Annotated in this window: 54 protein-coding genes and 1 tRNA gene (1 of these 55 running past the window's edge); 33 read left to right on the forward strand and 22 right to left on the reverse strand. The window is 64.7% G+C overall.

Going from position 1 to position 56,309, the window contains the following annotated elements:
* The 3 genes from ACP5MM_RS02785 to rsmI all read right to left on the reverse strand — a co-directional run.
* A partial coding sequence (locus tag ACP5MM_RS02785; RefSeq protein WP_427934078.1) for a hypothetical protein occupies positions 1-252 on the reverse strand: 252 nt, incomplete at its 3' end.
* A 14-nt stretch (positions 253-266) separates the two neighbouring features.
* Positions 267-342: transfer RNA gene (locus ACP5MM_RS02790), tRNA-Phe, on the reverse strand.
* A gap of 69 nt (positions 343-411) precedes the next feature.
* The gene (gene rsmI / locus ACP5MM_RS02795) at positions 412-1,266 is read right to left on the reverse strand and encodes a 16S rRNA (cytidine(1402)-2'-O)-methyltransferase (protein ID WP_427933146.1); all 855 of its coding nucleotides are present in this window, start codon (positions 1,264-1,266) and stop codon (positions 412-414) included.
* Between the two features lie 122 nt (positions 1,267-1,388).
* Here rsmI and ACP5MM_RS02800 point away from each other — a divergent pair, with 122 nt between their 5' ends.
* From ACP5MM_RS02800 to waaF, 6 genes are read left to right on the forward strand one after another with little or no spacing between them, the layout of a single operon-like run.
* Positions 1,389-3,233: a penicillin-binding protein activator gene (locus ACP5MM_RS02800; RefSeq protein ID WP_427933144.1), complete on the forward strand. Its 1,845-nt coding sequence runs from the start codon at positions 1,389-1,391 to the stop codon at positions 3,231-3,233.
* Positions 3,234-3,235: 2 nt separating this feature from the next.
* Positions 3,236-3,601 carry a YraN family protein gene (locus ACP5MM_RS02805; RefSeq protein ID WP_427933142.1) on the forward strand — a complete coding sequence of 122 codons (366 nt, stop codon included), beginning with the start codon at positions 3,236-3,238 and terminating at the stop codon, positions 3,599-3,601.
* Positions 3,598-4,677: a D-glycero-beta-D-manno-heptose 1-phosphate adenylyltransferase gene (gene rfaE2, locus ACP5MM_RS02810; RefSeq protein WP_427933141.1), complete on the forward strand. Its 1,080-nt coding sequence runs from the start codon at positions 3,598-3,600 to the stop codon at positions 4,675-4,677. The genes ACP5MM_RS02805 and rfaE2 overlap by 4 nt, the downstream gene beginning before the upstream one ends.
* Positions 4,674-6,050 carry an FAD-binding oxidoreductase gene (locus ACP5MM_RS02815; RefSeq protein ID WP_427934079.1) on the forward strand — a complete coding sequence of 459 codons (1,377 nt, stop codon included), beginning with the start codon at positions 4,674-4,676 and terminating at the stop codon, positions 6,048-6,050. The genes rfaE2 and ACP5MM_RS02815 overlap by 4 nt, the downstream gene beginning before the upstream one ends.
* Before the next feature lie 3 nt (positions 6,051-6,053).
* Complete coding sequence (locus ACP5MM_RS02820) at positions 6,054-6,821, forward strand: RMD1 family protein (RefSeq protein WP_427933137.1); 768 nt, start codon at positions 6,054-6,056, stop codon at positions 6,819-6,821.
* A 37-nt stretch (positions 6,822-6,858) separates the two neighbouring features.
* Positions 6,859-7,962, forward strand: coding sequence for a lipopolysaccharide heptosyltransferase II (waaF, locus tag ACP5MM_RS02825; RefSeq protein ID WP_427934080.1), 1,104 nt, complete (start codon positions 6,859-6,861; stop codon positions 7,960-7,962).
* 73 nt (positions 7,963-8,035) lie between these two features.
* On the opposite strand, the gene ACP5MM_RS02830 is transcribed toward waaF, so the two are convergent.
* Positions 8,036-9,379: an OprD family outer membrane porin gene (locus ACP5MM_RS02830; RefSeq protein ID WP_427934081.1), complete on the reverse strand. Its 1,344-nt coding sequence runs from the start codon at positions 9,377-9,379 to the stop codon at positions 8,036-8,038.
* A gap of 237 nt (positions 9,380-9,616) precedes the next feature.
* On the opposite strand from ACP5MM_RS02830, the gene ACP5MM_RS02835 reads away from it, so the two are divergent.
* The 7 genes from ACP5MM_RS02835 (at position 9,617) to mnmE (ending at position 15,890) form a co-directional block, all read left to right on the forward strand.
* Positions 9,617-10,546, forward strand: coding sequence for a LysR family transcriptional regulator (locus ACP5MM_RS02835; RefSeq protein WP_427934082.1), 930 nt, complete (start codon positions 9,617-9,619; stop codon positions 10,544-10,546).
* Positions 10,547-10,730: 184 nt separating this feature from the next.
* Entirely contained in the window at positions 10,731-12,113 is a 1,383-nt protein-coding gene (hemN, locus tag ACP5MM_RS02840) for an oxygen-independent coproporphyrinogen III oxidase (RefSeq protein ID WP_427933308.1), read from the forward strand.
* Between the two features lie 82 nt (positions 12,114-12,195).
* Positions 12,196-12,330: a 50S ribosomal protein L34 gene (gene rpmH / locus ACP5MM_RS02845; RefSeq protein ID WP_427933307.1), complete on the forward strand. Its 135-nt coding sequence runs from the start codon at positions 12,196-12,198 to the stop codon at positions 12,328-12,330.
* 4 nt (positions 12,331-12,334) lie between these two features.
* Positions 12,335-12,709, forward strand: coding sequence for a ribonuclease P protein component (rnpA, locus tag ACP5MM_RS02850; protein ID WP_427933305.1), 375 nt, complete (start codon positions 12,335-12,337; stop codon positions 12,707-12,709).
* Positions 12,694-12,903: a membrane protein insertion efficiency factor YidD gene (yidD, locus tag ACP5MM_RS02855; protein WP_427933303.1), complete on the forward strand. Its 210-nt coding sequence runs from the start codon at positions 12,694-12,696 to the stop codon at positions 12,901-12,903. The genes rnpA and yidD overlap by 16 nt, the downstream gene beginning before the upstream one ends.
* A gap of 17 nt (positions 12,904-12,920) precedes the next feature.
* A complete protein-coding gene (yidC, locus tag ACP5MM_RS02860; RefSeq protein WP_427933301.1) occupies positions 12,921-14,519 on the forward strand; it encodes a membrane protein insertase YidC in 1,599 nt (532 codons plus the stop codon).
* An 18-nt stretch (positions 14,520-14,537) separates the two neighbouring features.
* Positions 14,538-15,890 carry a tRNA uridine-5-carboxymethylaminomethyl(34) synthesis GTPase MnmE gene (gene mnmE / locus ACP5MM_RS02865; RefSeq protein ID WP_427934083.1) on the forward strand — a complete coding sequence of 451 codons (1,353 nt, stop codon included), beginning with the start codon at positions 14,538-14,540 and terminating at the stop codon, positions 15,888-15,890.
* 45 nt (positions 15,891-15,935) lie between these two features.
* Here the strand turns inward: mnmE and ACP5MM_RS02870 are convergent, their stop codons facing one another.
* Positions 15,936-16,841: a lysophospholipid acyltransferase family protein gene (locus ACP5MM_RS02870; protein ID WP_427931130.1), complete on the reverse strand. Its 906-nt coding sequence runs from the start codon at positions 16,839-16,841 to the stop codon at positions 15,936-15,938.
* Positions 16,842-16,907: 66 nt separating this feature from the next.
* Between ACP5MM_RS02870 and nadD the strand changes: the two genes are divergently transcribed.
* The 7 genes from nadD to rng are packed head-to-tail and all read left to right on the forward strand — an operon-like array spanning position 16,908 to position 21,786.
* On the forward strand, positions 16,908-17,594 hold the full coding sequence (gene nadD / locus ACP5MM_RS02875) for a nicotinate-nucleotide adenylyltransferase (RefSeq protein ID WP_427931128.1): 687 nt from the start codon (positions 16,908-16,910) through the stop codon (positions 17,592-17,594).
* On the forward strand, positions 17,591-17,944 hold the full coding sequence (rsfS, locus tag ACP5MM_RS02880; protein WP_427931126.1) for a ribosome silencing factor: 354 nt from the start codon (positions 17,591-17,593) through the stop codon (positions 17,942-17,944). Before nadD ends, rsfS begins: the two co-directional genes overlap by 4 nt.
* Positions 17,945-17,948: 4 nt before the next feature.
* Entirely contained in the window at positions 17,949-18,437 is a 489-nt protein-coding gene (rlmH, locus tag ACP5MM_RS02885; protein ID WP_427931124.1) for a 23S rRNA (pseudouridine(1915)-N(3))-methyltransferase RlmH, read from the forward strand.
* A gap of 19 nt (positions 18,438-18,456) precedes the next feature.
* On the forward strand, positions 18,457-18,867 hold the full coding sequence (locus ACP5MM_RS02890; RefSeq protein ID WP_427934084.1) for a hypothetical protein: 411 nt from the start codon (positions 18,457-18,459) through the stop codon (positions 18,865-18,867).
* Entirely contained in the window at positions 18,867-19,718 is an 852-nt protein-coding gene (locus ACP5MM_RS02895) for a hypothetical protein (protein ID WP_427931121.1), read from the forward strand. Before ACP5MM_RS02890 ends, ACP5MM_RS02895 begins: the two co-directional genes overlap by 1 nt.
* Entirely contained in the window at positions 19,715-20,299 is a 585-nt protein-coding gene (locus tag ACP5MM_RS02900) for a Maf family protein (RefSeq protein ID WP_427934085.1), read from the forward strand. Before ACP5MM_RS02895 ends, ACP5MM_RS02900 begins: the two co-directional genes overlap by 4 nt.
* Positions 20,296-21,786: a ribonuclease G gene (rng, locus tag ACP5MM_RS02905; protein WP_427931117.1), complete on the forward strand. Its 1,491-nt coding sequence runs from the start codon at positions 20,296-20,298 to the stop codon at positions 21,784-21,786. The genes ACP5MM_RS02900 and rng overlap by 4 nt, the downstream gene beginning before the upstream one ends.
* Here rng and ACP5MM_RS02910 read toward each other — a convergent pair.
* Genes ACP5MM_RS02910 through thiD form a run of 5 tightly spaced genes read right to left on the reverse strand, consistent with a single transcriptional unit; the run spans position 21,773 to position 25,320 of the window.
* On the reverse strand, positions 21,773-22,099 hold the full coding sequence (locus ACP5MM_RS02910; protein ID WP_427934086.1) for a ComEA family DNA-binding protein: 327 nt from the start codon (positions 22,097-22,099) through the stop codon (positions 21,773-21,775). The two genes, rng and ACP5MM_RS02910, sit on opposite strands and share 14 nt — an antisense overlap.
* A gap of 16 nt (positions 22,100-22,115) precedes the next feature.
* Positions 22,116-22,511 carry an HIT family protein gene (locus ACP5MM_RS02915; protein WP_427931114.1) on the reverse strand — a complete coding sequence of 132 codons (396 nt, stop codon included), beginning with the start codon at positions 22,509-22,511 and terminating at the stop codon, positions 22,116-22,118.
* A complete protein-coding gene (gene hemL / locus ACP5MM_RS02920; RefSeq protein WP_427934087.1) occupies positions 22,508-23,803 on the reverse strand; it encodes a glutamate-1-semialdehyde 2,1-aminomutase in 1,296 nt (431 codons plus the stop codon). Before hemL ends, ACP5MM_RS02915 begins: the two co-directional genes overlap by 4 nt.
* A 60-nt stretch (positions 23,804-23,863) precedes the next feature.
* Positions 23,864-24,511 carry a thiamine phosphate synthase gene (gene thiE / locus ACP5MM_RS02925; protein WP_427931111.1) on the reverse strand — a complete coding sequence of 216 codons (648 nt, stop codon included), beginning with the start codon at positions 24,509-24,511 and terminating at the stop codon, positions 23,864-23,866.
* Positions 24,511-25,320, reverse strand: a complete 810-nt coding sequence (gene thiD / locus ACP5MM_RS02930) for a bifunctional hydroxymethylpyrimidine kinase/phosphomethylpyrimidine kinase (RefSeq protein WP_427931109.1) — start codon at positions 25,318-25,320, stop codon at positions 24,511-24,513. Before thiD ends, thiE begins: the two co-directional genes overlap by 1 nt.
* Positions 25,321-25,496: 176 nt before the next feature.
* On the opposite strand from thiD, the gene ACP5MM_RS02935 reads away from it, so the two are divergent.
* Entirely contained in the window at positions 25,497-26,273 is a 777-nt protein-coding gene (locus ACP5MM_RS02935) for a hypothetical protein (protein ID WP_427934088.1), read from the forward strand.
* A 337-nt stretch (positions 26,274-26,610) separates the two neighbouring features.
* Here ACP5MM_RS02935 and ACP5MM_RS02940 read toward each other — a convergent pair whose 3' ends face one another.
* Positions 26,611-27,414 carry an SDR family oxidoreductase gene (locus ACP5MM_RS02940; RefSeq protein ID WP_427931105.1) on the reverse strand — a complete coding sequence of 268 codons (804 nt, stop codon included), beginning with the start codon at positions 27,412-27,414 and terminating at the stop codon, positions 26,611-26,613.
* A 367-nt stretch (positions 27,415-27,781) separates the two neighbouring features.
* On the opposite strand from ACP5MM_RS02940, the gene dnaA reads away from it, so the two are divergent.
* The 4 genes from dnaA (at position 27,782) to gyrB (ending at position 33,911) form a co-directional block, all read left to right on the forward strand.
* On the forward strand, positions 27,782-29,104 hold the full coding sequence (dnaA, locus tag ACP5MM_RS02945; RefSeq protein WP_427931103.1) for a chromosomal replication initiator protein DnaA: 1,323 nt from the start codon (positions 27,782-27,784) through the stop codon (positions 29,102-29,104).
* A 229-nt stretch (positions 29,105-29,333) separates the two neighbouring features.
* Positions 29,334-30,437, forward strand: a complete 1,104-nt coding sequence (gene dnaN, locus ACP5MM_RS02950; RefSeq protein WP_427931101.1) for a DNA polymerase III subunit beta — start codon at positions 29,334-29,336, stop codon at positions 30,435-30,437.
* A 1-nt stretch (position 30,438) separates the two neighbouring features.
* Positions 30,439-31,506, forward strand: coding sequence for a DNA replication/repair protein RecF (gene recF, locus ACP5MM_RS02955; RefSeq protein ID WP_427934089.1), 1,068 nt, complete (start codon positions 30,439-30,441; stop codon positions 31,504-31,506).
* Entirely contained in the window at positions 31,503-33,911 is a 2,409-nt protein-coding gene (gene gyrB, locus ACP5MM_RS02960; protein WP_427931097.1) for a DNA topoisomerase (ATP-hydrolyzing) subunit B, read from the forward strand. The genes recF and gyrB overlap by 4 nt, the downstream gene beginning before the upstream one ends.
* Before the next feature lie 37 nt (positions 33,912-33,948).
* Here gyrB and ACP5MM_RS02965 read toward each other — a convergent pair whose 3' ends face one another.
* On the reverse strand, positions 33,949-34,743 hold the full coding sequence (locus tag ACP5MM_RS02965) for a UDP-2,3-diacylglucosamine diphosphatase (RefSeq protein ID WP_427931096.1): 795 nt from the start codon (positions 34,741-34,743) through the stop codon (positions 33,949-33,951).
* 232 nt (positions 34,744-34,975) lie between these two features.
* Here ACP5MM_RS02965 and ACP5MM_RS02970 point away from each other — a divergent pair, with 232 nt between their 5' ends.
* Together ACP5MM_RS02970 and ACP5MM_RS02975 are read left to right on the forward strand one after the other, a co-directional pair.
* Positions 34,976-38,464 (forward strand): FAD-dependent oxidoreductase, encoded by a 3,489-nt coding sequence (locus ACP5MM_RS02970; RefSeq protein ID WP_427934090.1) that lies wholly within the window; start codon positions 34,976-34,978, stop codon positions 38,462-38,464.
* A gap of 106 nt (positions 38,465-38,570) precedes the next feature.
* Entirely contained in the window at positions 38,571-39,026 is a 456-nt protein-coding gene (locus ACP5MM_RS02975; RefSeq protein ID WP_427931094.1) for a hypothetical protein, read from the forward strand.
* A 57-nt stretch (positions 39,027-39,083) separates the two neighbouring features.
* Here the strand turns inward: ACP5MM_RS02975 and minE are convergent, their stop codons facing one another.
* Genes minE through ACP5MM_RS03015 form a run of 8 tightly spaced genes read right to left on the reverse strand, consistent with a single transcriptional unit; the run spans position 39,084 to position 46,408 of the window.
* The gene (gene minE, locus ACP5MM_RS02980; RefSeq protein ID WP_123102978.1) at positions 39,084-39,335 is read right to left on the reverse strand and encodes a cell division topological specificity factor MinE; all 252 of its coding nucleotides are present in this window, start codon (positions 39,333-39,335) and stop codon (positions 39,084-39,086) included.
* A 1-nt stretch (position 39,336) separates the two neighbouring features.
* Positions 39,337-40,146 (reverse strand): septum site-determining protein MinD, encoded by an 810-nt coding sequence (minD, locus tag ACP5MM_RS02985; RefSeq protein ID WP_427931093.1) that lies wholly within the window; start codon positions 40,144-40,146, stop codon positions 39,337-39,339.
* Between the two features lie 12 nt (positions 40,147-40,158).
* Positions 40,159-40,893 (reverse strand): septum site-determining protein MinC, encoded by a 735-nt coding sequence (minC, locus tag ACP5MM_RS02990; RefSeq protein ID WP_427934091.1) that lies wholly within the window; start codon positions 40,891-40,893, stop codon positions 40,159-40,161.
* A 56-nt stretch (positions 40,894-40,949) separates the two neighbouring features.
* Positions 40,950-41,273 (reverse strand): ferredoxin FdxA, encoded by a 324-nt coding sequence (fdxA, locus tag ACP5MM_RS02995; RefSeq protein ID WP_427931090.1) that lies wholly within the window; start codon positions 41,271-41,273, stop codon positions 40,950-40,952.
* A gap of 7 nt (positions 41,274-41,280) precedes the next feature.
* Positions 41,281-43,806 carry a type I DNA topoisomerase gene (topA, locus tag ACP5MM_RS03000; protein WP_427931088.1) on the reverse strand — a complete coding sequence of 842 codons (2,526 nt, stop codon included), beginning with the start codon at positions 43,804-43,806 and terminating at the stop codon, positions 41,281-41,283.
* A gap of 8 nt (positions 43,807-43,814) precedes the next feature.
* Positions 43,815-44,252, reverse strand: a complete 438-nt coding sequence (locus ACP5MM_RS03005) for a DUF494 domain-containing protein (RefSeq protein WP_123102988.1) — start codon at positions 44,250-44,252, stop codon at positions 43,815-43,817.
* Positions 44,253-44,261: 9 nt separating this feature from the next.
* On the reverse strand, positions 44,262-45,356 hold the full coding sequence (gene dprA, locus ACP5MM_RS03010) for a DNA-processing protein DprA (RefSeq protein WP_427934092.1): 1,095 nt from the start codon (positions 45,354-45,356) through the stop codon (positions 44,262-44,264).
* On the reverse strand, positions 45,353-46,408 hold the full coding sequence (locus ACP5MM_RS03015) for a LysM peptidoglycan-binding domain-containing protein (RefSeq protein WP_427934105.1): 1,056 nt from the start codon (positions 46,406-46,408) through the stop codon (positions 45,353-45,355). Before ACP5MM_RS03015 ends, dprA begins: the two co-directional genes overlap by 4 nt.
* A gap of 90 nt (positions 46,409-46,498) precedes the next feature.
* On the opposite strand from ACP5MM_RS03015, the gene def reads away from it, so the two are divergent.
* From def to ACP5MM_RS03045, 6 genes are read left to right on the forward strand one after another with little or no spacing between them, the layout of a single operon-like run.
* On the forward strand, positions 46,499-47,002 hold the full coding sequence (def, locus tag ACP5MM_RS03020) for a peptide deformylase (RefSeq protein WP_427931083.1): 504 nt from the start codon (positions 46,499-46,501) through the stop codon (positions 47,000-47,002).
* On the forward strand, positions 46,992-47,936 hold the full coding sequence (fmt, locus tag ACP5MM_RS03025; protein ID WP_427934093.1) for a methionyl-tRNA formyltransferase: 945 nt from the start codon (positions 46,992-46,994) through the stop codon (positions 47,934-47,936). The genes def and fmt overlap by 11 nt, the downstream gene beginning before the upstream one ends.
* Positions 47,933-49,210 carry a 16S rRNA (cytosine(967)-C(5))-methyltransferase RsmB gene (gene rsmB, locus ACP5MM_RS03030; protein WP_427931079.1) on the forward strand — a complete coding sequence of 426 codons (1,278 nt, stop codon included), beginning with the start codon at positions 47,933-47,935 and terminating at the stop codon, positions 49,208-49,210. Before fmt ends, rsmB begins: the two co-directional genes overlap by 4 nt.
* Positions 49,207-49,842, forward strand: a complete 636-nt coding sequence (locus ACP5MM_RS03035; protein ID WP_427931077.1) for a DUF4390 domain-containing protein — start codon at positions 49,207-49,209, stop codon at positions 49,840-49,842. The genes rsmB and ACP5MM_RS03035 overlap by 4 nt, the downstream gene beginning before the upstream one ends.
* Complete coding sequence (locus ACP5MM_RS03040; protein ID WP_427931075.1) at positions 49,815-52,034, forward strand: ATP-binding protein; 2,220 nt, start codon at positions 49,815-49,817, stop codon at positions 52,032-52,034. The genes ACP5MM_RS03035 and ACP5MM_RS03040 overlap by 28 nt, the downstream gene beginning before the upstream one ends.
* A gap of 26 nt (positions 52,035-52,060) precedes the next feature.
* Positions 52,061-53,446, forward strand: a complete 1,386-nt coding sequence (locus tag ACP5MM_RS03045; protein WP_427931073.1) for a sigma-54-dependent transcriptional regulator — start codon at positions 52,061-52,063, stop codon at positions 53,444-53,446.
* A 158-nt stretch (positions 53,447-53,604) separates the two neighbouring features.
* Here ACP5MM_RS03045 and ACP5MM_RS03050 read toward each other — a convergent pair whose 3' ends face one another.
* Positions 53,605-54,915, reverse strand: coding sequence for an AAA-associated domain-containing protein (locus ACP5MM_RS03050; protein WP_427931071.1), 1,311 nt, complete (start codon positions 54,913-54,915; stop codon positions 53,605-53,607).
* Between the two features lie 9 nt (positions 54,916-54,924).
* Positions 54,925-56,309, reverse strand: the 3' portion of a protein-coding gene (locus ACP5MM_RS03055) for an ABC transporter permease (protein WP_427934094.1). Its footprint extends 331 nt past the window's final position; only the last 1,385 of its 1,716 coding nucleotides appear in the window; its start codon lies off the right edge, out of view — the gene reads right to left on this strand; its stop codon occupies positions 54,925-54,927.

Raw genomic sequence — 56,309 nt, forward strand, 5'->3', positions numbered from 1 at the left:
CCCAGCCTGCGGATCTGCACGCGCCAATACTTGCCACGACGCTGGATGCTCGCCATGTTCACCTGCCTGTCGTCTGGTCCTGCTGGTATCGGACAAGGTATTCGGCTGGTGTGCCAAAATCAAGAGGCTGCGAAGCCTGTATTTATAGGGTTTCTGGAAGGAACAGGGGATTTTTGTTCCACCTGTCGGGCAGGTATCCGTTGTGCCAGTTGCTGTGCCAATCTGGATTTTACGGCTCTTTTTGTTCTGCAACTTATTGTTTTATATGGTGCCCAGGGACGGAATCGAACCGCCGACACGAGGATTTTCAGTCCTCTGCTCTACCGACTGAGCTACCTGGGCGAGAAGCGCACATTTAAGCGACCCCGTCGCCGGAAGTCAAGGCCACAAGCCGATTCGCCAGGGCCCGATTCACTCCGCATCCATGGCCCGCTTTTTTTCCAGGGCCAGATCATAGAGGACCCGATGGGGGATGTCGCTCAAGGCGGCGGCCAGACGCACCGCCTGGGCCAGGGGCAGTTCGGCAAGCAGGGGGGTCAGGACGCGGTCGGCCAGGGCCTGATCGGGGGCCGCTTCCGGTGCTCCTGCCACGACCAGGGTCATCTCGCCGCGCAATTTTTCCGGCGCGGCGGCGAGCAGGGCCAGCAGGTCGCCCAGACTGTGGCGCAGGCATTCTTCATAGATCTTGGTCAATTCGCGGCACAGGGCCGCCGGTCGTTGCGCGCCGAAGGCGGCGACCATGTCCTGCAGGGTGGCGGCTATGCGATGGGGGGCCTCGTAGAAAATCAGGGTGCGCGGCTCGGTGCGGAGGGCGTCGAGCCGGACCCGACGCGCACCGCCCTTGGCGGGGAGAAATCCTTCAAAGGCAAAACGGTCGCTGGGCAGACCCGACAGCACCAGGGCGGCGAGGGCGGCGTTGGGGCCGGGGATCACCCGCACCGGCAACTGGCGCGCCCGCAACACGGCAAGGAGGGGGTAACCCGGGTCCGAGAGCAGGGGCATGCCAGCGTCCGAAAGGAGGGCGATGCGCTCGCCGGCGGCGATGCGCTCGGCAATCCGCGGCGCCAGATCCCGTTCATTGTGCTCGTGCAGGGCCAGGGTTTTGGGCTGCAGCCCCAGATGCCGGAAGAGGCGCTGGGCGTGGCGGCTGTCCTCCACCAGGATCAGCTCCGCCTCGGCCATGGCCCGGGCGGCGCGGGGGGACAGATCGTCGAGGTTGCCAATGGGCGTAGCAATAATGGTGAGTTGACCGCTTTGCTCCTGCATCGTCACCCTCCCTCGCGGGTCATTGTTGATGAATGACATATTTCCGCCCCTCGCCTGCTGGATGGCCGCGCATTCCGCTGGCGGCGATTGAATGACCGGGCCATTCTCCATACACTCTGACCATGAAGATGCCATTGCCCCATCACCCTCTGGGTCCTGCCGCGCGCCTGGCGGCGGCCGCGCTCATGGCCCTCGGCCTCGCCGCCTGCGCCAGCTTGCCCCAGCCGGAGGCAACGCCCGTGGCGCCCACGACCAGTGCAAGTCCGGCCGCTGCCGCACCCGCCGAGGCCCCCGCGGCCGCCACCGCCGACCAACTCCTGGCGGCGGGCAAGGACCTGGCCGCTGCCAAAGCATACATCAAGGCGGCCGCCGACACCCAGGGCGATGCCCAGTTGCAGTATTTGCTTGATGCCGCCCATGCCTCCCTGAGCGGTCAGAAACCCCAGGATGCCGTCTTGCTGGCCGATGAAGTGCTGCGCCTGCAGCACGACCCCAAACTGCGGGGCGAAGCGCTGTGGATCCGCTCCCAGGGCCTGATGGACCAGGGGCAGACCCCCAAGGCGCGGGGCAATCTCGAAGAACTCCTCACCCTGGCCAGCACTCCCCAGGGCATTCGCGCCGAAGCCCTCGGCATCCTGGCCACCCTCTACACCCAGGAAGGCCACGACCTCACCGCCCTCAACTTCCTCATCCAACGCGACAATCTGCTGAGCCAGGGGAGCGCGCGCGACGAGAATCACCGCCGCATTCGCGTGCTCCTGGATGCCCAGCCCGTCGCCAAGCTGCAAAACTGGCAGTCGCGCACGGCCAGCCCCCTGGTGCAGGAGTGGATCGCCCTGGATCTCATCGCCCGCAACACCCCCGGCCCGCAGCAGCGGGAACAGGCCATAGCGGCCTGGATGGCCGCCCACCCCCATCATCCCGCCATCCAGTTTTCGGCAAACGCCCCTACGGCGGCAACGGCCGCCAGCGCCCAGGGCGATGTCTGCGCCCTCTTGCCCGCCACCGGACCCTATGCGCCCCTTTCCCAGGCCATCGCCGCCGGCCTGGAAACCTCTGCGCGCTTGACCGGAGGGCCCGCCGTGCGGGTCTATCAGAGCACCGGCAACAGTGAATATACCGCCACCCTCTTTCAACGCGGCGTGAAGGCCGGCTGCGCCGTCTTTGTCGGGCCGTGGCTGCGTCAGGATATCAATGCCGTGGTCGGCGTCCGCCGCCCCAGCGATCCGCCCGTTCTCACCCTCGGGCTGGACCCCGATCTGCACCAGCCGGGACTCTACCAGTTCAGCCAGAGCCGCAATGCGGCCAGCGCCCAGATCGCCCAACAAGGCTTCGCGGCGGGCTATCGGCAGGTCTATCTCCTCTATCCCCAGGACTCCAGCGGCGCCGCCATTCAGGCGGCCTTCCTCAGCGACTGGAAGGGCCTGGGCGGACGCGTGGCCGGGGTGGCCGCCTATACACCGGGACAAGACCCCCAGGCGGCGGTGCAACAGCTTTTCACCGGTGCCATCCCCGCGCGCAGCTTTGTCTTCCTGGTGGCCGACGCCAGCGTTGCCGGACAGGCCGTCCCGGAAATTCACCAGATCAAGCCGGACTTGGCCATCTTCAGTCCCTCCTTGCTGCGTGCCTCGGGATTGCCGAGCGATGCGTCGGCCCTGGCCGGCCTGGCATCCGTGGACATGCCCTGGATCATCGATCCCGCCCAGAGCTGGCCCCAGGCCGCCGCCTTGCTCCATACCCAGCTACCCAACGCCGACGACGCCCAATGGCGGATGGCCGCCTTCGGCCTGGACGCCTATCGGCTCGCCGTGCAAATCCTGCGCCATCAGACTGGCCAAGGCTTGCAAGGTACCACGGGGACACTCCATTTCGGTGCCGACGGCATCGTCGCGCGCGCCATGCAGTGGATGCAGTTCCAGCAGGGCCAAATCGTGCCCCTCGCCCACGCACCGCGGCCCGGATCCTAGCCATGCCTTCGCCACGACAAGTCCTGGGCCAGGCGGGCGAGGAAAGCGCCCTGCAACTGCTCTGTAGCGTCGGCCAGCAACTGATCCAGCGCAATTATTCCTGCCGCATGGGAGAAATAGATCTCATCCTGCTGGATGGCGACACCCTCGTCTTTGCGGAGGTGCGCAGCCGCGGCGGCAGCGCCTATGGCGGGGCCGCCGCCACCGTCACCCGCCCCAAGCAGCGGCGCATCATTCGCGCCGCCGAACATTATCTCCTGAGCCATCCGGAACACAACCGCCGTCCCTGCCGCTTCGACGTCGTCGCCCTCGACGGCCGAAGCGCGCCCCAGTGGATTCGCGATGCCTTCAGAGTGCCCAGCCCATGAATCTCGAAACCCAGCTCCGCAGTGTTTTCGCCGCCAGCGCCGCCGTCAAGCTGCGCGCCGTGGACACCCTTGCCTTGCCGTTGGCCCAGGCCAGCGAGCGTCTGGTTGGCCGCCTGCGCCTGGGCCACCAGGTCCTGGCCTGCGGCAACGGCGGCTCCGCGGGCGATGCCCAGCACCTTGCCTCGGAGTTGGTGAACCGCTTCGAGCAGACCCGCCAAGCCCTCCCCGCCATCGCCCTCACGACGGACAGCTCCGTCCTCACCGCCATTGCCAACGACGTCTGCTATGAGCAGGTCTTTGCCCGGCAGGTGGAGGCCCTCGGCCGCCCCGGTGACTGCCTCGTCGCCATCACCACCTCCGGCAACTCCGCCAGCGTCCTGCAGGCCGTAAGGGCCGCCCAGGCCCGGGGCATGTGGGTGCTCGCCCTCACCGGCCGCGACGGCGGCAACCTGGCCGCCCTGTTGCGCCCCGATGACCTGGAGTTGCGCGTACCGGATCACAACACGGCGCGCATCCAGGAAGTGCACCTGCTCCTCATCCACGGCCTCTGCCTCGGCATCGACGCCGCTTTTGCGCAAAGCCCGACGGCGGCGTCCAGGGACAGCACCGCCAAGATCCAGGACGACTGGCAGACCTTGGCCGGACTGCTCGCCGGCCGCCGCCCGCTGGTCTTTACCAACGGTGTCTTTGATATCCTCCACCGCGGGCATGTGCGCTATCTGGAAGAGGCGCGGGCCGAGGGCGTCTGCCTGGTGGTGGGCGTCAACAGCGACGCCTCGGTGCGGCGCCTGGGCAAGGGCGCCGACCGCCCCATCAATTCCCAGGAGGATCGCATGGCCGTCCTCGCGGGTCTGGCGGCGGTGGACTTTGTCACCGCTTTTGACCAGGACACCCCCCTGCGGCTCATCGAAAGCCTTGCCCCCGATGTCCTGGTCAAGGGCGGCGACTGGCCCGTGGCCCGCATGGTCGGTGCCGACCTGGTTCAGGCGCGGGGCGGGCGCGTCCTGTCCATTCCTTTCCGCCATGAGCGCAGCACGACGGCCCTGCTGCAACGCATCCGGGAGCAGCAGTCATGAAAGCCTTGCCCGCCTTGCGCGCCGCCCTGGATACCGAGCGCGTCCGTGACGATCCCGAAACCCTCGCCCTCTACAGTCACGACGAAACCCCCAGATCCTGCACCCCCGCACTGGTCCTCTTCCCCTCCTGTCATGCGGAAGTGCAGGCCATCGTCCGTATTGCGCGCCGCCACGGCCTCCCCCTCATCGCCCGCGGCGCCGGATCCGGCAATGTCGGTGGCGCGCTCCCGGTGTCCGGGAGCGCCGTCATCAGCTTCGAGTGCATGCAGCGGGTCTTGGACTTCCACGCCGCCGACCGTTACGTCACCGTCGAGGCCGGCTGCATCACCGGCGAGATTGACACCCTCGCCCGCAGCCACGGCCTTTTTTACGCGCCCGACCCCGGCAGCAACCCCTACTGCCGCATCGGCGGCAACCTCGCCATGAATGCCGCCGGTCCCCACGCCGTCAAATACGGGGTCACCCGCGACCACGTCCTCGCCCTGCGTGCGGTCACCGGCGCAGGGGAGGAACTCTGCTGCGGCACCCGCACCAGCAAGGGGGTGGTAGGCTACGACCTCACCCGCCTCCTCGTCGGCAGCGAGGGCACCCTCGCCCTCATCACCGAGGTCACCCTGCGCCTCCTCCCCGCCCCCGAAACCCGTGCCACCCTGCGCGCCTGCTATGTCGACAGCGCCACTGCCTGCGCCGCCGTGCAGCGGGTCATGGCCCAGCGCGTCATCCCCAGCGCCCTGGAGTTCATGGACCCCCACGCCCTGGCCGCCGTGCGCGCCATGGGTGCCGCCGCCGACCTCCCCACCGCCACCCAGGCCCTGCTCCTGGCGGAGGTGGACGGCGACGCCGACAGCATCCCGCGCCAGCTCCACGCCCTGCAGGCAGCCCTGGCGGGGGAGGGGCTGCTGGAGCTGCAGGAAGCCACCGATCAGGCGGCTATCGCCCAACTCTGGGCGGCGCGCAAATCCCTATCCCCGGCCACCAAGGCCATGGCCCCCCTCAAGATCAATGAGGACGTGGTCGTCCCCGTCAGCCGGCTGCTGGAACTTCTTCTGGAAATTGAGGCCATCGCCCGCGATCAACAGCTCCTCATCGTCAGCTTCGGTCACGCCGGCAACGGCAATCTCCACGTCAATTTCCTCGTTCATCCCCGCGACAAGGCCGAAATGGCCCGCGCCCGCCACGGACTTCAGCGCCTTTTCCACCAGGTCCTCGCCCTTGACGGCACCTTGTCCGGCGAGCACGGTATCGGCAGCGAAAAAGCCGCCTTCATCCCCCTGGAACTCAGCCCCGAAAGCCTCGCCCTGCAACGCGGCATCAAGGCCCTCTTTGACCCCGACGGGATCCTCAATCCCGGCAAGCTCTTCCCGCAGGTCTAAGGCATGGATCTCATTCTCCACGCCATCCAACCGGTTCGACAGATCATGCTCAAAAGCTGGCGCGAAGATTTTGCCATGGAAGTCGTGGCCGATACCGCCGCCCACCGCCTCCTGCGCGATGGCGACACCCGCGTCATCCTCTTCCGCGCCGGGGTGATCTGCTTTTTCGATGCCGGCCCCGCCCTGCAGGCACGGGTCATCGCCAAGGTCCAGGCCCAGTTTCCTCCCATTCCCGACCCGCGGGTGGAGGAACTCCCCATCCGCCTGGGGGAACGCGACGGAGTAGGCAGGGACGGCGTCACCCTGCGCGCCATCGACGATGAACGCCTGCTGCTGGTGGCCCTGCGTCTGGCCCAGAGCCTTGCCCTGGAACTCCACGAAGAGGCGGTGGAAACCTTGCTGGAAACCACCCTCAATCTCCTCTCCGAAGTCACCCGCAGCGGCCGCCTGCCCGGCCGCCGACGGGGGCATCTGCGCTTTCTCGCCTCCACCTCCGCCACCCGCACCGAGATCCTCTCCCGCCTCGCCGTGCTGGACAATCCCGACATCGTCTGGGAAGAGCCCGGCCTGGAGATGCTTTCCCGGGAGCTCTCCGCCGACCTGGAGCTCACCAGCCGCTTCCGCGCCCTGGACGAAAAGCTGGACGCCATCCGCGAAGGCCTGGAGGTCATCGTCGTCGCCAGCCGCCACCATCGGGAAACGGTCCTGGAGTGGATCATCATCGTCCTCATCGCCGTGGAGGCCGTGATCATGCTGATGGGTCCCCATTGACCTCCCACGATCTTGCCGGAAGGCAGCAGGAATGAACATGCGCCAACCCACCGACGAAGATCCCGCCGACAGCGAACCGCCGCGCAGCCAGGCGGAAGTCTTCCTGCCGCGCAGCCATACCGGACACTGGAACGATCCCAGCCGCCTGCTGCTCATCGGCCCCGCCTGGGTGGGGGATATGGTCATGGCGCAGGTATTGTTGCAGGTACTGCGCCGTCGCTGGCCGCGCCTGCAGGTGGATGTCCTGGCGCCGCCCGCCAGCATTCCGGTGGCGGAACGCATGCCGGAGGTGCGGCGGGCCATGCCCCTGTGCATCGACCACGGTCAACTGGGGTTGCGTCTGCGGCGCCGGACCGCAGCGGAATTGCGCGCACAGAACTATGACTGGTCCATCTGTCTGCCCAACAGCTTCAAATCCGCGCTGATCCCTTATTGGGCGCATATCCCGACCCGCACCGGTTTCAGCGGCGCGGGGCGCCGTTTGCTCCTGAATGATCGCCGTCGCTTGAACAAAAAGAAACTGCTGCGCACCGTGGATCGCTTCGTCGCCCTCGGACTGCCGCTACGCCTTCCACAACCCACGCAACTGCCCGCGCCCCGTTTACAGGTAAACCGGGCGGCCCTTGCCACGACCCTGCAGCGGCTGGGCATAAGCCCGCCACAACGGCCCCTGGTCGCCCTGGCGCCCGGCGCCGAATATGGTCCGGCCAAGCGCTGGCCGGTGCACCACTGGAGTACCCTGGCCCAGGCCCTAATAGAACGCGGCTATGCCGTCTGGATTTTCGGCAGTCCCAAGGATGCAGAAATCACTCGGGCCATAGCGGCGGACGTCCCGGAAACCCTTGACCTGGGGGGCCGGACCACCCTGTTGGAAGCTCTGGACCTGCTGTCACTCGCCCCCCTGACGGTCAGCAACGACTCTGGTCTGATGCATGTGGCAGGGGCCGTCGGCAGCCGGGTCATTGCGCTCTATGGCTCCACCCCCCTCGGCATGACGCCCCCCCTCTCCGCCAGGGCGCAGGCTCTACGCATCGATCTGCCCTGCAGTCCATGCGGAAAGCGCGAGTGTCCACTCCAACATCACCGCTGTATGGAAGATCTCAGGCCGGAATACGTTCTTCGCCAGATCTTCGGGATATAGGCCGCGAACGGATACAAAAATACCCCGACTTACGGGTCGAGGCGAGGAGAGGAGGAACCAAGCAGGAGGAAAACTAAAATGCGTAGGTCAGCATCACCCGGTTGTAGATGAAGGAATGCCCCGTGTTGAAACCGGCACCATTACCAAATTGTGCGCTCGTTCCGGTAGCCAGTTCCACCCGGTCACGAATGGAAAGCCCCTTGAATGCGCCACCCGGGAAGTAGGTCAGATCAAAATATGGATAACTGCTGCTACCATTATAATAGGTGGTGAAATGCGCGAAGGCCGCGATGGCCAGGAATTTCTGGCCCATCAAGTCAAGATGTTGTGCTATCTTGATCTTGTAACCATGCCCAGGCCCCAGATTATCCGCAAAACCACGAATCATTGCCGTCGTATATAGTGGATCAGTGGCATAGCCCACGGTATAGGGTGACACTATTCCACCGTTTAAAAATCCGCCGGTCTGTGGCGCAAGTGCGTTATAGGCCACACTCAACGTCCCGTCACCCATACCGGTTTTGTAGTTCACGCCACCAATGACGCCCCAGGCCGTGGCGTCAACCCCTTGCCGGGATAGCAGGGAACCACCCCACTCACGCATGTACTGGGCGCCCACAAATGGATCAAACCCCGTCCCGGTTTTCAGCGTATAATCCGCTGTCGTATAAAACATCTTGGCGAATTGATAAAAATCATAGTACCAAGCAGTCGCCTTGGCGCCCATCAGGGAATACGAGGCGCCAAAAGCCAGGGTACCACTGGTCGATGGGGCACCAGTCGGCAACTTTGTACCACCACCGTATAGTTCATCCCCCTCGTAATTAGCAGAATAAAACAGGTTGTCATTGTAATAACTATTCGATGTGCGACTCTTCCAGCGGAAAATACGCATGCCATACAGATGCAAATCGTGATAAGGAGAAACATCGGCAAACACACCCTGATAAGTGGCGGGCAACATGCGTGAATCCGAGCCGTTCATCCAGGGCGTATCCAACTCCTGATCGCCCGCCCGGATCAACAGCGTTTTTGGAATCTCATATTGGAGGTAAGCCTGCCCCAGGGCATCGATGGACTGCGGACCCATCACCGTCGTATCCAAATGTGGGTAGGTCGGCCCGCCACTGGTATCATTCGCCCCGAGCCCGTGCGCGGTAAAGAAACTGACGCCTACACCAAAGCCGCCCAGAAAAGATGCCGTCTTGATATTCAGGATACCACCCAGACTAAAGACATCCTGATTGTAGGTATTGGGTCCGGTTGCACCATAATCCCGGCTGAAATAATAAGAGCGGATCTGGCCATCGATCTTGCTCTGCTTGAAAAAATCGGTCAGCGTTTCGGCTTGGGCTGAGACACTGACGCCACACAGGACGGCGACCGTCGCGATGACAATGCGCTTTTTGATAAACACAACACCCCCCTCTTTTGGTGTTCTTGAAATGATGCCGCCTATGGTAAAGGGCTAACATGACACTATTATGACGTTTTTATGAACTTTTTGTGACGCTATCTCCATATAAATACAATCCCCGGTCACCTTCGGCGAACGGAGTGCCGCGCGACGGAATCCCCATCATCCCCAAAAGTCTTTGCATTACCCGATGTTCGTGGGAAACTGCAACCTGATCTGTTGCCCACCGGGATCCGCATGCCACTGGAAATCCGTCACCTGCGCACTATTGAGGCAGTCGCCCAGTTCGGCAGCCTCGCCGCGGCGGCGCAACGTCTGCACCTCACCCAGTCCGCGCTCTCCCACCAGTTGCGCGGGCTGGAAGCAGAATATGGCGTCAGTCTCCTGGACCGGGAACGTGGCGCGCAGTTGCGCCTGAGCCCGGCAGGGGAACGGCTCCTGGCCTTGGCGCGTGAAGTGCTGCCCCTGCTGCGCCAAACCCAGGAGGAGTTGCGGCGGTTGGCGGCCGGCAGCAGCGGGCGGCTGCGCATTGCCGTGGAGTGCCATACCTGTTTTGACTGGCTGACGCCGGCCATGGACCGCTTCCGCGAGGAGTGGCCGGCGGTGGAGATGGATCTGCTGTCGGGCTTTCAGGATCCCTTGCCCCTGCTGCAAAGCGGGCAGGCGGATCTGGCGATACTGGCGGCACCCGAGAACGCCGTGGCCGGTATCTGCATTCACCCCCTCTTTCGCTATGAGGTGGTGGGCCTGGTCAGCCCCCGCCATCCCCTGGCCGAGCGCGATTTCCTCTTGCCCGAGGACTTCCTGGAGGAAACCCTCATCAGCTATCCCGTCGAAGACCGGCGCCTGGATCTGCTCCGCGACTTTCTCCTCCCGGCGGGCGTGCAGCCCTGGCGGCGACGCCACGCCGAACTGACGGTCATCATCCTCCAGCTCGTCGCCTCCGGACAGGGTGTGGCCGCCTTGCCCGCCTGGGCGGTGGGGAGCTATGGCGAAAAGGGCTACGTTCGCGCCCTGCCCCTGGGGCCGGAAGGGCTCTGGCAGACCCTCCACGCCGCCACCACCGCGGCCCAGGCCGTCCTGCCGCACATGCAGGCATTCCTCGCCGAAGTGCGCCGCGGCGTGACGGCCAATCTGACGGGGGTGGAGCCCTGGCAAGAAGCGTAGCTCATCCCAACGAGCCACCTATCCCGTAGGAACGGCCCATGGCCGCCGCCAGCGGCTGCCCGCTCGGAAGGCGGGGACTTGACACAGGATCGTTGTTTCCCGCTAAAGCGGTCGCATCTCACCGGCACCACCTGCCCATGGACGGCGCCCTGCGCTATGCTATGGTCCCGAAGGGGGTATTGCCATGTCCAAGCAGGAACTCGTTTTTGACGCCGATCTCATCCGCCGTTACGACCAGCCCGGTCCGCGCTACACGTCTTATCCCACCGCACCCCATTTTCACCGCGGTTTTGACGAAGCGGCGCTGATCCGCGAGATGGCGGCATCCAACGCCGGCGCGCGGCCGCTGTCGCTCTACTTCCATCTGCCCTTTTGCGAACACCTGTGTTTTTATTGCGCCTGCACCAAGATCGTCACCCGCCACCACGAATGGGGCACCCCCTATGTGGCCCGCCTAGACCGGGAAATGGCGCTGGTCCGCCGGCACATCGACGGCGGGCGGCCGGTCACCCAGCTCCATTTCGGCGGCGGCACGCCCACCTTTCTCCGCCAGGCGGACATGGCCGCCCTGCTGGATCGCATTCGCCACCATTTCCACCTGCTCCCCGACGACCAGGGCGAGTACGGCATCGAGCTCGACCCCCGCGCCTTGGAGCCGGGCACCCTGGCGCTCCTCCGGGACTTCGGCTTCAACCGCATCAGCTTAGGGGTGCAGGATCTGGATCCCGAGGTGCAAAAGGCCGTTCACCGCGAGCAAAGCGAGGAACTGACCTTTGCCGTCCTGGACGAGGCGCGGGGCCTGGGCTACCGTTCCGCCAGCCTCGACCTCATCTACGGGCTGCCCCTGCAGACGGAGGACAGCTTTGCCCGCACCCTGGAGCGGGTGCTTCATTGGCGCCCCGATCGCCTCTCCATCTTCAACTACGCCCATCTGCCCAACCGCTTCCAGCCCCAGCAGCGCATCCGCGATGAAGACCTCCCCGGCCCCGACGCCAAACTGCGCATCCTCGCCAACAGCATCGGGCAACTGCAGGCGGCGGGCTATGTCTACATCGGCATGGACCACTTCGCCCTCCCCGACGATGAACTGGCCCTCGCCCAGCGCGACGGCACGCTCTACCGCAACTTCCAGGGCTACTCCACCCATGCCGGGGCCGACCTCCTGGCCTTCGGCATGAGCGCCATTGCCATGGTCGGGCCGTCTTACAGTCAGAACCTCAAGGAGCTGGACGCCTGGGGAGCGGCCGTGGACAGCGGCCACCTGCCGGTGGAGCGCGGCCTGCGCCTGAGCGACGAGGACCTCCTGCGCCGCCATATCATCACCCGCCTCATCTGCGACTTCGCCCTGGACTTCGACCGCATTGCCGCGCAGTTCGGCATCGACTTTCCGCAGCACTTCGCCGCCATCCTCCCCCGCCTCCGGCAGATGGCCGGCGACGGTCTGCTGCGGATGGATGCCGGCGGCCTCACCGTCACCCCCCAGGGCCGCCTCCTCATCCGCCACGTCTGCATGGCCTTCGATGCCTATCTGGATGTCAAGCCCGTCCAGTATTCGCGAGTGATCTGAGGCGCAACCTTTTCCTTGACTTTCCAGGCCCTTCTCCTTATCTTCTCTGGCCTTAAACGAGCATTCCGTAGGAACCGATCCCATGAAGCGTACCTTTCAACCCAGCATCATCCATCGCAAGCGGACCCATGGTTTTCGCGCCCGCATGGCCACCCCCTCCGGTCGCCTTGTCTTGAAGCGCCGTCGCGCCAAGGGCCGTCGTCGCCTGTCCGCCTAAGGACATGCCACTGGCGGCGGGCCGTTCCTTCCGCTTGACGCGAACCGAGCGGCTGCGCAGCAAGACCGACATCCAGCGGGCGTTGCGCCATGGGAAGAAGCGGGTCTTTCCGGAGCTGGTGATTTACACGCTCCCCAACTCCCTGGACAAGCCGCGTCTGGGGCTGGCCGTAAGCCGCAAGGTCGGCGGTGCCGTCCAGCGCAATCTGGTCAAACGCCGTCTGCGCGAGGCCTTCCGCCTGCGTACCCGGCCGTGGCCCGCCTGGGACGTCATGGTAGTGGCCCGCAACAGCAGCAAGGACCTGTCCCTGGATGCCATGCGGGAGCGGCTGGATCGTGTCCTGGGACATGGGGGAGCCGCAACGTGCGCCACATCCTGATCCTTTTCGTTCGCGCCTACCAATACTTGCTCAGCCCTTTTCTCGGACATAGTTGCCGCTACTACCCGACTTGTTCAGAATATGCCTGCCAGGCCCTGGCGCGCCATGGCGTGATCAAGGGGTCCTGGCTCGCCATCAAACGTATCGGCCGCTGCCATCCCTGGCATCCGGGCGGTGTAGATCCGGTTCCTTAAAATACCACTGGGGCTCCATGGACACGCAGAAGACCATCCTCGCCGTCGCACTGTCGGTTATCGTCCTCCTGCTCTTTCAAGCCTGGATGGAGCGCGAATCTCCCCATCCCACCACAGGGACCGTTGCGACCGCCCAAAGCCCGCGCAGCCCCGCCGCGGCCGCACCCATCGCCGCAGCGCCGCCGACCACCAGCGCGGCCGTGGCCCAGGCCCCCGCCAGCCTGAGCATGGGGGGACCGAGCATCCCCTTCCAAACTCGGGTATTTACCGGCCGGATCGCCCTCCTGGGCGGCGGCATCGAAACCCTGGGCCTGCGCGATTACCCCGTGTCCGTGGACAACCCCGCCCCCTATCCTCTCCTCGATACCCAAACCCAGCGCCTGACGGTACAGCAGAGCGGTTTTGTGGCAAGGGACGGTGAAGTGCTGGAGCCGCAATACAGCGCTCCTCAACAGCAGGGCCCCCTGGGCCGGGAGCCCATCACGCTGAACGGCCGGGCAGGGCCCCTCAAGGTGGAAAAGACCCTCATCTTCCAGCCCGACAGCTATGTGGTGGAGGAACGGATTCAGGTCACCAATACCGGCGCCACGCCCTGGAGCGGCAGCTACTTCGATCAGATCCTGCGCAATGGCCGGGAAGAAAGCCACTGGTTCATGTCCATCTTTACCGGTGCGGTCCTCCAGCACGACGGTAGCTTCAGCAAGGAGAGCTTCAGCGATCTGCGCAGCCACCCCGTCGTCCGCCAGGGGCCGGGCTGGGCGGGCATGATGGACCATTACTTTCTGACCGCCGTCCTGCCGCCCAAGGACAGTCCGAGCCAGGTCTACGCCCGTCCCGTCGGCGAAAATTACGCCGCCGGCGTTACGCTGGCCTTACCTACCCTGGCCCCTGGCCAGAGCACCACGATCCACCAGGAATTTTTCCTTGGACCCAAGCTCCAGCAGACCCTCGCCGGCCTCGGCCGCGGCCTGGAGCAAACCGTGGACTATGGCTGGTTCGCCGTCATTGCCGAGCCCATGCACTCGCTCCTCAACTGGTTCCATGGCCTGACCGGCAACTGGGGGCTGGCCATCGTGCTGCTGGTGGTGGTCGTCAAGGCGCTCTTCTTCTATCCCTCGGCCATCAGCTACCGCTCCATGGCCAACATGCGCAAGCTCCAGCCCAAACTGGAACAGATCCGCAAGGACTGTGGGGATGACCGGCAAAAGATGGGGCCGGCGATGATGGAGCTCTACCGTAGCGAGAAGGTCAACCCCATGGCCGGCTGCCTGCCCATCTTCATCCAGATGCCGGTCTTCATCTCTCTGTACTGGGTATTGGTGGAGAGCGTCTCCCTGCGTCAGGCGCCCTTCATCCTGTGGATCCATGACCTTGCCGCACCCGATCCCTACTACATCCTGCCCCTGCTCATGGGGGTGAGCATGTTCATCCAGCAGCGTCTCAACCCGGCGCCCTCGGACCCCATGCAGAAACGGATCATGTCGGCGCTGCCGGTGGTTTTTGCCGTCTTTTTCTCCTTTTTCCCGGCCGGGCTCGTGCTTTACTGGCTGGTGAACAACCTCATCTCCATTGGCCAGCAATATTTCATCACCCGACGCATCCTGGCCAGCACCTAGGGGCGCCCGGCCCCGGCCATGAGCCGCTACCAGCAGGGCGATAGCATTGCCGCCATCGCCACCCCGCCCGGGGTGGGTGGGGTCGGCATCCTCCGCCTCTCGGGCCCGGGCGCCTTGGGCATCGCCCTGGAAATCACCCGGAGCCGGACGCTGCGCCCGCGTCACGCTCATTTTCGGCGTTTCCATGAGGCGGACGGAGCCCTCATCGACCACGGGATCTGCCTCTATTTCCCGGCGCCGGCCAGCTATACCGGTGAAGATGTGGTGGAGCTGCAGGGCCACGGCAGCCCTGCCGCCTTGGGCGCCCTCCTGGCCCGCGCCATCGCCTTGGGCGCGCGCGCGGCGCGAGCCGGAGAATTCAGCGAAAGGGCCTTTCTCAACGGCCGCCTGGACCTCGCCCAGGCGGAGGCCGTGGCCGACCTCATCCATGCCCGCAGCGCTATCCAGGCACGAGCCGCCGCAGCCAGCCTGGAGGGGGCTTTTTCCACCGCCGTGACTGGCATTCACGACGCCCTGTTGACCCTGCGCGCCTGGATCGAGGCGGGACTGGATTTTTCCGAGGAAGAGCTCGGGGCCGAATACGAAGAGACCATCGCCCGGCAGCTCAGCGCCCTGGCCGCCGCTCTGGACGATCTTCTGGCCACGACCCGGCACGGCGCCCGCCTGGCCATGGGTGGGCGGGTAGTCCTGGCAGGCCGTCCCAACGTCGGCAAATCCAGCCTGCTCAATGCCCTCGCCCAGCGCGATACGGCCATTGTCACCGCCATCCCCGGCACCACCCGCGACCTGCTGCGGGAAGAAATCCTCATCGACGGCCTGCCCGTCGAGCTCATTGATACCGCGGGGCTGCGCCAGGCCGGCGATGCCGTGGAGGCCGAAGGCATTGCCCGCGCCCGCAAGATCCTGGAAAGCGCGCAATGCGTCCTCCTGGTCGCAGATGCGGCCAGCGGCTGGCAGGCCGAGGACAGCGAGATCCTGGCGGCCCTTCCCGCCCGGCCACGGCTCATATTGTGGAACAAGGCCGACCTGGTACCTCGTTCCCCCTCCGGCCCCGAGGGGGAAAAGAGCCTCGCGGTTTCGGCGCGCAGCGGCACGGGGCTGGAGGAGTTGCGCACCGCGATGGCGGGGGCCCTGGGCTGGACGGACAGCGCCGCCACGCCCTTCAGCGCCCGCCGCCGCCATGTGGAGGCCCTGGAAAGCTGCCGCCGCCATCTGCAACAGGCCCTCGGCCTACACCAGCAACAGGCCCCGGCCGAACTGGTGGCCGAAGCCCTGCGGCTGGCCGGCAGCCACCTGGCCGAGATCACCGGACAGGTAGGGGTGGAAGATCTCCTCGGCAAGATTTTTGGCAGTTTTTGCGTGGGCAAATAAGCGCGCCTGTTCAAGCCAAGGCGATCCTCCTGAGCGGACTATCCCTCAGTAAGGCGGCGTCCATCCCGGCGGCTGATCCTTGAAGCGGCGATGCACCCACCAGTATTGCTCCGGGGCGCGACGGATGGCCTGTTCCAGGCTCCGGTTCATGGCGGCGGCATCCTGCTCGGCATCGCCGCTGGGGAACTGGGGCCCCATGGGGATGATCTCGATGCGAAAGCCCTTTCCCCAGGGCAGACGGTAGGCGAAAAGGCCGAAAACGGGCGTATCTTGGCGCGCGGCCAGACGTCCCAGCAAGGGGGTGGTACAGGCCGGACGACCAAAAAATGGGGCACAGACACCCTCGCTGGGATCGACATTCTGGTCCGGCAGGACGCCCACGGCGGTACCCTGCTTCAGCGCCTGCAAGAGGGGACGGATGCCGTTTTCCTTCTTGCTCAGGCGGGCGCCGCTGCGGCCGCGGCCCGCGACCATGAGCGCGTTGATGGCAGGATTGCGGGTATCCATATACATCACAGTCACCGGCCAACGCTGGCCGATATAGAGGACTGCGGCCTCCCAGGCGCCCAGGTGCGCGGTAAAGAGGATGACGCCCCGCCCCTCGGCCATGGCCGCATCCACCGCCGCGGCGCCGGAGACCTCGCGAATCAGGCCCAGGGCGCGGGGGAGGGGCCAATACCAGAGGGGGCCCAGATCCAGCGCGGCCTGGCCGAGGGCGCGAAAATGGCGGCGGCGCAGTCGCTGCCGGTCCCTGGGGCTGGCGGCCGGGTAGGCAATGGCAAGGTTCGTATCCACCACCCGGCTGGTTCGCCGCAGGGTGAGCATGGCCACACAACCCAGTCCCGCGCCGGCCATGGCACGCAGGGCATCGGGCAGCAGCGCCGCCAACCGCAAGGTGAGCGCCGCCCACTGGGCAAGCACTTTCTGCCCCAGCGTACTTTCCTGTGCCATCTTCCCTCCATTCCCGCCAACACCAGCGCTTTCCTTAACCGCGGCCCTTGGTTATATTGCTCGCTTATGCAATGCTCCGAATCCGGCGACCTGGTCCTCCTTGGCGGTACCTTCGACCCCATCCATTACGGCCATCTTCGCGCTGTGGAAGAGGTTCGCCAAGCACTGGGCATTGCCCGCATTTTACTGATTCCCGCCGGACATCCTCCGCATCGGCAAAGCCCCTGGGCCGATGCCCGGCACCGTCTGGAAATGACCCGCCACGCCGTGGCCCGGCATCCCCACATCGCGGTCAGCGCCATGGAAATCGAACGACCGGGTCCATCCTACACCGTCGAGACCCTGCGCGCCCTACGCCAGGAACGGCCCGAGGCGGTGCTGGCGATGGTCATCGGCATGGACGCCTTTCTCCGTTTCGACACCTGGCACGACTGGGAAGAAATCCTCGACCTCACCCACCTGGTGGTCACGGGCCGGCCGGGATGGCCGGCGGCGGAGCTCCCCGAAGGCCTGCGCCAAACCCTCTATCAACGTCGCTGCGACCGTGCCAGCGCCCTGCGCGCACAACCCGCGGGCAAGATCCTTTTTCATACCGTGACCGCCCTGGAGATTTCCGCCACCCAGATCCGCAGCCTCCTGGCCCGCGGCCATAGCCCACGCTTTTTGTTACCCGATGTGGTCTTGGATTATATTGAAGCAGAGGGTCTTTACCAAAGCCCATCGCCATTGCCAAAGGAACCAGCACCTTGTTGACTGTAGAAGCATTGCGGGACCTCGTGGTCTCTACCCTGGATGAACACAAAGGCGGCGATATCAAGGTCATCGATGTCCGCGCGCAAACCGACATCACCGACTATCTGGTCATTGCCTCCGGCAATTCGGACCGCCAATTGCGCGCCCTCGCCGATGCCGTCGCCACGGCGGCCCGCGCCCAGGGAACCCGTCCCCTGGGGGAGGAAGGCCTCACCGCAGGAGACTGGGTCCTGGTGGATCTCGGTGACGTGGTCGTGCATCTGATGCGGCCCGAGAGCCGGGATTTTTACCAACTGGAACGCCTGTGGGGTGAGTTGCCACGGGTACGGGGCCATAGCGAAAGCCATTGAACCCATGCGCTTGTGGATATTGGCCCTCGGTACGCGCATGCCCGGCTGGGTGGAGGCGGGCGTCAGCGAGTATGCCGCGCGGATGCCGTCCCACTTCCAGGTCCTGTGGCGCTCCCTGCCCCTGGCGCGACGGGGAAGGGGAGGCGATCCTGCGCGCTGGCGGCGGGAAGAGGGGGAGCGCATCCTGGCCGCCACCCCCGCCGGCGCGGAGCGGGTGGCCATGGAAGTCACCGGGTGCGCGCTGAGCAGCGAGGCGCTGGCGCAACGGGTCGATGGCTGGCTCGGCGGCGGACGGGACGTGGCCCTATGGATTGGGGGACCCGACGGCCTCGATCCGGCCTTGCGGCCCGATTGGCGCTGGTCGCTGTCGCCCCTGACCATGGCCCACCCGGTGGTGCGCGTGGTCGTAGCCGAACAGATTTACCGCGCCTGGAGCATCCAGGCCGGGTTGCCTTATCATCGCGCAGGAGAGGAGCATCAACACCATGCGTAACCGGCCCATCAGGACCCTTTTGACTCGCCTCGGATTCCCGCTCGCCCTCATCCTGGGCCTGAGCGCCTGCGCCCAGATGGTGCAGCCCAGCCCCCAGGAGAGCGCTACGGGCAGCATTGCCGTGCAGGAAGGACGGGTGCGCATCCTCGCCCTCTCGCCGGCGGTCAGCCCGGCGCAACTGGCACCGGCGCGCCGCGCCCTCGCCGCGGCCCAGGCGGCGGCCAACGCGGGCAACTACCTCCTGGCCGAGCGTCAGACCCTGCTCGCCCGAAGCCTTTTGGACAACGTCGAAATCCGGCTCAAGGAGACCCCCATGGAGGCCCGGAAGGCCGCCCTGGAGCAACAAATCACGGACTTGCAAAGCCGCATCGCCGCGACTCGCCAGGCCATCAACCAGGCCAAGGCCCAGCTCGCCAAGGAGGGCCAGTAATGCGGCGCATCGTCCTGGTCACCAGCCTGATTCTCAGCGCCGCTCCCGCAGTCAGCAATGCCGCGCCGGCCACCCAGATCCAGGGCGCGGAACAACGCTTGCTGGCCGCGCAACACGTCGCCCCCATTCCGCCAGCCACCCTGGACAGCCTGCGCAACGCCCTCGCCCTCATGAAGCAGGATCAGGCGCAAGCGGTCCTGTTCCAGGTCGACGCCCGGATCTTTGCTGCGCGGATGGAAGGCCTTGCCGAAATCCGCGGGCAGGAGGCCCAACAACGTCAACTTGATGGCCTTCAGGAACAGGTGCAGCGCCTCGGCACCCAATACCAGGCCTTGCAGGCAGAATATGGCCATTTGCGCCAACAGCTCGCCGCCAAGACCATGAGCACAGCCCAAACCCAGCATCTGGAGCAGGAAATCCAGCAGCAAAAGACCCAGCTCCAGCAGGAAGAAAAACGGGTGGCCGCCCTGGCGGGGCAAAGCCAGCAGAGCGCCGCGCCAGCCTATGCCAAGGCCCTCACGGTCTACGCCCAGGTCCGCGCCGCCAGCGACGGCGTGCATGTCAGCATGCCTGCCGCCAGTCTCTTTGCCGACAATGCCCGCCTTTCCAGCGCCGGCCGGCAACGCCTGCAGGCCATGGCCAGCATCCTCAAGCAGGCCTCGGCCAGTCAGGTCCTGGTGCGCGTCGCGCCCCAGCCGGGTGGAATCAGCCTCGCCACCCAGCGCGCCGAGGCCATTCTCCACGCCCTGCGCCAGGACGGCATTCCCGACCGGGTCCTCGCCCTGGCCACGGGCTCCGGCCTGACCCCCGGCACGGCGGAACTCCTGCTGGTGGGCCAAGCCGCACCGTGACGACCCTGTTCCTGGCATCGGCTTCGCCCCGGCGGCTGGCCCTCCTCCGACAAATCGGCTACAGCCCCCTGCCCGTCCCCACCGCTATCGACGAAACGCCGCTGCCGGGCGAGGACCCTGCCGCCCAGGCGCTGCGCCTGGCCATGGCCAAGGCCGCCGCCGCCCGGGAGCGCCCCGCTGCCCTCATCCTGGCGGCCGATACCATCGTCAGCGTCGATGGACAGGCCTTTGGCAAACCCCGCGACTTTCCTTCCGCCCAGGAGATGCTGGAGGCCTTGGGGGGACGCTGGCACACCGTGCATACCGCCGTTGTCGTCACCCGCTCCGGGCGCAATGCCCAGTGCCTCAGCACCAGCAGGGTGCAGATGCGGCGCCTGGACGCACGGGAGATAGCCGCCTACTGGGCCAGCGGTGAGCCGGCGGACAAGGCCGGCGCCTATGCCATTCAAGGGCTCGGCGCCCTTTTCATCACCGCCCTGGAGGGCTCCTACAGCGGTGTCATGGGCCTCCCCCTCTTTGAAACCGGGCAGCTCCTGGGCACCTTCGGCTGTCCCCCTCCCTTTCTCCATGGACTGTCATGAGCGAAGAGTTATTACTCAATATCACCCCCCAGGAAATCCGCGTTGCCCTGGTGGACAACGGCGTCTTGCAGGAACTGCAGATCGAGCGCAGCAGCCATCGCGGACTGGTGGGCAATATCTACAAGGGTATCGTCCGCCGCGTCCTGCCCGGCATGCAGGCGGCCTTCATCGATATCGGCCTGGAGCGCACGGGTTTTCTCCATGCCGCCGATATTCAGGAAGAAGAGGCGGACCCCGGCAGCGAAACCGATGTGGAAACCCGCCCCGGGCACAGCGAGACGCGCAACGTCAGCGCCCTGCTCCATGAAGGTCAGGAAGTGGTGGTCCAGGTCATCAAGGATCCTCTCGGCAGCAAGGGCGCGCGCCTGTCCACGCGCATCACGCTGCCCGGCCGCTTCCTGGTCTATATGCCCTATGTACCACGCATCGGCGTATCCGGACGCATCGAATCTCCCGAAGAGCGCAGCCGCCTCAAGGGCATCCTCAAGGCCCTGATCCCCCCCGACGAACCGGGCGGTTTCATCATCCGCACCCTCGCCGAGGGGGTGGAGGAAATCGACTTCAGCAGCGATCTGGATTTTCTCCGCCGCCTCTGGCAGTCCATCCGCGCCCGCCTGGAAACGCACCCTGCCCCCGGCGAGATCCACCGCGACCTCAATCTGGCCCTGCGCGTCATGCGCGACGTGATGTCCGACAACATCCAGCGGGTACGCATCGACTCCCGCGAAACCTTTGAAGCGGCGCTGGCCTTTTGTCAGGGGATCATTCCGGAGGTGGTGGACCGCATCGAGCTCTATGCCGGTGATCGGCCCCTCTTTGACCTCTACAATGTCGAAGACGAGATCGATCGCGCCTTGCAACGCCGGGTCACCCTCAAGTCCGGGGCCTATCTCGTCATCGATCAAACGGAGGCCCTCACCGCCATCGATGTGAATACGGGCGGTTTCGTGGGTCGGCGCAACCAGGAAGAAACCATCCTCAAGACCAATCTGGAGGCCGCTGCGGCCATCGCCCGCCAACTGCGCCTGCGCAACATCGGCGGCATGATCATCATCGACTTCATCGACATGGAAGACCCGGAGCACAAACGCCGGGTGCAGCGCGCCCTGGAAAAGGCCCTGCAAGGGGATCGCGCACGCAGCACGGTGACCCAGATCTCCACCCTGGGACTGGTGGAAATGACGCGCAAGCGGACCCGCGAGAGCCTCGCCCAGATTCTTTGTGAACCCTGCCCTTATTGCCAGGGCCGCGGCATCATGAAAACCCCGGAAACCATCTGTTACGAGATCCTGCGCGAGATCGTGCGCGAAACCCGCGCCTATCCGGCCGAACGCTTTGTGGTCCTGGCGGGCCCCGGCGTGGTAGAACGGCTCCTCGACGACGAAAGCGCCAGTTTGGCCAGCCTGGAAGAGTTCATCGGCCGACCCGTCCGTTTGCAGGCCGAGGCCACCTACACCCAGGAACAGTACGACATCATCTTGATGTGATCCGTGCCGTCGGACCGGCTACCGGCGGGCCGAGTACGATCAGGCCGCGCAGCCGGGCGGCCAGCTTCGGCCCCACCCCCGGCACCGCGGCCAGCGCCGCCTTACCGGGAAAGGGCCCATGGGCGGCGCGAAAGGCCACGATGGCCGCGGCACGGCGCGCCCCAATCCCTGGCAGGTCCTGCAGTTGCCGCGCATCGGCCCTGTTGATATCCACCATGGCGGGGCGGAGGGGCTCGGCTTGCGCCAATCCCTTCCCCGGACAGAAACCCAGGAGCAGCAGGGCAACCACGATCCCGACCCAGCTTCGCCCCATGCCGACCGGGCGCGCCTCAGGCCCGGAGCGCGGCGCGGATCTTCTCGGCCATGGCCGCCAGCGCCGCGTCGCCCACGTCCTGGGCCAGGGCGAAATTGAGCTCCGTCAGGGCGTTCATGGGGATCAAATGGACATGGGTATGGGGCACTTCCAGGCCCGCCACCATGACGCCCACCCGCTTGCAGCCGGTGACCCGCTCCAGCGCCGGTACGATCCGCTTGGCAAAGGGCAGGAGGCCCGCCAGGGTCGCGTCATCCAGGGTAAAGATATAGTCATGCTCGATCTTGGGAACGACCAGGGTGTGCCCCGGCCGCACCGGCCGGATGTCCAGGAAGGCCAGATAGCGGTCATCCTCCAAGAGCTTGTGGGCGGGAATCTCCCCCCGGATGATGCGGGTAAACAAGGTGCTCATTGCTCCGTCTCCTTTATGGCCTGCAATACTTCCCGGGCCGCCGCCAGGGTTGCGGCGATTTCCGCCGCGCCGTGGGCTGCCGAGACAAAACCCGCCTCATAGGCGCTGGGGGCCAGGTACACGCCGCGTTGCAGCAGGCCATGGAAAAAACGCCCGTAGCGCTGCGCATCCGCCGCCATGACATCGTCAAAGCTCCGTACCGGACGATCATGGAAAAACCACCCGAACATCCCCGGCACCCGGTTGATCTGCAAGGGGACCTGCAGGGCGCCCGCGCACTCGGCCAGACCCTGACAAAGTGCCTCCGTCGCAGCGGCCAGTTCGGTATGGAAACCGGGCCGTTCCAGCAGGCGCAAGGTCGCCAAACCCGCCGCCATGGCCACCGGATTACCGGAGAGAGTCCCGGCCTGATAGACCGGCCCATTGGGCGCCAGGGATTCCATGATCTCCCGGGCGCCACCCACCGCACCAACCGGCAGGCCGCCGCCAATGATCTTGCCCAGCGTCGTCAGGTCCGGGCGCACCCCGTAGAGGGCTTGGGCGCCCCCCAGGGCTACCCGGAAACCCGTCATCACCTCATCGAAGATGAGCACGCATTCATATTGATCACAAAGGGCCCGCAGACCGGCGAGAAAGCCGGGCGCGGGCGGCACGCAGCCCATATTGCCGGCAATGGGCTCGACAATGATGGCCGCCACATCGTAACCAAAGCGCGTCATCATCTGCGCCGTCTCATCGAGATCGTTGTACGGCAGGACCAGGGTAAGCCGGGCCAGGTCCTGGGGAATCCCGGCGCTGGAGGGCTGTCCCAGGGTCAGGGCGCCGGATCCGGCCTTCACCAGCAGGCTGTCGCTATGGCCGTGATAATTGCCTTCAAACTTGATGATCTTATCCCGGCCCGTATAGCCCCGCGCCAGGCGCACCGCGGTCATCACCGCCTCGGTGCCGCTGGAGGTCATGCGGACTTCCTCGATGCTGGGCATCAGGCGGCAGACGGTCTCCGCCATCTCCACCTCGATGGCCGTCGGCGCCCCGAAACCCAGACCGTTGGCCATCTGTGCCGCCACCGCGGCGAGGATCTCGGGGTGGGCGTGGCCATGGATCATGGGCCCCCAGGAGCCCACATAATCGATATAACGCCGCCCCTCCACATCCCAGAGGTAAGAGCCGGCGGCACGCTCCACAAAGACCGGGTCACCACCCACGCCGCGAAAGGCCCGCACCGGCGAGTTGACCCCCCCGGGAATGACTTTCCGGGCTGCATGAAACAGGTCATGGGATGAACGCGTCATCAATACTCCTTATAATTGCGGTAATGAATGGATGCGCTGCGGGTCCGCAGCAACGGCGCTTCAAGCATGCGCAAACAGGGCCGCACAACGGCGTGTGGCGGCCTCCACATCGGGGGCGGCAAAGAGGGCCGAGACCATGGCCAGGCTGTCGGCGCCAGCCGCGACGAGCGCGCCGCCGTTGGCCGCCGTGATCCCGCCAATGGCGACGATGGGCACAGCCAGGGCTTGCCGCGCGTGGCGCAGGACGTCCAGGCTCACCACCGGGGCAAGGGGCTTGGTGGTGGACGGAAAAAAGGAGCCGAAGGCGACATAGTCGGCACCCGCCGCCACCGCCCGCTGCGCCCCCTCCACACTGCCATAACACGATACCCCGATGAGGATCTCCTCCCCCAGCGCCCGGCGCAGTTCGTCCAGGGGCGCGTCCTCCTCCCCCACATGCAGGGCCGGTGCGGCCACGGACCGGGCCAGGGCCGGGTCATCGTTCACCACGAAAAGGGCGCCATAGCGTGCGCACAGGGCGCGCAAGCCCCGGGCCTCGGCGAGGCGACGCGCGGTATCGTTGCTCTTATCCCGATACTGCAGCAGCCGCGCACCCCCGCGCAGGGCCGCTTCCGCCCGGGCAAGAAAGACGTTGGGCGGCATCAAGCGGGCATCGGTAATGGCATAGATACCGGCTACCACGCCCCGCGCCCGGGCACCTCCCCGCATCACTCTTCCTCACCGCTTCTCGCCCAGAAAAAGCGGTCCGGGAACCATTGTCCCCGACCCAGGGCATAGGCGTGAACGAGGCTGCGGTGAGTATAATCAAGGGCTTGGGCAACGGCTGGCAGGACCGGCAGGCCATGGGCCAGACCCGCGGCGATGGCCGCCGCGAGGGTACATCCGGAGCCGTGATAGTGATGGGGCAGACGCTCCTGCAGATAGGTTTCCAGCCATTGCCGGTCATGAAAGAGCAGGTTTTCGACTTGCGTTCCCTGGCCATGACCGCCGGTAATCAGCACGTACTCGGCGCCCGCTTCCGTCAGGGCATGGCCCGCCGCCGGGAGATTATCCGCCCCCGGGGCCAGCGCCAGGGCCTCGGGGCCGTTGGGGGTCAGGACCGTAACCCGGGGCAGGAGGAGATCCAGCATGGCCTCGCGCAGACCCGCAACGGCCAGCGCCCCGCCGCCCCCGGCCGCCAGTACCGGATCCAGCACCACCGGTATCTCGGGATAATCCAACAGGACCCCCACCACGGCCTCCACCATCTGGGCGTTGCCCAGCATGCCGATCTTGATGGCCTGGACCGAAATGTCCTCCAGGACCACCCTGGCCTGTGCCATGGTGTCCAACGGGTCCATCATCGTGAACCCGCGGACATTTACGGAATCCTGAATCGTCACCGCCGTCACCGCCGAGCAGCCATGGGTGCCGAGGCTGGCAAAGGTCAGCAGATCCGCTTGCAAACCAGCGCCGCCACTGGGATCCGAGCCGGCGATGGTCAGCACTGCAGGAAGTGTTGAAAGGCGTCCCGCCATCCTATGCATCCATAGCGATCCTAATCAATCATCATATTGTCTCTTCCCATGGACTTTGGCAAGCTAGTTGCTTAGAGAAACGGGGCGGGCGGCTCAAGGACGGCCAGCGAGCCGAAACGGCGCGGAGACAACGATCATATTGAACCTCCGCGCTTTTTGGACGTCCGGCAAAATGGATGAATGAGCGTAAAATCAAGGGAGGCACCACCATGCGGCAATTGCCAAAACTGACATTGACAGAAAAACTCGCCCATACGGGCTTCATCTTCCTGGTTGGCCTGGGGCTCCTGGTCGCCGAGGCCTATGTCTATCTCACCGTGGGCGGTCTGGACGGCAAGCCGGGCCTGGATAGGCAGGACATCATCATTTCCTACTACGGCAATCGCAGCGCCAGCAAGCTGCAAACCGTCCTCCCCACCATGATGGGTTACGCCTCCATCCCCGCCGCCGAACGCCCGAAAGTGCAGGAGACCATTGACCATTGGGTGGTCAACGGCCAGAGCAAGAGCGAGTACGAACACGCCGTCAAACCCCTCATCGACGCCAACTGCCTCAAGTGCCATAGCGTGGCCATGAGCCAGCAACTCCACAACCCCCCGCTGGTCAGCTATGACGACGTCAAGGCCGTGGCCAAGGTGGATACCGGCATGTCCTATACCACCATGCTCCTCACTGGCATGGTCCACCTCACCATGCTCGGGGTCATCTTCTGGATCGCCGGCAGCATCTTCGCCCGGACCCGTTTCCCCATGGCCCTCAAGGCAGTGCTGATCATCCTGCCCTTCATCGCCATGGTCGTGGACTTCTCCGGTTGGTTCCTCACCCACCAGAATCCGGCCTTTTCCTGGCTGGTCCTCATCGGTGGCGCCCTCTCCTGTCCCACCGCCCTCCTGGAGATGTTCCTCAGCCTGATCCAGATGTGGTTTTTGAAACCGCGCCCCATGCCGGCCTGATGATCACGGTGCCCGCATCGCCGCAACCAGGCGGGCACAGGGTCCGCCCCGGGGTTTTCAGCCCCCCGGTTCGGACCCGCGCCTCCTGACCAAAGCGACCATCCCAGCAACCCCGGCTATCGCCGGGGTTTTTGTTCCAACCTGTGGATAACTTTGTGGACATTTTTATGGCAAGGCATGAGAACATACGCGCTGCGGCCTGAAAAAACCGGGAATGATCGGTATCTAACGCCATACATCATTTATAAACAACGTATTACAAATACATCCACAGACTGCGCCGCAAGACCTGCAGCTAAGCTGATTATTTTTCGAATTGTGCATAACCGCCGGCCATTTATCGTTCCCCACCCTGGGACCGGCGCGGCTTCGGCGGCAAGCCCTGGAATACCCGATCGTAGATGGGGATGGGCAGGCGCCGCAGCAGATAGCCCAGCGCGGCCATAGGCCGGGGCAATACCAGCCAGGGCCGTCCCGCATCAATGGCCCGCCGCATGCGCCTGGCGGCCACGTCCACCTCCATCAGCCAGGGCATGGGGTAGGGATTGTGGGCGGTCATGGGCGTGGCGATATAGCCCGGACAGATGGTGCAGACGCGCACTCCCGCAGACCGCCATTCCAGGCGCAGGCTTTCCAGATAAGCGATCACTGCGGCCTTGGAGGCCGAGTAGGCCGCGGCACCGGGCAAACCCCGGAAACCCGCCACGCTGGCGATGCCGGCCACCCGCGACGGCCTGGCCAGAACCCCATAAAAGGCGCTGCAGGTATACATCACGCCCAGCAGATTGATATCGACGATCTCCTGGAAAACCGCGCGATCTTCCAGGGCCGCCGTCAGTGTGCCATGACTCACGCCGGCGTTGGCGATGAGCACGCCCACCGGGCCGAAGCGCTGATGGAAGTCCTGCGCCACCGCATCCAGGTCCCGCGCCTGGCGGACATCCACCTCATAAATGGCCGCCACGGCGCCGCGCTCCGTGAGCATTCTGGCGCTTTCCTGCAAGGCGGCGCGCCGCCTGCCCAGCAGGGCGATGGGCCTTCCGGGGTCGGCATAGGCCAGCGCCAGCGCCCGCCCGATACCACCGCCAGCCCCGGTTATCACCACCCCTGCGAGCCGTCCTGACCTGTCACCATCACTCATGGGTTCTCTTCTCCCCCATTCCAGCAGGACCAACGCCCGGGCGGAAGGACGCCGCGCCAGGAAAGCGCTCCGCCAATGCCGCTTTTTGCTGTTTCCGCAGCATCAAAAAGGGTCAGCCCTAGGCCTGGCCGGAAACAAGTCCGGCCCATTAATATGCATTATTAAATCCATCGTGAAAATTTCAGAAAATTAATAATTATTAGCTGATCAACGATGGGGGAAACAAAAAAACGGCTTTTACTTATCAGCAAGTCATTATTTACCGGCAAGACCGCCGCCTCCCGTTGCCAGGGGATGTCTGGTGAACCGGGGCGCCCTCGGATATACTGGGCGATGATGGTTCATTCCCTAACCGAGCAAAAGGTATATGGCGCAATCCGCAGCAGAGAGTGGTGACGCCTTGTGGGCAACCCTATGCACCCACCTCCAGCAGAGCATCACTGCACAACAGTTCAACACCTGGCTTCGCCCCCTGCGGGGCGAGCTGCGGGGCGATGAGCTGCAGTTGCTGGCGCCCAACGCCTTTGTCCTCGACTGGGTGCGGGGCCGGCTCCTCGCCCAGCTCCAGCAGACCCTGGCGGACATCGCGCCGGGGGTCACCCTGACCCTGGACCTGGGCGAGGCGGCAGCTCCCCCGGCACCCCCCAGCGCCAGCCCGGAACCACGGCAGAACCACAAGCTGAATCCGACCTTCTCCTTCCAGTCCTACGTGGAAGGCAAGTCCAATCAACTGGCGGTGGCGGCCGCCAAACAGGTGGCGGAGCATCCTGGCCGATCCTACAATCCCCTTTACATCTACGGCGGCGTCGGCCTGGGCAAGACCCATCTCATGCAGGCGGTGGGCAACGCCATCCTTGGCCACAATCCCCAAGCCCAGGTCCTCTACGTCAGCTCCGAGGGCTTCATCATGGACATGGTGCGCGCCCTCCAGCACAACACCATCAATGACTTCAAGCAGCGCTATCGCAAGCTCGACGCCCTGCTCATCGACGACATCCAGTTCTTCGCCGGCAAGGACCGGACCCAGGAGGAGTTCTTCCACACCTTCAACGCCCTCTTTGACGGACAACGGCAAATCATCATCACCTGCGACCGTTATCCCAAGGAAGTGGAACGCCTGGAAGAACGCCTGCAATCGCGCTTCGGCTGGGGGCTCACCGTCGCCATCGAACCCCACGACCTCGAAACGCGCATGGCCATTGTCCTGTGCAAGGCCGAAGAAAGCGGCATCGAACTCCCCCATGAGGTCGCCTTCTTCATTGCGGAAAAAATCCGCTCCCATGTGCGCGAACTCGAAGGCGCCCTGCGCCGCGTCATCGCCCACGCGCATTTTTCCCACAAGGCCATCGACTTGTCCACGGCCAAGGACGCGCTGCGCGATCTCATCGATGTGCAGAAGCGCATGATCAGTCTGGATAACATCCAGAAGGTGGTGGCCGAATACTTTCATATTCGCGCCTCCGACATGCAGTCCAAACGGCGCAGCCGCAACATTGCCCGACCGCGCCAGGTAGCCATGTGCATCACCAAGGAATTGACCAATCACAGCCTCCCCGAAATTGGTGAAGCCTTTGGAGGCCGTGACCATACCACCGTACTTCATGCTTGTCGACAAATTGAAAAACTCCGGCGTGAAGATAACGGCATGGAGGAGGATTATAAAAACCTCCTGCGGATACTCGGCGCATGAACAAGCTGTGGATAAGCCTAGTGCCATGCCCGGTACAAACACGGGATGATTCGCTCCCCCTCGATTCATCCCCGGCCATACCTTTTTATCCACAGCTTCTACCCATCATCAGAATATCGATAAAACTATTAAAATCATTATATTATCCTGCCTATCCACCAGCCGAAACCCCTTTAATAGTAGTAAAAGAAAAAAGAAGATTATTTATAAATATTGGAGGCGAGGCGCCATGAAAATCACCATCGATCGCGAGAAGATCCTGCCCATACTCGGCAATATGGCCAATATTACCGACCGGCGACCCATACAGCCCATCCTCGGCAACATCCTCATCCAGGCGGAAAAGGAGCAGTGCAAGTTTGTCGCTACCGACCTGGAGGTCCAGTTGTCCGCAAGTATCGACAACCAGGCAGATCAGGAAGGCCAATGTACCGTCCCCGGACGCAAGCTCTTCGATATATGCCGCGCCCTGCCCGAAGGAAGCCAGATACAGATCCACAAGGACGGTGAAAAAGTCACGGTACGTGCCGGCAACGCCCGCTTTACCCTCCATACGCTGCCGGCCGAAACCTTTCCATATCTCAGCATCAGCGAACCCGCCTGTTCCGGATCCTGCCTCGCTGCGGCCTTGCGTAGCGCACTCAATACCGCAGCGACGGCCATGGCGCAAAACGATGCACGCTTTTTCCTGAATGGTATTTTGCTGGAGATACAGGATAATCTGCTCCGTTGCGTCAGTACCGACGGTCATCGCTTAGCCATGATGGAAATTCCTTTTGCCGTTCTCGGCGATACGCCGCTTTATCAAGGCATTCTGCCGCGCAAAGCGGTAATTGAATTATTGCGTTTGCTGGCAAGCGATAACGGTGAAGCGACTCTACTACTTGCTGAAACAAGTTTCGTCCTGGAACAGGACGATCTGCAGTTTGCCTGCAAACTCATTGATGCCAAGTATCCGGAATACCGCCGCGTCATTCCTGAAAATCATCCCCATCTGGCCGAGGTGGATCGGCAGGAACTCAAAAACGCCTTGCAACAGGTAAGTATTCTCACTGCGGATAAAAATCCGGCGACGCGCATGACGCTGAATCCGGAACAGATGATTCTGCGCGCGCACAATGACGAACAGGAGGATGCCGAAATAGTCTTTCCCATCCATTTCTCCGGCCCGACGATGGAAATCGCCTTCAATATCCATTATCTCCTGGACGCCACCCAGATTTTTGCCGAAGAAACCCTCACCATGCGCTTACGCGATGGCGGGAGCAGCGCGGTTTTCACCAGTGCGGGGCAGGACACGCCGCTCTATGTCGTTATGCCGATGCGAATCTGACATGCCCTTGCGGGATCTGCACATCGAAGGAGTAAGATGCATCAAGCGTCTGCATTTACAGGCGGACGCCCGCTGGAACTGGCTGGTGGGTCCCAACGGGGCCGGCAAGAGCAGCGTGCTGGAGGCCATTCATACCCTGGGCACCGGCCAGAGCTGGCGTCGGGGCCTGCGCCATTTGCGTCGGGATGGTTGTCAGGAGTACCTTATCACCGCCCACTTGGCCCAGGATTCCGCCGATGCGCTCATCGCCCTGCGCCGCCACGGGGAGGAACGGGATATCCGCTATGACGGAAGAAGCATCGACAGCGCCTGGTCGCTCCTCGATATCTTGCCCATCCAAGCGTTGAACGACCAAAATGTTCATTTCATCAGCGATAATAACGAAACGCGCAGACGCATCCTGGATTGGGGCGTATTTTATGAAAACAAGGCCTACGGGCAAATATTGCGGGATTATCGGCGTCTGCTGCAGCAACGTAATGCCTGGCTCAAGAACAAATATTCCGCCCAACCCTGGGATGCCCAGTTGGCGGTGATGGGAGAACAAGTTCAGCAGCATCGCCAGACCCATCTGGCCGCCCTGCAACCCCTGGCGGGGCAACTCTGGCAGGAGTGGACGCAGAGCGCCGGCCAATTTCAGATCAGCCTCCAGCCAGGTTGGAAGGAGGACCTCCCCTTGCTGGCTTGCCTGGCCCACGACCGTCAGCGGGATGAGGATCTGGGCTTTACCCATAGCGGCCCGCACCGGGCGAACCTGATCTTCAAAGTGGCGGGGAAACCCGTAGCGGATATTCTATCCCGCGGCCAGTTGCGGCTCCTGGGGCTTTCTTATCGCCTGGCGCAACTCGCCCTCCTCCAGCAACGGGCGCAGGTCGCGCCGGTGGTCCTTTTGGATGATTTTGCCGCTGAACTCGATCGTCAGGCGCGGCGCTGGCTGGTGGAGCGTTTGGACGCCTTGGCCCTCCAGGTTTTTGCGGCGGTCACCGATACCGAACAGATTCCCCATGGCCATCATGGGCACCGATTTCATTTACGCGAAGGGCATCTCATCGAAGGAATAGCGGCATGACGAGCAACGCGAAGTACGATTCTTCCAATATCCAGGTATTACGCGGTCTGGAGGCAGTGCGCAAAAGACCGGGCATGTATATTGGCGATACGGACGATGGCAGCGGCCTGCATCACATGGTCTTTGAAGTCGTCGATAATTCCATCGACGAATCCCTGGGCGGCTATTGCGACACCATTGTCGTTACCATCCATAATGATGAATCGGTGAGCGTCAGCGACAACGGTCGCGGCATACCGGTGGATATGCATGCGGAAGAAGGCCGATCGGCCGCTGAAGTGATCATGACGGTGCTCCATGCCGGTGGCAAATTCGATGACAATGCCTACAAGGTGTCGGGCGGTTTGCATGGGGTGGGGGTGTCGGTGGTCAACGCCCTGTCGGAATGGCTGAAGCTGAAGATCCGCCGCGACGGTTATCACTGGACTCAGGAATACCGGGAAGGGGACCCGGTCACGCCCATCCAGCGCGGTGAGCCGTCGCGCATGCACGGGACGACCATTCATTTCAAGCCTTCCGCCAAGATCTTCACCGATATCCATTTCCATTTCGATATCCTGGCCAAGCGGCTGCGCGAACTGGCCTTCCTCAATTCCGGCGTGCATATCACCCTGCGCGATGAACGCAGCGGGCGGGAGGAAATCTTTCATTATCAGGGCGGGATTCGCGCCTTTGTGGAGCACCTCAATCGCAGCAAGACGCCGGTCCATCCCAGCGTCATCACCCTCACCGGGCAGCGCGACGGCATCGTCGTGGATGCCGCCCTGCAATGGAACGAGGGCTATAGCGAGGCGGTGTTCTGCTTTACCAACAACATTCCCCAGGGGGATGGCGGCACCCATCTGGCGGGCTTTCGCGGGGCGCTGACGCGCACCATGAATCAGTATATGGAACGCGAAGGGCTGGCGGCCAAGGCCAAGGTGGCCATCACCGGCGACGACGCCCGGGAAGGGTTGACGGCAGTGCTCTCGGTGAAGGTGCCGGACCCGAAGTTTTCCTCCCAGACCAAGGACAAGCTGGTGTCCAGCGAGGTCAAGCCGGTGGTGGAATCGTGCATGGCCGAGGCGTTGGCCATTTTCCTGGACGAGCATCCCAAGGAGGCCCAGGCCATCGCCGCGAAGATCATCGAGGCGGCCCGCGCCCGGGAAGCGGCCAAGCGCGCCCGGGAGCTGACCCGCCGCAAGGGCGCCCTGGATATCGCCAATCTCCCCGGCAAGCTGGCCGACTGTCAGGAAAAGGACCCGGCCAAGAGCGAGATTTACCTGGTGGAAGGGGATTCCGCCGGCGGTTCGGCCAAACAGGGCCGGGATCGCCGTCACCAGGCCATTCTGCCCCTCAAGGGCAAGATCCTCAATGTGGAGCGGGCGCGCTTTGACAAGATGCTGTCTTCGGAAGAGATCGGCACCCTCATTACCGCTCTGGGTACGGGCATCGGCAAGGACGATTTCGATGTCCTCAAGCTGCGTTATCACCGCGTGATCATCATGACCGACGCCGATGTGGATGGCAGCCATATTCGTACCCTGCTGCTGACCTTTTTTTACCGGCAGATGCCCGCCCTGGTGGAACGCGGTTATATCTATATCGCCCAACCGCCCCTCTACAAGGTGAAAAAGGGCAAGGACGAACGTTATCTCAAGGACGACGCGGAGCTGGCGGCCTATGTACGGGAGCTGGCCATCGAAGGGGCGCGTTTTACGCCCGCCAGAGGTCAGGAAATCCTTGCCCAGGAGGATCTGGCCGGCCTGGTGCGCCAGTATCAGGGGGTCGAGGCCCTGATCCAGCGTCTGGAGCGGCGCTATCCCCAGTCGCTGCTCTGGGCGCTGGCGACGGTTGCCCCCCTGGGAGAGGAAGACCCGTCCCCGGCGGCCTGGGATGCCCTGGCGGGGCGCCTGGCGGAGATCCTGGAGGGCGCGGCCTTGCCGGGAGAGCATTTTGCCGTGGAGCGCATTGGCGAGGAGGAGTCCCTCCGGCTGATGGTGCGGCGGGAGTGGCATGGCACCCGGGAAATACGTTTTCTTGATCAGGACTTCTTCAGCAGCGGGGACTATCAGCGTTTGGCCGATTATGCCCGGCAGGTGGAGGGCATGGTGGGCGAGGGGGCCCGCATGGAACGGGGCGACAAGGGCGTGGAAGTGCTGCGCTTTCGCGGGGCTATGGAGTGGTTGCTGGCCGATGCGCGCAAGGGCGTGGGTATCCAGCGTTACAAAGGCCTGGGTGAAATGAATCCGGAACAGCTCTGGGAAACCACCATGAACGCGGAAAACCGGCGTTTGCTGCAGGTCAATGTGGAAGATGCCGTTGCCGCCGATGAGGTCTTTTCGACCTTGATGGGTGATGCGGTGGAGCCGCGCCGCCGCTTCATCGAGGAAAATGCCCGCTTTGTTTCGCGGTTGGACATCTGACGGCGGAGTCGTCCTGCGGTTTTCGGATAATGGTGGTTTAGGCGGCCTGGATATGGTCCAGGGCCACGGGCACGACCCAGTGGATAATTTCCATGCGCCCGTCGTGGTGTTCGACCAGGGCGGTGCAGCTTTCCACCCAGTCGCCGTCGTTGTAGTACAGCACGCCGTTGATGGTCTTTTGCTCGGGGTGGTGGATGTGACCGCAGATCACGCCGTCGTAGCCGCGGCGCAGGGTTTCCTCCGCGAGCAGGGATTCGTAGTCGTTGATGAACTGGACGGCCTTTTTCACGTGGTATTTGATGTAGGCGCTCAGCGACCAATGGCGGCGCACGCCGAGGAGCGCAAAGAGGCGTTGCAGGTGGCGGTTCAGCCAGAGCAGGAGGGTGTAACCGTGATCACCCAGGCGGGTCAGCCATTGGGCATAGCGCATGGCGGCGTCAAACCGGTCGCCATGGATGACCCAGAAACGTTTGCCGTCGGCGCTTTGATGCACATAGTCTTCGAGGATGGCAATCTCTCCCAGGGCGATGCTGGCCCCTTCCACATGGACCAGTTCCGAGAGCAATTCGAAGATGGGGTCATGATTGCCGCGGATGTAACGCACCTGCACCCCGGCCCGGGCCATGCGCAGGATCTTCTGGATGACCGTGTTGTGGCTTTTGGGCCAGTACCAGCGGATCTTGAGGCGCCAGAGGTCAATGATGTCGCCGACGAGGAATAGCTGCTCGCAGGAATGCTGGCGCAAAAAGTCGAGCAGGCTCTCGGCCTGGCAGCCGCGGGTGCCGAGGTGGATGTCGGAGAGGAATATGGAGCGGTACAGGGCCTGGTTCATGAACGTCTCCTGGTGCTTTCTGGTTCGCGCCGGGGCGCTGTTATAAAATGGCGGGCCGCCGCCCGAGGGCGTTTTCTTCCAGCGCCCGGCGGGGTTGTCATGATCTGCGCAGGGCGCTGTTCGTGATATATTGCCAGGGAAATATGACAATTTGATGAAACCTGGATCCATTGGCGGTACCGTCGCTTTCACGTGGGATGGTGACCGGCCTTTTTCCTTCTTGCGGCAGGAGATGATGGTGCTCAATCCCCTTGGTTTTAGCTATTCGGAACTTTTCACCGAAGCGGGCTTGGCCCGTCTGGACGGCGACTTCCTGCGCTATCTGGGCGAGCAGGATGCGGGCCTGCGCGATGGCTTGCTGGCGTATCGGCTCGGGACCGAGGTCCGCGATGGCCAGTCCCGCAGTGCCCTGCTGCTGGCGGTGGCGCCCCATCTGGAAAGCTTTGTGGCCCGGCTTTTCCGCATCGAGGCGGAGGCAGCGGCGCTGCAGGCGCAAACCCGCAGCCATGATGTGGTCATGGCCTTCAAGAAGCACTTCGTGCTGCGCCGGGCGCGCCGCTACCGCGGCGAGTTTCCCCGTTCCTTTGCGGACCTGCAGCAGTGGCTGGACGAGGAGATCCGGCGCCACGGCTTTTCGGCTGGGGACCGGGAATGGGCCATTGCCCGTCTGGGGGAGATCTGGCTGGCGGACGAAGGGGCCTTCGCGCCGGAAATGGAGGGTCTGACCCAGTGGTGCGCCCTGGCCCTGAACGACCCGCAAGCGGCGCAGGCGGTGGCGGACTGGCCCAGTTTCCGCCTGCCGCAACGGGTGGATCCGACGGACTTGGTGCCCTTGGAGCGCCTGCCGCGGGGGGCCTGCATGGAAGTGCAGGTGGCCCCGCCCGCGCAGTGGCGCCGGCGCGACGGGTTTCACCTCACCGATACGCGCATGGGCGCCCGCGGGGTGCAGAGCGAGGTCCATTATTGCCTCTATTGCCATGATCACGACGGCGACTTTTGTGCCAAAGGCTTCCCGGAGAAAAAGGGGGTGCCGGAACTGGGGCTGAAGATCGATCCCCTGGGGGTCACCCTGACGGGCTGCCCGCTGGAGGAAAAGATCTCCGAGATGCACCTGCTTAAGCGCGACGGCTTCGGCGTGGCCGCCCTGGCCATGGTGATGGTGGACAATCCCATGGTTCCCGCCACGGGTCACCGCATCTGCAATGACTGCATGAAGGCCTGCATCTATCAAAAGCAGGATCCGGTGAATATCCCCGAGATCGAGACCCGGGTCCTCACCGACGTGCTGGGCCTGCCCTGGGGGGTGGAGATTTACGATCTCTTCACGCGCTGGAACCCCCTGCGGGATCGCCAATATCTGCCCAGGCCCTATAGCGGTCGCAAGGTCCTGGTGGCCGGCATGGGGCCGGCGGGCTTCACCATGGCCCATCACCTCACCCAGGAGGGTTGTGCCGTGGTGGGCATCGACGGGCTCAAGATCGAGCCGCTGCCCGTCCAGTGGCTCGATGCCCCGGTGCGCGACTGGAGTGAGTTGCAGGAAGACCTGGATGAACGGCTCCTGCTGGGCTTCGGCGGCGTGGCGGAGTATGGCATCACCGTGCGCTGGGACAAGAATTTCCTCAAGCTCATCTATCTCAGCCTGGCGCGGCGCGCCCGCTTTCAGCTCTTTGGCGGCGTGCGCCTGGGCGGGACCATCACCCTGGAGGATGCCTGGGCGCTGGGCTTCGACCATGTCTGCATCGCCACCGGCGCGGGCTTGCCGCGCATCGTGCCCATGGGCGAGAGCCTGGCCCGGGGCATGCGCCAGGCCAGCGACTTCCTCATGGCGCTGCAGCTCACCGGCGCGGGCAAGAAGAGCAGTCTGGCCAATCTGCAGGTGCGCCTGCCGGCGGTGGTCATCGGCGGCGGGCTGACGGCGGTGGACACGGCTACGGAGGTCCAGGCCTACTACATCAAGCAGGTGGAGAAGGTCCTCGACCGCTACGAAGCCATGTCGTCCACCCTGGGCGAGGAGAAACTGCACGGAGGGCTCTCCCAGGAGGACGGCCAGATCCTGGAAGAGTTCCTGGCCCATGGTCGGGCCGTCCGCGCGGAACGGCGGCGCGCCGCCGCGGCCGGGGAGTTGCCCAATTTCGTGCCGCTGCTGCAGGCCTGGGGCGGGGTCACCCTGGCCTACCGCAAGGGGATGAGCCAGTCGCCCGCCTATACCCGCAATCACGAGGAACTCATCAAGGCCATGCAGGAAGGGCTTTTCTATGCCGAAGGCCTGGACCCCCTGCGCGCCGAACTGGACGTCTATGGGCATATCGAACGCATGGTCTTTCGGCGCATGACCGAGGTGGAGGGCCAGTGGCTGAACAGCAGCGCGGAGGTGGAGCTGCCGGCGCGGGCGGTCTTCATCGCCGCCGGGACCGTGCCCAACACCATTTACGAGCGGGAATACCCTGGCACCTTCGTCCTCGACGGCGACCATTTCCAGACCCACATCGCCCATGGGGAGGGCTTGCAGGCCGTGCAGGTGGCCGCCCACTGCAAGGCGCCGGAAGCGGGCCCCTTCACTTCCTATGCCCATGACCGGCAGCGCATCAGCTTCATTGGCGATACCCATCCGGTCTTCCATGGCAGCGTCGTGAAGGCCATTGCTTCGGCCAAGGCCGCCTACCCGCAGGTCATGGCCGTGCTCGAGGCCATGCCGGCGCTGGCCGACGACCTGGCGGCGTTCCGCGCGCGGATGGCCGATGCCCTTACGGCGCGGGTGCTGCGCATCGACCGGACGAATCCGGCGGTGGCCGAGCTCTGGGTGCGCGCGCCGTTGGCGGCACGGAATTTCCGGCCGGGGCAGTTCTTTCGCCTGCAGACCTTCGAGGCTACCAGCCCCATGCAATCGGGGACGCGCCTGCAGATCCCGGTGCTCACGGTGAGCGGAGCGGGGGTGGAAGGGGATGCCATCCGCCTCCTGGTCCTGCAATGGGGGACCGGGCCACGCCTCGTGGGCCGCCTGCAGCCCGGGGACCCGCTGGTCCTCATGGGCCCCACCGGGGCGCCCACCCATATTCCCCAGGGGCAGACCATTCTGGTGGTGGCCGGGCGCTGGGGGGCCGCCGTGATGCTGGATATCGGCCCCGCCCTGCGCGCCGCGGGCAACCGGGTCCTCTACGTGGCGGCGCTGGGACGGGCCAGCGAGCTGGATCACCAGGATGAACTGGAAGCGGCGGCGGACCAGATCATCTGGTGTACGGCGACGGGACCGTGCATCCAGGCACGGCGGCCCCAGGATTGCGCGGTGGCAGCTGCGGACATGGTGGAACTCCTGCGCGCCTATGGCGCCGGAGAGCTTGGCCCGGAGGGTAGGGCGGGGATCGCGCTGGCGACGGTGGATCGCCTCATGGTCATGGGTTCCACCGGCCTGCTCAAGGGCTTTCAGCAGGCCCTGAAGGGGGTGTTGCAGCCCTATTTCCGCGCCGATCTGCAGGCGACGGCAACGGTGGGCAGCCCCATGCAGTGCATGCTCAAGGGCGTTTGCGCCCAGTGTCTGCAGTGGCAGATCGATCCGGAAACGGGTCAGCGCACCCGGGCGGTGTTCTCCTGCGCCGAGCAGGATCAGCCCCTCGCCTGGGTAGACCTGGACAACCTGACCGCCCGGCAGACGCAAAACCGTCTGCTGGAACGGATCTCCAGCCAGTGGCTGGATCATGTGCTGGCGCACGGCGCGGGGGAGTAGGGGTTAACCGCTTGGGATGGCCCCGGAACTCTTCGCTTTTTGCTGCCAGTGTAGCTCAGCAGTAATGGGGCGTGCCAGCCGGGGGTGTGGCAGAGGAGGGGTATCTATGAAGAGGATGGGGGCGTGGCGCGGGGGATGGGTGTCCATCCTGTTGGGGCTGGGAATGTTGCTGGGTTTCGCGCCGGCGTGGAGTGCCGCGGAGCCGGCCTGGGGCAACGGGCCCTATCGCATGCTCTTTGAAGTGGATTCGGCGCAACCGGCGGCCTGGAATATGACCCTCGGTGCGGTGGCCCACATCGTCAAGCGGGTTGGCATTCCGCCGGCCCGACTGGAGGTCCTGGCCTGGGGACCGGGTTTGCGGATGCTCCGGAAAGATGCTCCGGACGCCATGGAGATCTCCATCCTGCAGATGCGCGGGGTACGCTTCGCAGCCTGCCAGACGTCCATGAAGCGGCTGCATATCCGGCCCCGCGATCTGGCCCCCGGAGTGACCGTGGTGGCCGGCGGCATGGCGGAGTTGATGAAACGCCACAACGCGGGTTGGGCCGAGGTAAAAATGTAAGGGCCTGGCAGAGCCATTTCCCCGGCGCTAGCGGTCCTGCCGTTTTTGCGCGGGCTCCTAGTGCTGATCGGGGAAGAGGATATTCAACTCCAGCACTTCGTAATCGCCACGCCGCTCCATGGTCACCTTGATCTTGTCCTGATCAACGGGGATATATTTGCCGATGACAGCCAGGAGCTCGGCCTGGAGGGCGGGGAGAAAGTCCGGGGCGTCGGCGGCCCGTTCATGGGCGAGGATGAGCTGCAGCCGCTCCTTGGCCACGCTCGCGGTCTTTTTGCGGGTGCCGAGAAAATAATCCAGTAGCGACATCTCAGCCTCCAAACAAGCGTTTGAAAAATCCCGTTCTTTCGGGTTGGGTAAAGCGTAGGGGGCGATCCTCGCCGAGAAAGCGGGCCACCACGTCTTCATAGGCCGCTGCGACATCGGTGCCCTTCATGTGGATGGCCGGAATGCCCTGGTTGGAGGCCTGCAGCACGCTCTCGGACTCGGGGATCACGCCCAGTAGGGGGATGCGCAGGAGTTCCTGGACGTCTTCGATGGAGAGCATTTCGCCCCCTTGCACCCGTTTGGGGGCGTAGCGGGTGAGCAGCAGGTGTTCCTTGACCGGCTCCTGCCCCGCCTCGGCACGGCGCGAACGGGCGGCGATGATCCCCAGGATGCGGTCGGAGTCGCGGACCGAGGAGACTTCCGGGTTGGTCACGACGATGGCCTCATCGGCATGATACAGGGCCATCAGCGCGCCGCGCTCGATGCCTGCCGGCGAGTCGCACACGATGTAGTCGAAGTCCTGCCGGAGCTCCTCCATGATGGCGGCCACGCCTTCCTGGGTGAGGGCGTCCTTGTCCCGCGTCTGGGAGGTGGGGAGGACATACAGATTTTCGCAATGCTTGTCTTTGATCAGGGCTTGCTGGAGGCGGGCTTCGCCATGGATGACGTTGACGACGTCATATACCACACGGCGTTCGCAGCCGAGCACGAGGTCAAGATTGCGCAGGCCCACGTCAAAATCGATGACCACGGTACGGTGTCCGCGCAGGGCCAGGCCGCTGGCGAAGGCGGCGCTGGTGGTGGTCTTGCCGACGCCTCCCTTTCCGGATGTCACGACAACGATTCTAGCCAAGGTGCTTTCCTCTCAAGTATTGCGACCGCCCAGCGGCGCGATGTGTAACTGTTCGTTGGTGGTGAAAACCTGGCTCGCCTGGCCCCATTGCTCCAGATGGGGTTCGGGCATGCGATAGAGTCCGGCAATGGAAACCAGTTCGGCCTCCAGGGCGCTGCAAAAGATCCGCGCCGTCTCGTCACCCGACACCCCTGCCAGGGCCCTTCCCCGTAAGGGAGCATAAACGTGAATATGGCCATCCGCCAGGATCTCGGCCCCGGCGTTGACCACCCCGAGGCAGATGAGATCGCCGCCGCGGGCGTATACCCGCTGGCCGCTGCGGATGGGGTGTTCGATGAGCAGGGTCCCGCGCTGCTGGACAGCGCTCGCCGCCGGGGTCGCTGCGGGCTCGGCCTGGCGCTCCTGGCCGCGCAGGATGGGCAGATGGTGCTCGCTGGCGAGCTGCTGCTGCTCAGGGGCGGCATTGCGCACGCCTACGGGCAACAGTTGCGCGTTGCGCAGGACGGCGAGGATCTCTCCCAGGGCCAGGGACGCCTCGCCGTGGATGGCCGAGAGATCCAGCACGACCGGGGCGTTTTTCAACAAGGCGGCCGCGGCGGGGTTGCGCTGGCGTTCTTCCCGGAGGCGCGTGGCCAGTTGCTGCGCATCGGGGCTTTCCAGGCTGAGGACGGAAAGGGTGAAGACCCCGCCCGAGAGGCGCAGGATGCCTGGCCGGCCTTCCTGGGCGGAGGCCGCCGTTCCATGCATGGGAGGTGATCCTGTTGGCCTAGCCATGTTTCACGTGGAACATCGGCATTGTCCCTTCATTCGGCGAGCAGTGGTCGTTTATTGGGCTTGCCATTCCACTCTTCGGCGTCTGGCAGGGCGGCCTTTTTGCGGAGGATGACGGGCCACTTCCGACCGAGCCTGGCGTTGATGGCGATGAAGTCTTTTTGCCCCGCCGGCAGCTCATCGTCGGCAAAAATGGCGTCCGCCGGGCACTCGGGAACACAGGCGGCGCAATCGATGCATTCATCGGGGTCGATAACGAGGAAATTGGGCCCTTCGTGAAAACACTCCACCGGGCAGACCTCGGCACAGTCGGTATATTTGCATTGGATGCAGTTTTCGGTGACTACGTAAGTCATGGGCGCTTCAACCGCTGACGGCTTTGGGGGCGCGTTTGGCGGCGGCACCCGGGGTGGAGGGTTTGCTTTTCTTGGCCTTGGCCGCGGCCGGCTTGCTGGCTCCCTTCCCGGTGCCTGCCGCCGGTTTTTTTGCCGCGGCGGCTTTTTTCGCGGCGCTGGTGCTTGGCGCCTTCTTGCCGGGCGCCGCCTTGACCGGCCGCGGGGCGCGCTTTTCCTTGGGCTCCGGGGGGACATAGCCGACGAGGAGCCCGGCGATCTCGGCATCGCTGGCCCCTTCGGGAAAATGGAAGGCGCATTCGCCCTGGGGACAGACCAGTTCCTCGCCGCGCCGCTGCGTGCTCTTCTGGACCAGGATGGGCCAGGCACAGCGGGGGCAGGGGCGTGCTACGGGTGGGCCCCAGACGGCATAGCTGCACTGGGGATAGGTGCTGCAGGAATAGAACACCTTGCCGTAGCGGCTGCGTTTTTCCACCAGTTCGCCTTGTCCGCAGGCCGGGCAGGTAACGCCGGTGGATTTCGCCTTGTTGAGGGGTTCGATGTAGCGACACTCGGGATAGCCGCTGCAGGAAATGAAACGCCCATAGCGTCCCGTCTTGTAAATGAGGGGCTTGCCGCATTCGGGGCAGTCGCGGCCGACGGCTTCGGCTTCCTCCCGCGGTCCCTCCAGGGGGCGGGTGTAATTGCATTCGGGATAGCCGGAACAGGCCACGAAGCGGCCATGACGGCCCAGGCGTACCAGCAGGGGGCGCCCGCAGGTGGGGCAGGCTTCGTCGAGGGCCTCGCTGGTGGCCTCGGCCCGGCTGACGTTGGCCTTTTCCCCCAGGAGCGCATGGAAGGGTCCCCAGAAGGCCTTGAGCACGGGCTGCCAGGTCTTCTCGCCCCGGGAAATGGCGTCCAGGTCGTCTTCCATGGCGGCCGTAAAGCCGTAATTGACGTAGTGCTCAAAGTGGTTGATGAGGAAGCGTCCCACCACCCGGCCGAGGTCCGTGGGGTGGAAGCGGCGCTGTTCGAGGGCTACGTATTCGCGGTTCTGCAGGGTCTGGATGATGCTGGCATAGGTGGAGGGCCGGCCGATGCCATGGGCCTCCAGGGACTTGACCAGGGTGGCCTCGCTATAACGCGGCGGCGGCTCGGTGAAATGTTGGTCGGTGTCGATGCCGAGGACTTCCGGCGTATCCCCCACCGCCAGAGGCGGCAGGAGGCGGTTACCCTCGTCCTCTTCATTGTCGTCCCGCCCTTCCTGATAGATGGCCAGGAAGCCGGGAAAGGTGACCGTCGAGCCGTTAGCGCGCAGGGTCCAATGGCTGCCGCAACCGAGGTCGACGGCGACGAGGTCCAGGCGCGCGGCAGCCATTTGCGAGGCGACGCTGCGTTTCCAGATGAGGTCATAGAGACGCCAGAGATCCCGCTCCAGCCGGCCCTGAAGGGCCTCCGGGGTGCGCGTGATGTCCGTGGGGCGGATGGCCTCGTGGGCCTCCTGGGCATTTTTGGTCTTGGTCTTGTAGCGCCGCGGGGCAGCGGGCAGGAAGGCTTCGCCATAATGCCCGCCAATGAACTGGCGCATGCTGGCCAGCGCCTCTTCGGCGAGATTGACGGCGTCGGTGCGCATGTAGGTGATCAGGCCGGCGGTTTCATCGCCGAGGGCGACGCCCTCATAAAGTTGTTGGGCGACCCGCATGGTGCGGCTGGCGGAGAAACCGAGCTTGCGCGACGCCTCCTGTTGCAAGGTGGAGGTGGTGAAGGGGGCGGCGGGCTGGCGCTGCCGGCTCTTGCGCTCCACCTCCAGGACCTGCAGTGGGTGGCGGGCGAGATCATTGGCCATTTCCGTGCGGATGGCCGTGGCGTTTTCTTCGTTGGGGATGTCGAAGGTGTCGAGCTTCCGGCCTTGCCAGTGGGTGAGGCGGCCCGCAAACTCGTTGTCGGCATGGCGCAGCCGGGCGGCGATGGTCCAGTATTCTTGGGTGACGAAGGCCTCGATCTCGTCTTCCCGCTCACAGATCAGACGCAGCGCCGCACTCTGCACGCGGCCGGCAGACAGGCCAGGGCGCACCTTGCGCCAGAGCAGCGGCGAGAGGTTGAAGCCCACGAGATAGTCCAGGGCGCGGCGCGCCTGCTGGGCGTTGACCAGGTCCATGGCAATGGCCCGCGGATGGGCGATGGCGTCCTGCACCGCTTTTTTGGTGATCTCGTGAAAGACCACCCGCTCGGCTGGTTTCTGGCCCATGAGCCCCCGTTCCTTGAGCAGTTCCAGCAGATGCCAGGAAATGGCCTCGCCTTCGCGGTCCGGATCGGTGGCCAGCCAGAGTTTGTCGGCGCCCTTGAGGGCCTTGACGATGGCCTCCACATGACGCTCATTGCGCTCGATGGGCACATAACGCATGGCAAAATCGTGTTCCGGATCGACGGCCCCCTCCTTGGGGAGGAGGTCGCGCACGTGACCGTAGGAGGCCAGGACCTGGAAATCCTCCCCCAGATATTTCTGGATGGTCTTGGCCTTGGCCGGGGATTCGACGATGACGAGTTGACGGGGCATGGGCTGCTTTAGTGCAAGAGTCGCTGGCCGTCGTTACCGAGCAGGGCGTCCACCCAGAGGGCTTCGGGTCCGGATTCGTTGGCGAGCACCATGAAGGTGATCCAGTCCAGGGTAGGGAGATCGGTGTCTTCCAGGTCGAGGGCGAGGAGGCGGTCAATGATCCGTTCGCGGACGGCGGGGGTGATGACGCCGAGCCGCTCCAGTTCGTGGAGGCGCCCGCGGCTGCCTACGGACAGGCGCTGCAATTCCAGCGGGTGATAGGCGCGCAGCGCCGGCCGGTTGGCCGGGTCCTGGTCGTCTCCGGCAAAGCCCGCCATCCAGTCCAGCGCCCGCTGAATGTCGTCATCGGGAAAGCCGACGGCACGGAGATGGCGCTCCAGGGATTCGTCATCTTCGTCATCGAGATGATCCAGGAGGTAGGTAATGATATCGAGCACGTCTTCCATGCCAGGGCCTTATGGGGCGGAGGGGAGGCGACAAAAGAAACCGCCCGGACTGGCGGCAATGCGACCTTGTAATTCCATGGCTAAAAGAATGGCCGAAAGCTCCGCCAGCGTCAATCCGGCGCGGGCGGCTATTTGCTCGGGTGCGCTGGGCGCATAGTCCATGGCCTCCCAGACCGCTTGTTCGCGCGGGTCTTGGGGTTGCCAGGAAGCGCCGTCCAGGGGGGCGATCCCGGGCACCACGCCGGGGAGCGGCCCCAACTCTTCGAGGATGTCCGTGGCGCTCTCCACCAGTTTGGCCCCCTCGCGGATGAGGCGATGGGGCCCCCGGGACAGGGAGGAGTGGATGGATCCGGGGATGGCGAAGACTTCCCGCCCTTGCTCCGCGGCCAGTCGTGCGGTGATCAGCGAACCGCTGGCTTCCCCCGCCTCCACCACCAGGACCCCCAGGCATAGGCCGCTGATGATGCGGTTGCGGCGCGGGAAAAGTCCCGCCCGGGATCCCGTGCCCGGGGGCTGTTCGCTGATGAGCAGGCCGTGCTTGGCCATTTCGCGGGCCAGGCCGAGATTGCTGCGCGGGTAGATGCAGTCCGGGCCGGTGCCCATGACGCCAATGGTGCCGCTGCTCAAGGCGCCGCGATGGGCAGCGGCGTCGATGCCCGCCGCCAGGCCGCTGACAATGACCAAGCCCGTACCGGCCAGGGTCTTGGCAAAGGCTTCGGCGGTGATGGCCCCGCCGGGGCTGGGGCTGCGGCTGCCGACGATGGCGAGCATGGCCTGACCCAGGAGACCACGCCGGCCGCGCAGGTAGAGGAGCATGGGCGGGTCCGGAATGTGCCGCAACAAGGCGGGGTAGTCATGATCGGTCCAGCGGCAAAGCTGGTTATCCGCGCCTTGCAGCCAAAGCCGATCCTCTGCGACGAGGAGGTCGGCAGGGTCTTTTTGCAAGGCGCTGATCTGCGCCGGACGCAGACCCAGGTCGCGGAGTGCGGAGGCCCCGGCCTGGAAGACGGCGGAAGCATCCCCGAAGCGGTCCAGCAGGGCCCTCTGGGTGCGCGAGCCGATGCCCGGGATACGCTGGAGAGCGAGCCAGGCCTGCTCCCTCACCCGGCGCCTGCTCCTCCCGCCGGGCCTTGGGCCGTAGCGGATGGTGGATTGCGGAGCTGGTCGCCGATGGCTATGCCCCGCTGCGCGGTGGTGATGACGGCGTAGGAAACCTGGGCAAAGACCCGGAAGACCATCACCGTGCCGACTCCTTCGGGAGGGGGGGCAAAGGCTTTGCCGCTGACGGCGTTGGGCATGGCCGGGAGCGGGCTGGTTACCTGGAGCACATTGCCGGGCTCCAGTCCCGCCTCCCGGCCCTGATCAAGGATGACTACCTGACCGGTCATCAACTCCGGAGCCCCGCTTATGGAGGCAATGATGCTGGCGCTGACGGGCCGCCGGGGGGTGCTGGGGAAATAGTGGGGAATATTTCCCTTTGCCAGGACGACGAGGCGGTCGCCCAGGCTGATCTCGCGCTTGGCCATGGTGATTTCCACCTCTCCGACGGGGCCGTTGCGGCGCAGGACCGCCTCACCGATATCGTTCAAGGCATAACCCAGGGGCTGTTGCACCCCGGGGCGGCGCAGTTCGGGGCCGAGGGAGATGATGCTATAGCGGGTGCCGACGGGGGCGCCTTTCAGGCCGCTGACAAAGAGGCGATCCCCGACGGAGAAGATGCTTTGCTGACTGCGGGCAGCGGCGAGGTAAGGCAGCGCCTCATAGGCGTGTTTGCTGCCGATCACCCCGGGATTGCCGAGAAAAGGCATGATTTCCCCGGTGGCGATGGTGGGCAAGGGCGCCACCCCCATGCGTGGCTGCAGGGTGATGACACTGAACTGCAATTGACCCTGGGTATTGCGCTCCAGAAGGATGCGATCCCCCGGATAGATGAGATTGGGGTTATGAATCTTCGGGTTCCGGTGCCAGATCTGCGGCCATTCCCAGGGGTTTTTCAGGAAGCGGCCGGCAATGCCCCAGAGCGTGTCGCCGGGTTTCACGACGTAACTCTGCACCATCTGGATCCCGCTGGCGGCCCCGGCCGCCAGGGCGGGCAGGGTGTCGAGGCCGAGGATGCCTGCGCACAGGGCAAGATACAGCCAGGGTTTCGCTTTCATCACGTCTTTCTCCGCTGGGCTTCCGCGTCGGGTAGTATTAGTTCAAGATAGAATTTTTGCCGAACCTGATTTTGTGTATGTGAGAGCGCTATGGCATTACTCAAGATTGTTGAATTTCCCGATCCCCAATTGACGCTTCTAGCCCAGCCCGTTGTCCATGTGGATAAAGATCTGCGGCGCTTGGCCGACGATATGGCCGAGACCATGTACGATGCCCCCGGCATCGGCCTGGCGGCGCCCCAGGTGGCCGCTGCGCGGCGGCTTATTGTGGTGGATGTCTCGGAGAACCGCAACGAACTGATGACCCTGATCAACCCGGAGATCCTGGCATCCAGCGGCGAAGAGGAGATGAAGGAAGGCTGTCTCTCGGTCCCCGGCGTGCTGGAAACCGTGCGCCGTGCCGAGCGGGTAACGGTACGCGCTCAGACCCTGCAGGGGAGCACGGTGGAACTGGAGGCGGACGGTCTGCTGGCGGTGTGCCTGCAGCATGAGATCGATCATCTCAACGGCACCATCTTTGTGGACCACCTCTCCCGGCTCAAGCAGAACATGATTCGCCGTAAGCTGAGCAAGCGGGCCCGTTATGGCGAGTGAAGGGCGGCGGATCGTTTTTGCCGGCACGCCGGACTTTGCCAAAACCATCCTGGAGAGCCTCCTGCAGGGCCCGGAGCAGGTCATCGGGGTGCTGACCCAGCCTGATCGCCCTGCCGGAAGGGGCCGTAGCCTGCAGCAGAGTCCCGTCAAGCAACTGGCGGAGGCGGCGGGGGTGCCGGTCTGGCAACCCCATACCCTCAAGGACCCGGCGGCGCAGGAGGCGTTGCGCGCCATGTCTCCGGACCTCCTGGTGGTGGTGGCCTATGGCCAGATCCTGCCCCAGGCGGTGCTGGATATCCCGCGCTGGGGGGCGATCAATGTCCATGCCAGCCTCTTGCCAGCCTGGCGCGGGGCGGCACCCATTGCCCGCGCCATTGCCGCCGGTGACGAGCAGACGGGGGTGAGCATCATGCAAATGGAGGCGGGGCTCGACTCGGGGCCGGTACTCTGGACCTCGCGCACCCCCATTTATCCCGATGACAACGCCGCAACGCTCCATGACCGGCTCGCCATCCTGGGTGCCGAAGCCCTGCGCCAGGTCCTGGACCGGCTCTGGACGGGCGCCCTGCGGCCCATGGCCCAGGATCACGAACGGGCCAGCTATGCGCGCAAATTGCGTAAGGAGGAGGCGACCGTGGATTGGCAGCGGCCGGCGGCGGAGCTGGAGCGGCTCGTGCGCGCCTTCAACCCGGCCCCGGTGGCGCACACGCTCTTTCGCGGCAAAGGCTTGCGGATCTGGCAGGCAAGGGCCGACGCCTGGACGGCGCCCGCCCCGGCCGGTGCGGTGGTGGATCTTTCCGCGGATGGGGTGGGGGTGGCCTGCGGCAACGGCACGCTCCGGCTCCTGCGGGTGCAGCCGGCGGGAAAGGCGGCCATGAGCGGCGGAGACTTTTTGCGTGGTTATCGCGTGCTTCCGGGCGAGCGACTGGGTTGACGAACGTCAAGGGTGACAGGGTCCGCCTCGCAGCGATTCAGGTCTTGCTTGCCGTAGCGGCCGGACAAACCCTGGATGATGCCATGGCCGAACTGGACCTGGCCGGCGGCGATCGCGCCATTACCCAGTGGCTGGCCTTTGGCGCCTTGCGCGAGGTCTTGTTGCTGGAGCGGCTGTCCACCCCGCTCCTGCAGAAACCCTGGCGAAGCCGGGATGCGGACGTACAGGCCCTTTTGCATCTCGCCCTCTTTGAGTTGCGCCACGGCCAGCGCCCGGCCTTTGCCGTGGTCAACGACTGGGTGGAGATGACGGCGGCCATCCGCAAGGCTTGGGCGCGGGGGTTGATGAATGCGGTTTTGCGCCGCTACTTGCGGGAAAGGGAGACTTTGGAGGACAGGCTGCGGGCGGATGACGTGGATCTTGGGCATCCGGCATGGCTGGCCAAACGCCTGCGCGTCGCCTATCCCCAGCAGTGGCCGGAGATTGCCGCCGCCAATAATGCCGAGGCTCCTCTCTGGCTGCGGATCAACCGCCGGCGCATCACGGTGGCGGCCTATCAGGAGGCCCTTGCCGCCCGCGGTCTGCAGGCCGAGTCGGTGGACTGGGATGCCGGTGCCCTCCTGCTGCGCGGCAGCGTGCCCGTGACGGAACTGCCGGGCTGGCGGGAGGGTTGGGTGTCGGTGCAGGATGGGGCTGCGCAGCAGGCCGCGTTGATCCTGGCGCCCCGGCCGGGGGAGCGGATCCTCGATGCCTGCGCGGCCCCCGGGGGGAAAACGGCGCACCTGCTGGAAGCGGGAGCAGACCATCTGCTCGCCCTGGATCGTTCCGCCGTGCGTCTGCGGCGCGTGACGGAGACCTTGCAACGGCTGGATCTCCACGGCGCAGACCTGCGTGCAGCGGACGCGGCGGAGCCCCGGCGCTGGTGGGATGGGCGGCCTTTTGATGCCATCCTGCTGGATGCCCCCTGCACCGGGATCGGCGTCATCCGTCGCCATCCCGACATCCGCTTACGCCGTCAGCCGGCGGATGTGGAACAGGCGGTGGAGCAGCAGCGGCGCCTGCTGGAGGCCCTCTGGCCCTGCTTGAAGGTTGGCGGGCGCCTGCTTTATGCCACCTGTTCGGTCTTGCCGGAGGAAAACGCGCAACAGATCGCCGGCTTTCTCGACCGCCACGAGGATGCCCGGCGGCAGGAACACCCGCTGACCGGGCAACGCCTGCCCGGGGCCGGCGATATGGATGGGTTTTATTACGCCCTGCTGGAAAAGCGCCCATGAATATCGGCCATTGTCTTAACGACGGCAAGGTGCCCACGGTCGGCTGGGCTGCGAGTTTAACGCGGCGCCTTGGGCCATGGCGCTGGTCCGTGCTGCTGGGCATCCTTCTCGTTTGCCTCGTGGCGCGGCCGACTATGGCCTGGGCCGGGGATACGTTTCACGTGGAACAACTGCAGGTGAAGCCCCAGGGGGAGACCATGTCCGTCTCTGCCCAGGTCGTCCTTGGCAAGCTCGCGCTCCTCAAGGAGATCCTGGACCAGGGAGTGACCCTGCACTGGGTCGCGGAGGCGGAATGGCGGGAGCCGGCGCCTTTCGCCTTCCTTCCCGGGGTGGGGGTGCGCTCCCGTGTCCAGCGGGTCTGGCGGCTGCATTATTATCCCCTTACCAATCAGTATGCCCTCCTGGACAATGGGCGGGAGCCCCAGCTTTTTGCCCATTGGTCGGAGCTCATTGCGGTCTTGAGCGAGGTGCGTGACTTGCGTTTGCCCGTTCCCCATGGGGCGCCGCGGGGGGCGGTCGCGCTGCGGGTCTACGTCGATGTGGATGCCCTCCCCCTCCCCTTGCGTTTGCGCGCCCTGCTGGGCCACTGGAAACTGGAGTCGGAATGGACCAGCAGCGCCGTTTTACCCTGAGGCGCTGGCTGCGCGCCCTGAGCGCCGGCGAGATCCGGGATGCCTCGCGCCTGGCGCCACGACGCAGCGCCATCCTCCTGTTGCTGGCGGTGGCCGCCTTTCTGGCGGTGGACTTTTTTGCCAGTACGGGAGGGCCGTTAAGCACCTATTTTGTGCCGCTGCTCCTGGCGTCCGCAGTCACGGCCCTGTTTTTGCTCATCTTGGTGCTCGCTTCCCTGGGCGCCTTGTGGATGCGCCTGCGCCACGGTGAAGTGGGCAGCCAGCTCGCCGCGCGGCTGGTGCTCATCATCGGCTTGCTCAGCTTTACGCCGGCGGCCATTATCTTCGCCTTTTCCTGGCAGTACCTGGATCAGGGGGTGGACTCCTGGTTCAGCAGCGCCGTCCAGAGCGCGCTGGATCAGGCCCTGGATGTGGCGCGAACGGGTGTCGACCGCTATCGCAACAATACCCTCGCGGCAGCGGAAAACATCTCCCAGGCCCTGGTGGGGGAGAGCGACAACAACAGCGTGACCACCGTGATTCAACTGCGCGACCAATACCATCTGGCCAGCGTGACCCTTTTCGGCAGCGACAATCGCATCATCGCCACCAGCAGCGAGAGCCTGAGCATCACGCCGCGCCTACCGCGCCGGGAGCTCCTCAGCATGGCGGGAGGGCGGCCGGCGGCCATCATTGAGCCGGAAAGCGGCGGGCGCCTGGTGGTCAAGGCACTGGTTCCCGTGCTGAGCCCGCAACTGGGTCAGGGCAACCGCATCCTCTATGTGGAACAGCCCATTCCCCAGCAGCTCACCAGCGCCGCCGATGCGGTACAGGTGGCCTACACCCGCTACCATCAGCTCCTGCTCATGCGGGAGCCCATGAAAACGGCCTTCCAGCTAAGCCTCGGGGTGGCCCTGCTGCTCACGGTGCTGGCGGCCATCTGGATGGGCCTGCATCTGGCCCGCCGCCTTACGGCCCCCATTGCGCGCCTGGCCGCCGGCACCCAGGCGGTGGCGCGGGGGGAGTTCGTACCCGTGCTATCGGTGCCTAGCAATGATGAAATGGGCGTCCTGCTCCACTCCTTCAACAACATGACCCGCCAGTTGGCCCGCGCCAAACAACAGGCGGCCGCCGCCCGGGAGCAGGCGGAGCAGCGCCGCCTCTACCTGGAGACCCTGGTGAATCAGCTCTCCAGCGGGATCCTCACCTTTGATGGGCAGGGCTGTTTGCTGGAGGCCAACGGCGCCGCCGCGCAGATCCTGCAGACGCCACTGCCTACGGGCACGGACCTGGATGCCCTGCGCGACGGGCCCCTCCTCGCCCCATTCTGGGAGACGCTGGGGGAGTGGATTCTTCATCCGCGGGGGGAGATGCAGCGGGAGATTGCCCTGGAGCGCGCCGAGGGCCGCCAATCGCTGATCCTGCATGGCGCCCGCTTGCATGGGGAGGATGGCGAGGGGGGCGGCTTCGTGCTCGTCTTTGACGATGTCAGCACCCTGGTGGCCGCCCAGCGCAGCGCCGCCTGGAGCGAGGTGGCCCGGCGCCTGGCCCATGAAATCAAGAACCCCCTCACCCCCATCCAGCTCTCCGCCGAACGCCTGCGGCGCAAATATCTGGAGCGCCTGGGGCCCGAGGGCGAAACCCTCGATCGGGCAACGCGCACCATCATTCACCAAGTGGACGCCCTCAAGGTGATGGTGGACGCCTTTTCCGAATACGCGCGTCAGCCCCAGCTCCAGTTGCGGCCGGTGGACCTCAATACCGTCATTGCCGAGGCCGTGGATCTTTATCGCGGCCAGGATACGGGCGTGGAGATCCGTGCCGAACTGGCGGCCGATCTGCCGCCGCTGCTGGCCGATGTCAACCGCCTGCGGCAGATCCTCAACAACCTCCTGCGCAACGCCCTGGACGCCTTGCAGGGGTTCGGGGATGGGCGGGGGATCGTCATTCTGCGCAGCCGCATGACAGGCGACGCTGAGCCAAAGCTGCTAGAATTAAGCGTTATGGATAATGGCCCCGGTTTTCCTCCCGAGCTCCTGAAGCGGGTTTTTGAACCTTACGTCACCAGCAAGGTCAAGGGTTCCGGTTTGGGGCTGGCCATCGTGCGGCGCATTGTCGAAGAACATGGCGGGACGATTACGGCCGACAATGAGGGAGTGCAGGGCGGGGCACGCATCCTCATCCATTTTCCGCTGACCGATGGCGCAGCCTAGGGGGTACCATGGAAGCAACGCTGGGTTTGAACATACTGGTTGTGGACGATGAACCGGACATTTGCGAGTCCCTGGCGGGGATCCTGGAGGACGAGGGCTATGTGGTCAGCACCGCAGGCAGCGCGGAAGCGGCCGATGCCTTCCTGCGGCAGGCCTCCGTCGATCTGGTCCTCCTGGATATCTGGCTGCCCGGGGAGGATGGCGTCAGCCTGCTGCGCCGCTGGGCCGCCGCAGGGCTGCAGCAGCCGGTGGTCATGATGTCCGGCCATGGCACTGTCGAAACGGCGGTGCAGGCGACCAAGCTGGGGGCCTATGACTTCATCGAGAAGCCCCTGTCCCTGGACAAGACCCTGCTCACCGTCGGCCATGCCCTGGAGGCCAGCCGCCTGCAGCGGGAGAACCGCGCCTTGCGCAGTCAGGCGGGCCTGGTCATGGCGCCCAGCGGCCAGAGTCCGGCCATTAGCCAGTTTCGCGAGCAACTCCTGCGGGTCGCGGCCGTGGATTCCTGGGTCTTGTTGCTGGGCGAGGCGGGCACCGGCAAAGAGGTGGCGGCCCGTTACCTGCACAGCCATAGTCAGCGCGCGGCGGGTCCTTTCATCGATCTGCGCGCCGCTGCCATCGCCCGGCCCAATGTCGCCATCGAGCTCTTCGGCAATGAGCGGGAAGGGCGCGTCACCCGCGGCCGCCTGGAGGTGGCCCACAGCGGCACGCTCTTCATCGACGAGATCGCCGACATGGATCTGGAAACCCAGGCGCGCCTTTTTTCCGCCCTCCAGGAGCGGCGGATCATCCGCGTGGGGGGCGTAACCCCCGTTGCCGTGGATGTGCGGGTCATCGCCGGCAGTACCCATGATCTGGCCCAGGAGGTGCAGGCCGGCCGTTTCCGCCAGGATCTCTACTATCGCCTCAGCGCCATCCCCTTGCGGGTGCCGCCGCTGTCCGCCCGCAGTGCCGACATCCCCGTCCTCATCGAGGAATTCATGGCCTTTTACGGCCAGCGCGACGGCCTCGCCCCCCGCCAGTTCACGGACGAGACCCTCGATGTCCTGCGCCACTATCCCTGGCCCGGCAACGTCCGCGAATTGCAGAATCTGGTAGAGCGCCTGTTGATCCTGGCCGAGGGGCCGGAGATCAGCGCCGCCGAGGTGGAAGGGGCCCTGGGCCTGGATAACCGTTTGGCCCTGGCCGGCAATCTGGAAGGGGAAGACTTTGGCGGTACGCTGAAACGCGCCCGGGAGCGCTTTGAGCGGGCCTTTCTGGAATATCACCTGGCGCGCAACGACTGGAACATCGCGCGCACCGCCGAAGTGGTGGGGCTGGAACGCACGCACCTCTACCGCAAGCTCAAGAACCTGGGCATCGCCCTCAAAGGCGAGCGCCGCGCCGGCGAGGAGGACGAGGACGAGCGCTAGCCGGCGGGGTTTCTTGCCGGGCCGGTAGCCATCCGGCCCCGGCGGCTGTTTTCACAGGAAACAACGATCAGGAGTCCAATTCCCGGCGGTGTGCATACCCGTGGGGGCGAGGGCCGTTGGAGGAGGACGGGGATGAGCCGGGTACCTGCCTGTTAGCATCAATGACCCGGGTCCTCCAGGGTAAAGACGGCGGCGTTGTCTTCGTAGGCAAAGATCTCCGCATAGCGCCCCCAGTAGATGATGGTATCCAGCACGGTCTGGGCCTCATCATCGCTGAGCTGGTCTTCCAGCTCCCGGAGGAAACGGTCGGCAGGGGCGCGGTGGCTGGGGCGCTCGTCGAGGATAGCGCGAATATGCGCGGCCAGGGGCACCCGCTCCATGAGATGGCGGGCAAAGAGACGCTTGCGCTCCTGCACGTTCCCTTCGGCGAAAAGCCGCCCCGCCGGCGTGAGGCTGATCTCTCCCGCGTCGGATTCGGCGAAGCCCAGGATCTCCAGGGCCTCCACCAGGGGAAAGAGATCATCCACGGAAAACTGGGTATCGTCGGCCAGTTCCGAGAGGTTTACCCGCAAGGCCCCGTCATGTTTTTCCAGGGTGGCCAGGGCCTCCAGCAGGCCGGCCATGCGGTTGATGGAGGTATGTGGCAGTCGGTAGCCCAAACCCACCGGCTCCTTCTTGCCATCGGTCTTGCTGATGGGCCGGGCGGTCATGATGGCATAGACCTGTTCCACCAGGTTGCGGAAATCCTGCGACTCCCGATCCCGCGGCTGGGGCAGGGTGACCGGGATCTCCGCCCGTATCCGTCCCGGATTGCTGCCGAAGATCAGGATGCGATCGGCCATCAGGACCGCTTCCTCAATGTTGTGGGAGACCAGGAGGATGCCGCGCAGGGCAGTTTTGCGCTCGGCCCACAGATCCAGGAGGTCGGTACGGAGGGTTTCCGCGGTCAAGACATCCAGGGCGGAGAAGGGCTCGTCCATGAGGAGGACCCGGGGATCGATGACCAAGGCCCGGGCGAAGCCCACGCGCTGGCGCATGCCCCCCGAGAGCTCCCGGGGGTAGGCCGACTCGAAGCCGTCCAGGCCGATCAGATCAATGGCCCGCAAGGCCCGCTCCTGCCGCTCCTTGCGCGGCACGCGCAGGGCCTCCAGGCCCAGCTCCACATTCTGCAGCACCGTCAGCCAGGGGAAGAGGGCGAAGCTCTGGAAGACCATGGCCAGGCCCGCCACCGGGCCGTTCACCGCTTTTCCCTGATACAGCACCGCCCCGCCGTTGGCCGGCATCAGCCCGGCGAGGATGCGCAGGAGGGTGGATTTGCCCGATCCGGAGCGGCCGACAATGACCAGGATCTCCCCGTCCCGCAGTTCCATCCGCACGTCGTCCAGGATGAGCAGGTCCCCGCCATCGGCGTTCTTGAAGGTCTTGCGCACCTGTTCCAGTTGAAACAAGGGCGTGGTCGCGTTGCTCATGCTTTCTCCTCAGTCCAGACGAAAGCGCCTTTCCGCCGCCCGATACAGGCGCCGCCAGAAGAAGCGGTTGACAGTGATCACGTAGAGGGACATCACGCCGATCCCCAAGGCCACCTTTTCCATCTGCCCGGAGCCGGTGGCCAGGGTGATATAGGCGCCCAGACCCGTCGCCACCAGGGTATGGCTGCCCCAGCTCACCACCTCGGCGACGATGCTGGCATTCCAGGCACCGCCGCTGGCGGTGATGGCACCGGTGACGAAACCGGGAAAGATGCCCGGCAGCAGCAGGCGCTTCCACAGCAACCAGCCGCGCAGACCGAAGCTGCGCGCCGCCTCCTTGAGATCCCCGGGCAAGGCCGTCGTCGCGCCGACGACATTGAAGAGGATGTACCACTGACTGCCCAGGATCATCAGGGGGCTTACCCAGACGTTCACGTTCAGATGAAAGGTCAGGATGAGCACCACCACCAGGGGAAAGAGCAGATTGGCCGGGAAGGCGGCCAGAAACTGGGCGAGGCCCTGCACCCGGGCCGTCAGGCGCGGATTGAGGCCGATCTTGATGCCGATGGGCACCCAGATGAGGGCAGAGAGCAGGACCAGGACAAAGACCCGCAGGGCGGTCACGGCGCCGAGATAAAAGACATGGCCGATTTCCGCTCCGGAAAAAAAGCGGGGGATGACGAGGCCGAGTTGCCACAGGGCGGCCACGAGGAGGATCGCCAGCACCCCGTAAAACAGACCGTCCCGCCAAGCCTTTTGACCCGCGCTTGGACGCTGCCGCGCCGGCCCGGATGCGGGCGGGAGCAGGCGCACGCTGGCCTCCCACAGGGCCCGGGGAAGGAGGACGACGAGGCGCACCAGGTGGGTGCGATGGAAGAAATCCAGGACGGCGGACTGGGGCTTTTGCAGGTCGCCGCTCGTTTCGAACTTGAACTTGTCGGCCCAGGCGACGATGGGCCGGAAGAGCAGAAAGTCGTAGAGAAAGATCACCACGACCATGGTGGCGATGGCCCAGAAGATGGCGCCGAGGTCCTTGTTCCGAATAGCCAGGGCGATATAGGAGCCGATGCCGGGCACGGCCACCGTCTGGCCGGCGACGGTGATGGCCTCGGCGGCCACCACGAAAAACCAGCCGCCGGACATGGACATCATGGTGTTCCACAAGAGCCCGGGCACGGAAAAAGGCAATTCCAGCTTCCAAAAGCGCTGCCAGGCGTTGAGGCGATAGAGCCGCGCCGCCTCGTCCAGCTCCTTGGGGAGGGTGGTCAAGCCCTGATACAGGGCAAAGGTCATGTTCCAGACCTGCGAGGTAAAGACCGCGAAGATCACCGCCAGTTGCACGCCGATGAGGCTGCCCGGGAAGAGGGCCATGAAGCCCGTCACGGTGATGGACA

Source organism: Acidithiobacillus sp. (assembly GCF_049965315.1).
Classification (GTDB): domain Bacteria; phylum Pseudomonadota; class Gammaproteobacteria; order Acidithiobacillales; family Acidithiobacillaceae; genus Acidithiobacillus_B.

Coding starts and splice junctions, on each gene's coding strand:
- ACP5MM_RS02800 (WP_427933144.1), top strand. CDS start 1,389: ATGAAGATGCCATTGCCCCATCACCCTCTGGGTCCTGCCGCGCGCCTG.
- thiD (WP_427931109.1), bottom strand. CDS start 25,320: ATGGCGGGACGCCTTTCAACACTTCCTGCAGTGCTGACCATCGCCGGC.
- ACP5MM_RS02935 (WP_427934088.1), top strand. CDS start 25,497: ATGAATGAGCGTAAAATCAAGGGAGGCACCACCATGCGGCAATTGCCA.
- thiE (WP_427931111.1), bottom strand. CDS start 24,511: ATGCGGGGAGGTGCCCGGGCGCGGGGCGTGGTAGCCGGTATCTATGCC.
- nadD (WP_427931128.1), top strand. CDS start 16,908: ATGCAATGCTCCGAATCCGGCGACCTGGTCCTCCTTGGCGGTACCTTC.
- ACP5MM_RS02970 (WP_427934090.1), top strand. CDS start 34,976: ATGATGGTGCTCAATCCCCTTGGTTTTAGCTATTCGGAACTTTTCACC.
- ACP5MM_RS02910 (WP_427934086.1), bottom strand. CDS start 22,099: ATGGGGCGAAGCTGGGTCGGGATCGTGGTTGCCCTGCTGCTCCTGGGT.
- recF (WP_427934089.1), top strand. CDS start 30,439: ATGCCCTTGCGGGATCTGCACATCGAAGGAGTAAGATGCATCAAGCGT.
- ACP5MM_RS03005 (WP_123102988.1), bottom strand. CDS start 44,252: ATGGAAGACGTGCTCGATATCATTACCTACCTCCTGGATCATCTCGAT.
- dnaA (WP_427931103.1), top strand. CDS start 27,782: ATGGCGCAATCCGCAGCAGAGAGTGGTGACGCCTTGTGGGCAACCCTA.
- ACP5MM_RS02835 (WP_427934082.1), top strand. CDS start 9,617: ATGCCACTGGAAATCCGTCACCTGCGCACTATTGAGGCAGTCGCCCAG.
- ACP5MM_RS02870 (WP_427931130.1), bottom strand. CDS start 16,841: ATGGCACAGGAAAGTACGCTGGGGCAGAAAGTGCTTGCCCAGTGGGCG.
- waaF (WP_427934080.1), top strand. CDS start 6,859: ATGCGCCAACCCACCGACGAAGATCCCGCCGACAGCGAACCGCCGCGC.
- hemN (WP_427933308.1), top strand. CDS start 10,731: ATGTCCAAGCAGGAACTCGTTTTTGACGCCGATCTCATCCGCCGTTAC.
- ACP5MM_RS02915 (WP_427931114.1), bottom strand. CDS start 22,511: ATGAGCACCTTGTTTACCCGCATCATCCGGGGGGAGATTCCCGCCCAC.
- ACP5MM_RS03050 (WP_427931071.1), bottom strand. CDS start 54,915: ATGAGCAACGCGACCACGCCCTTGTTTCAACTGGAACAGGTGCGCAAG.
- yidC (WP_427933301.1), top strand. CDS start 12,921: ATGGACACGCAGAAGACCATCCTCGCCGTCGCACTGTCGGTTATCGTC.
- ACP5MM_RS02895 (WP_427931121.1), top strand. CDS start 18,867: ATGCGGCGCATCGTCCTGGTCACCAGCCTGATTCTCAGCGCCGCTCCC.
- rlmH (WP_427931124.1), top strand. CDS start 17,949: ATGCGCTTGTGGATATTGGCCCTCGGTACGCGCATGCCCGGCTGGGTG.
- fdxA (WP_427931090.1), bottom strand. CDS start 41,273: ATGACTTACGTAGTCACCGAAAACTGCATCCAATGCAAATATACCGAC.
- ACP5MM_RS02820 (WP_427933137.1), top strand. CDS start 6,054: ATGGATCTCATTCTCCACGCCATCCAACCGGTTCGACAGATCATGCTC.
- ACP5MM_RS03035 (WP_427931077.1), top strand. CDS start 49,207: ATGAATATCGGCCATTGTCTTAACGACGGCAAGGTGCCCACGGTCGGC.
- rnpA (WP_427933305.1), top strand. CDS start 12,335: ATGCCACTGGCGGCGGGCCGTTCCTTCCGCTTGACGCGAACCGAGCGG.
- ACP5MM_RS02815 (WP_427934079.1), top strand. CDS start 4,674: ATGAAAGCCTTGCCCGCCTTGCGCGCCGCCCTGGATACCGAGCGCGTC.
- mnmE (WP_427934083.1), top strand. CDS start 14,538: ATGAGCCGCTACCAGCAGGGCGATAGCATTGCCGCCATCGCCACCCCG.
- ACP5MM_RS02975 (WP_427931094.1), top strand. CDS start 38,571: ATGAAGAGGATGGGGGCGTGGCGCGGGGGATGGGTGTCCATCCTGTTG.
- ACP5MM_RS02940 (WP_427931105.1), bottom strand. CDS start 27,414: ATGAGTGATGGTGACAGGTCAGGACGGCTCGCAGGGGTGGTGATAACC.
- ACP5MM_RS02805 (WP_427933142.1), top strand. CDS start 3,236: ATGCCTTCGCCACGACAAGTCCTGGGCCAGGCGGGCGAGGAAAGCGCC.
- rpmH (WP_427933307.1), top strand. CDS start 12,196: ATGAAGCGTACCTTTCAACCCAGCATCATCCATCGCAAGCGGACCCAT.
- fmt (WP_427934093.1), top strand. CDS start 46,992: ATGGCGAGTGAAGGGCGGCGGATCGTTTTTGCCGGCACGCCGGACTTT.
- minC (WP_427934091.1), bottom strand. CDS start 40,893: ATGCATGGAACGGCGGCCTCCGCCCAGGAAGGCCGGCCAGGCATCCTG.
- gyrB (WP_427931097.1), top strand. CDS start 31,503: ATGACGAGCAACGCGAAGTACGATTCTTCCAATATCCAGGTATTACGC.
- ACP5MM_RS03040 (WP_427931075.1), top strand. CDS start 49,815: ATGGACCAGCAGCGCCGTTTTACCCTGAGGCGCTGGCTGCGCGCCCTG.
- minE (WP_123102978.1), bottom strand. CDS start 39,335: ATGTCGCTACTGGATTATTTTCTCGGCACCCGCAAAAAGACCGCGAGC.
- dnaN (WP_427931101.1), top strand. CDS start 29,334: ATGAAAATCACCATCGATCGCGAGAAGATCCTGCCCATACTCGGCAAT.
- def (WP_427931083.1), top strand. CDS start 46,499: ATGGCATTACTCAAGATTGTTGAATTTCCCGATCCCCAATTGACGCTT.
- rfaE2 (WP_427933141.1), top strand. CDS start 3,598: ATGAATCTCGAAACCCAGCTCCGCAGTGTTTTCGCCGCCAGCGCCGCC.
- rng (WP_427931117.1), top strand. CDS start 20,296: ATGAGCGAAGAGTTATTACTCAATATCACCCCCCAGGAAATCCGCGTT.
- ACP5MM_RS02965 (WP_427931096.1), bottom strand. CDS start 34,743: ATGAACCAGGCCCTGTACCGCTCCATATTCCTCTCCGACATCCACCTC.
- hemL (WP_427934087.1), bottom strand. CDS start 23,803: ATGACGCGTTCATCCCATGACCTGTTTCATGCAGCCCGGAAAGTCATT.
- rsmI (WP_427933146.1), bottom strand. CDS start 1,266: ATGCAGGAGCAAAGCGGTCAACTCACCATTATTGCTACGCCCATTGGC.
- topA (WP_427931088.1), bottom strand. CDS start 43,806: ATGCCCCGTCAACTCGTCATCGTCGAATCCCCGGCCAAGGCCAAGACC.
- ACP5MM_RS03015 (WP_427934105.1), bottom strand. CDS start 46,408: ATGAAAGCGAAACCCTGGCTGTATCTTGCCCTGTGCGCAGGCATCCTC.